Source organism: Nostoc sp. DedSLP03, assembly GCF_034530815.1.
GTDB lineage: Bacteria > Cyanobacteriota > Cyanobacteriia > Cyanobacteriales > Nostocaceae > Nostoc.
Map to the genome: position 1 here is coordinate 1 of NZ_JAVRCK010000056.1, position 55,560 is coordinate 55,560.

General features: G+C 39.8%; 46 protein-coding genes and 4 pseudogenes. 35 read left to right on the top strand and 15 right to left on the bottom strand.

Annotation, left to right across the window (positions count from 1 at the left end):
• The first annotated feature begins 66 nt into the window (after positions 1 to 66).
• The 8 genes and pseudogenes from RM368_RS23980 to RM368_RS24015 all read left to right on the top strand — a co-directional run bounded on the left by RM368_RS23980 (position 67) and on the right by RM368_RS24015 (position 8,471).
• Entirely contained in the window at positions 67 to 678 is a 612-nt protein-coding gene (locus RM368_RS23980; RefSeq protein ID WP_322696356.1) for a hypothetical protein, read from the top strand.
• A complete protein-coding gene (locus tag RM368_RS23985) occupies positions 675 to 1,157 on the top strand; it encodes a hypothetical protein (RefSeq protein ID WP_322696357.1) in 483 nt (160 codons plus the stop codon). Before RM368_RS23980 ends, RM368_RS23985 begins: the two co-directional genes overlap by 4 nt.
• 282 nt (positions 1,158 to 1,439) lie before the next feature.
• Positions 1,440 to 3,560 carry a TonB-dependent receptor gene (locus RM368_RS23990; protein ID WP_322696358.1) on the top strand — a complete coding sequence of 707 codons (2,121 nt, stop codon included), beginning with the start codon at positions 1,440 to 1,442 and terminating at the stop codon, positions 3,558 to 3,560.
• A 37-nt stretch (positions 3,561 to 3,597) separates the two neighbouring features.
• Positions 3,598 to 4,470, top strand: coding sequence for a (2Fe-2S) ferredoxin domain-containing protein (locus tag RM368_RS23995; protein ID WP_322696359.1), 873 nt, complete (start codon positions 3,598 to 3,600; stop codon positions 4,468 to 4,470).
• 92 nt (positions 4,471 to 4,562) lie between these two features.
• Positions 4,563 to 5,771 (top strand): ABC transporter substrate-binding protein, encoded by a 1,209-nt coding sequence (locus tag RM368_RS24000; RefSeq protein ID WP_322696360.1) that lies wholly within the window; start codon positions 4,563 to 4,565, stop codon positions 5,769 to 5,771.
• Complete coding sequence (locus RM368_RS24005) at positions 5,771 to 6,859, top strand: iron ABC transporter permease (RefSeq protein WP_322696361.1); 1,089 nt, start codon at positions 5,771 to 5,773, stop codon at positions 6,857 to 6,859. The genes RM368_RS24000 and RM368_RS24005 overlap by 1 nt, the downstream gene beginning before the upstream one ends.
• Entirely contained in the window at positions 6,856 to 7,896 is a 1,041-nt protein-coding gene (locus RM368_RS24010; protein ID WP_322696362.1) for an ABC transporter ATP-binding protein, read from the top strand. The genes RM368_RS24005 and RM368_RS24010 overlap by 4 nt, the downstream gene beginning before the upstream one ends.
• Before the next feature lie 153 nt (positions 7,897 to 8,049).
• A pseudogene (locus tag RM368_RS24015) lies at positions 8,050 to 8,471 on the top strand (transposase).
• A 113-nt stretch (positions 8,472 to 8,584) separates the two neighbouring features.
• Here RM368_RS24015 and RM368_RS24020 read toward each other — a convergent pair.
• Together RM368_RS24020 and RM368_RS24025 are read right to left on the bottom strand one after the other, a co-directional pair.
• Positions 8,585 to 9,217 (bottom strand): ATP-binding protein, encoded by a 633-nt coding sequence (locus RM368_RS24020; protein WP_322696363.1) that lies wholly within the window; start codon positions 9,215 to 9,217, stop codon positions 8,585 to 8,587.
• 5 nt (positions 9,218 to 9,222) lie between these two features.
• Entirely contained in the window at positions 9,223 to 9,984 is a 762-nt protein-coding gene (locus tag RM368_RS24025; RefSeq protein WP_322696364.1) for a Mu transposase C-terminal domain-containing protein, read from the bottom strand.
• Between the two features lie 49 nt (positions 9,985 to 10,033).
• Between RM368_RS24025 and RM368_RS24030 the strand changes: the two are divergent.
• The 5 genes and pseudogenes from RM368_RS24030 to RM368_RS24050 all read left to right on the top strand — a co-directional run.
• A pseudogene (locus tag RM368_RS24030) lies at positions 10,034 to 10,703 on the top strand (IS1 family transposase); the annotation flags it as partial.
• 478 nt (positions 10,704 to 11,181) lie between these two features.
• The gene (locus RM368_RS24035; protein WP_322696365.1) at positions 11,182 to 11,634 is read left to right on the top strand and encodes an Hsp20/alpha crystallin family protein; all 453 of its coding nucleotides are present in this window, start codon (positions 11,182 to 11,184) and stop codon (positions 11,632 to 11,634) included.
• A 73-nt stretch (positions 11,635 to 11,707) separates the two neighbouring features.
• Positions 11,708 to 11,929: a hypothetical protein gene (locus tag RM368_RS24040; protein WP_322696366.1), complete on the top strand. Its 222-nt coding sequence runs from the start codon at positions 11,708 to 11,710 to the stop codon at positions 11,927 to 11,929.
• A gap of 68 nt (positions 11,930 to 11,997) precedes the next feature.
• The gene (locus tag RM368_RS24045) at positions 11,998 to 13,899 is read left to right on the top strand and encodes an ABC transporter ATP-binding protein (RefSeq protein WP_322696367.1); all 1,902 of its coding nucleotides are present in this window, start codon (positions 11,998 to 12,000) and stop codon (positions 13,897 to 13,899) included.
• Between the two features lie 31 nt (positions 13,900 to 13,930).
• Positions 13,931 to 15,238: a recombinase family protein gene (locus RM368_RS24050; protein ID WP_322696368.1), complete on the top strand. Its 1,308-nt coding sequence runs from the start codon at positions 13,931 to 13,933 to the stop codon at positions 15,236 to 15,238.
• Positions 15,239 to 15,258: 20 nt separating this feature from the next.
• Here RM368_RS24050 and RM368_RS24055 read toward each other — a convergent pair whose 3' ends face one another.
• On the bottom strand, positions 15,259 to 16,428 hold the full coding sequence (locus tag RM368_RS24055; protein WP_322696369.1) for a hypothetical protein: 1,170 nt from the start codon (positions 16,426 to 16,428) through the stop codon (positions 15,259 to 15,261).
• Positions 16,429 to 17,011: 583 nt separating this feature from the next.
• Between RM368_RS24055 and RM368_RS24060 the strand changes: the two genes are divergently transcribed.
• Together RM368_RS24060 and RM368_RS24065 are read left to right on the top strand one after the other, a co-directional pair.
• Entirely contained in the window at positions 17,012 to 18,631 is a 1,620-nt protein-coding gene (locus tag RM368_RS24060) for a glycosyltransferase family 39 protein (RefSeq protein WP_322696370.1), read from the top strand.
• Positions 18,632 to 18,919: 288 nt separating this feature from the next.
• The gene (locus RM368_RS24065; protein WP_322696371.1) at positions 18,920 to 20,002 is read left to right on the top strand and encodes a hypothetical protein; all 1,083 of its coding nucleotides are present in this window, start codon (positions 18,920 to 18,922) and stop codon (positions 20,000 to 20,002) included.
• Positions 20,003 to 20,279: 277 nt separating this feature from the next.
• Here the strand turns inward: RM368_RS24065 and RM368_RS24070 are convergent, their stop codons facing one another.
• A complete protein-coding gene (locus RM368_RS24070; RefSeq protein WP_322673143.1) occupies positions 20,280 to 20,666 on the bottom strand; it encodes a hypothetical protein in 387 nt (128 codons plus the stop codon).
• A gap of 480 nt (positions 20,667 to 21,146) precedes the next feature.
• On the opposite strand from RM368_RS24070, the gene RM368_RS24075 reads away from it, so the two are divergent.
• Positions 21,147 to 23,051: a chloride channel protein gene (locus RM368_RS24075; RefSeq protein ID WP_322696372.1), complete on the top strand. Its 1,905-nt coding sequence runs from the start codon at positions 21,147 to 21,149 to the stop codon at positions 23,049 to 23,051.
• Between the two features lie 141 nt (positions 23,052 to 23,192).
• On the opposite strand, the gene RM368_RS24080 is transcribed toward RM368_RS24075, so the two are convergent.
• Complete coding sequence (locus RM368_RS24080; protein WP_322696373.1) at positions 23,193 to 23,606, bottom strand: AbrB family transcriptional regulator; 414 nt, start codon at positions 23,604 to 23,606, stop codon at positions 23,193 to 23,195.
• A 471-nt stretch (positions 23,607 to 24,077) separates the two neighbouring features.
• Here RM368_RS24080 and RM368_RS24085 point away from each other — a divergent pair, with 471 nt between their 5' ends.
• The 4 genes from RM368_RS24085 to RM368_RS24100 all read left to right on the top strand — a co-directional run bounded on the left by RM368_RS24085 (position 24,078) and on the right by RM368_RS24100 (position 29,328).
• Entirely contained in the window at positions 24,078 to 24,518 is a 441-nt protein-coding gene (locus tag RM368_RS24085; RefSeq protein ID WP_322696401.1) for an Rrf2 family transcriptional regulator, read from the top strand.
• An 86-nt stretch (positions 24,519 to 24,604) separates the two neighbouring features.
• Positions 24,605 to 25,576 carry an adenosylcobinamide-phosphate synthase CbiB gene (gene cbiB / locus RM368_RS24090; RefSeq protein WP_322696374.1) on the top strand — a complete coding sequence of 324 codons (972 nt, stop codon included), beginning with the start codon at positions 24,605 to 24,607 and terminating at the stop codon, positions 25,574 to 25,576.
• Positions 25,577 to 25,665: 89 nt separating this feature from the next.
• Positions 25,666 to 26,202 (top strand): bifunctional pyr operon transcriptional regulator/uracil phosphoribosyltransferase PyrR, encoded by a 537-nt coding sequence (pyrR, locus tag RM368_RS24095; protein WP_322696375.1) that lies wholly within the window; start codon positions 25,666 to 25,668, stop codon positions 26,200 to 26,202.
• A gap of 546 nt (positions 26,203 to 26,748) precedes the next feature.
• Positions 26,749 to 29,328 (top strand): GAF domain-containing protein, encoded by a 2,580-nt coding sequence (locus RM368_RS24100; RefSeq protein WP_322696376.1) that lies wholly within the window; start codon positions 26,749 to 26,751, stop codon positions 29,326 to 29,328.
• 46 nt (positions 29,329 to 29,374) lie between these two features.
• Here the strand turns inward: RM368_RS24100 and purN are convergent, their stop codons facing one another.
• Entirely contained in the window at positions 29,375 to 30,034 is a 660-nt protein-coding gene (gene purN / locus RM368_RS24105) for a phosphoribosylglycinamide formyltransferase (protein ID WP_322696377.1), read from the bottom strand.
• Between the two features lie 169 nt (positions 30,035 to 30,203).
• On the opposite strand from purN, the gene RM368_RS24110 reads away from it, so the two are divergent.
• A complete protein-coding gene (locus tag RM368_RS24110) occupies positions 30,204 to 31,085 on the top strand; it encodes a sugar ABC transporter permease (protein WP_322696378.1) in 882 nt (293 codons plus the stop codon).
• Between the two features lie 179 nt (positions 31,086 to 31,264).
• On the opposite strand, the gene RM368_RS24115 is transcribed toward RM368_RS24110, so the two are convergent.
• Positions 31,265 to 31,831, bottom strand: coding sequence for a thermonuclease family protein (locus RM368_RS24115; RefSeq protein WP_322696379.1), 567 nt, complete (start codon positions 31,829 to 31,831; stop codon positions 31,265 to 31,267).
• Between the two features lie 191 nt (positions 31,832 to 32,022).
• Here RM368_RS24115 and RM368_RS24120 point away from each other — a divergent pair, with 191 nt between their 5' ends.
• Together RM368_RS24120 and RM368_RS24125 are read left to right on the top strand one after the other, a co-directional pair.
• A complete protein-coding gene (locus RM368_RS24120) occupies positions 32,023 to 32,766 on the top strand; it encodes a ferritin-like domain-containing protein (RefSeq protein ID WP_322696380.1) in 744 nt (247 codons plus the stop codon).
• Positions 32,767 to 33,050: 284 nt separating this feature from the next.
• Entirely contained in the window at positions 33,051 to 33,392 is a 342-nt protein-coding gene (locus RM368_RS24125) for a helix-turn-helix domain-containing protein (RefSeq protein WP_322696381.1), read from the top strand.
• Between the two features lie 330 nt (positions 33,393 to 33,722).
• Here the strand turns inward: RM368_RS24125 and RM368_RS24130 are convergent, their stop codons facing one another.
• From RM368_RS24130 to RM368_RS24140, 3 genes are all read right to left on the bottom strand, one after another.
• Positions 33,723 to 34,115: a salt stress protein, Slr1339 family gene (locus RM368_RS24130; RefSeq protein ID WP_322696382.1), complete on the bottom strand. Its 393-nt coding sequence runs from the start codon at positions 34,113 to 34,115 to the stop codon at positions 33,723 to 33,725.
• A gap of 27 nt (positions 34,116 to 34,142) precedes the next feature.
• The gene (locus RM368_RS24135; protein WP_292869171.1) at positions 34,143 to 34,748 is read right to left on the bottom strand and encodes a vWA domain-containing protein; all 606 of its coding nucleotides are present in this window, start codon (positions 34,746 to 34,748) and stop codon (positions 34,143 to 34,145) included.
• 164 nt (positions 34,749 to 34,912) lie between these two features.
• The gene (locus RM368_RS24140; RefSeq protein ID WP_322686512.1) at positions 34,913 to 35,518 is read right to left on the bottom strand and encodes a VWA domain-containing protein; all 606 of its coding nucleotides are present in this window, start codon (positions 35,516 to 35,518) and stop codon (positions 34,913 to 34,915) included.
• Positions 35,519 to 35,778: 260 nt separating this feature from the next.
• Here RM368_RS24140 and RM368_RS24145 point away from each other — a divergent pair.
• Positions 35,779 to 37,494: pseudogene (locus RM368_RS24145) on the top strand (ShlB/FhaC/HecB family hemolysin secretion/activation protein).
• A gap of 554 nt (positions 37,495 to 38,048) precedes the next feature.
• Here RM368_RS24145 and RM368_RS24155 read toward each other — a convergent pair.
• Positions 38,049 to 38,465, bottom strand: coding sequence for a 5-methylcytosine restriction system specificity protein McrC (locus RM368_RS24155; RefSeq protein ID WP_322696385.1), 417 nt, complete (start codon positions 38,463 to 38,465; stop codon positions 38,049 to 38,051).
• A 366-nt stretch (positions 38,466 to 38,831) separates the two neighbouring features.
• Between RM368_RS24155 and RM368_RS24160 the strand changes: the two genes are divergently transcribed.
• The 9 genes from RM368_RS24160 to RM368_RS24200 all read left to right on the top strand — a co-directional run bounded on the left by RM368_RS24160 (position 38,832) and on the right by RM368_RS24200 (position 48,527).
• A complete protein-coding gene (locus RM368_RS24160) occupies positions 38,832 to 39,209 on the top strand; it encodes a cyclic nucleotide-binding domain-containing protein (protein WP_322696386.1) in 378 nt (125 codons plus the stop codon).
• Between the two features lie 30 nt (positions 39,210 to 39,239).
• Positions 39,240 to 40,691: an NHLP bacteriocin system secretion protein gene (locus RM368_RS24165; RefSeq protein ID WP_322696387.1), complete on the top strand. Its 1,452-nt coding sequence runs from the start codon at positions 39,240 to 39,242 to the stop codon at positions 40,689 to 40,691.
• 214 nt (positions 40,692 to 40,905) lie between these two features.
• The gene (locus RM368_RS24170; RefSeq protein ID WP_322696388.1) at positions 40,906 to 43,143 is read left to right on the top strand and encodes an NHLP family bacteriocin export ABC transporter peptidase/permease/ATPase subunit; all 2,238 of its coding nucleotides are present in this window, start codon (positions 40,906 to 40,908) and stop codon (positions 43,141 to 43,143) included.
• 260 nt (positions 43,144 to 43,403) lie between these two features.
• A complete protein-coding gene (locus RM368_RS24175) occupies positions 43,404 to 43,682 on the top strand; it encodes a Nif11 family protein (protein ID WP_322696389.1) in 279 nt (92 codons plus the stop codon).
• Positions 43,683 to 44,004: 322 nt separating this feature from the next.
• Positions 44,005 to 44,382 (top strand): hypothetical protein, encoded by a 378-nt coding sequence (locus tag RM368_RS24180; protein ID WP_322696390.1) that lies wholly within the window; start codon positions 44,005 to 44,007, stop codon positions 44,380 to 44,382.
• Positions 44,379 to 45,095: a hypothetical protein gene (locus RM368_RS24185; protein ID WP_322696391.1), complete on the top strand. Its 717-nt coding sequence runs from the start codon at positions 44,379 to 44,381 to the stop codon at positions 45,093 to 45,095. Before RM368_RS24180 ends, RM368_RS24185 begins: the two co-directional genes overlap by 4 nt.
• 30 nt (positions 45,096 to 45,125) lie before the next feature.
• On the top strand, positions 45,126 to 45,446 hold the full coding sequence (locus RM368_RS24190; protein ID WP_322696392.1) for a Nif11 family protein: 321 nt from the start codon (positions 45,126 to 45,128) through the stop codon (positions 45,444 to 45,446).
• A 66-nt stretch (positions 45,447 to 45,512) separates the two neighbouring features.
• Positions 45,513 to 45,800, top strand: coding sequence for a Nif11 family protein (locus tag RM368_RS24195; RefSeq protein ID WP_322696393.1), 288 nt, complete (start codon positions 45,513 to 45,515; stop codon positions 45,798 to 45,800).
• Positions 45,801 to 46,289: 489 nt separating this feature from the next.
• Positions 46,290 to 48,527 carry a TOMM precursor leader peptide-binding protein gene (locus RM368_RS24200; protein WP_322696394.1) on the top strand — a complete coding sequence of 746 codons (2,238 nt, stop codon included), beginning with the start codon at positions 46,290 to 46,292 and terminating at the stop codon, positions 48,525 to 48,527.
• Between the two features lie 356 nt (positions 48,528 to 48,883).
• Here RM368_RS24200 and RM368_RS24205 read toward each other — a convergent pair whose 3' ends face one another.
• The 3 genes from RM368_RS24205 to RM368_RS24215 form a co-directional block, all read right to left on the bottom strand.
• Positions 48,884 to 50,308 (bottom strand): SagB family peptide dehydrogenase, encoded by a 1,425-nt coding sequence (locus RM368_RS24205; RefSeq protein ID WP_322696395.1) that lies wholly within the window; start codon positions 50,306 to 50,308, stop codon positions 48,884 to 48,886.
• Between the two features lie 7 nt (positions 50,309 to 50,315).
• Positions 50,316 to 51,248 carry a UPF0489 family protein gene (locus RM368_RS24210; protein ID WP_322696396.1) on the bottom strand — a complete coding sequence of 311 codons (933 nt, stop codon included), beginning with the start codon at positions 51,246 to 51,248 and terminating at the stop codon, positions 50,316 to 50,318.
• Between the two features lie 89 nt (positions 51,249 to 51,337).
• Positions 51,338 to 53,935, bottom strand: a complete 2,598-nt coding sequence (locus RM368_RS24215) for an NHLP bacteriocin export ABC transporter permease/ATPase subunit (protein ID WP_416212255.1) — start codon at positions 53,933 to 53,935, stop codon at positions 51,338 to 51,340.
• Between the two features lie 239 nt (positions 53,936 to 54,174).
• Here RM368_RS24215 and RM368_RS24220 point away from each other — a divergent pair, with 239 nt between their 5' ends.
• Together RM368_RS24220 and RM368_RS24225 are read left to right on the top strand one after the other, a co-directional pair.
• Positions 54,175 to 54,366, top strand: a complete 192-nt coding sequence (locus RM368_RS24220; RefSeq protein WP_322696398.1) for a hypothetical protein — start codon at positions 54,175 to 54,177, stop codon at positions 54,364 to 54,366.
• 39 nt (positions 54,367 to 54,405) lie between these two features.
• Entirely contained in the window at positions 54,406 to 54,942 is a 537-nt protein-coding gene (locus RM368_RS24225; RefSeq protein ID WP_322696399.1) for a CHAT domain-containing protein, read from the top strand.
• Between the two features lie 4 nt (positions 54,943 to 54,946).
• Here RM368_RS24225 and RM368_RS24230 read toward each other — a convergent pair.
• Positions 54,947 to 55,288 (bottom strand): annotated as a pseudogene (locus tag RM368_RS24230) (hypothetical protein); the annotation flags it as partial.
• Between the last annotated feature and the right edge of the window lie 272 nt (positions 55,289 to 55,560).

The following is a 55,560-nucleotide window of genomic DNA, read 5'->3' on the forward strand; positions in this document are numbered from 1 at the left end:
TCACGCACGGTTCTGAAGCCGAGTCACATTGGCGACAATGTGGCTTAGGGTAATAATGCAGCATATTTGTGCTCACACGGTTTCAGTGTTGAGGGATTAGCACCCGACGCACTCCAGCAAGAGAGATTTATTCACAATACCAACTCTCAAGTACCTTTCTACTTAACGAGATTTGAAGATTTTCACAAATCATACTCCTACGATTTAGTTCTGTTCAGCGAAAGCAGTCAATATATTGCTGTTGACGATTTGGCTCAGGGTGCGGCTCGTTTACTAAGTAGTGGTGGCTACTTGCTGCTTGCCGATATGATGCGTTCTGATGCCGAATACCGAGAAGGTATTTTTTCTAATTGTCATGTCGCCAGTGAGCTTCAAACAGCGTTGATGCAAACTGGATTCAAGTTAATTAAGACTGAGGACATCTCCACTCAAGTTGCACCAACGATTGACTTGTGTGTTGATAACTTCCGTACTTTTGGGCTGACAACGGTCAAATATATTGCTGATGTTGTAGCGATCGCTTTCCCTCCATTACACACACTCGGTCGTTGGGCGTTTAACCGTTGGCTAGAAAAGCCAATTGCTGATGGGTTAGCAGCACGCGCTATTTTTGAGAGCCATCTGTGTTATTCCATCCAACTTTGGCAGTTATCAATTCATGAGGTTAATTTAATATGACCCCACAAATAAACACTCAAGATTGGCAACAAGATTTTATCGCTACTAATTTATTGGCAATTGGTTACAACGCTTGGGTTGGTTATTTAGGAGGAGAACGCGGTGTAGTAATTTGCAGTACCAATTTTCCACATTTAAGTATGGCTGGTGAAACATTTAGAGCGCATTTTATTCCGCGTAAAAATCTCGCAGCTTTTTTAAATGCTTGGTTAGCAGCACCCGATACCGTACTTTTACAAAGACACTTCATGAATGCTCATATTCTCGAAGCTGTAGATAAGTATAATCCTGATAAAGATGTTGTATTTTTGTTGGAATACGGTAATCAGGCTGGGTTTTTCTATTTAGCTAATTTACCTATTACACCACCGCAATGTTACCAAACTATATGCAAAGAATGGGCAGAATTTCAACCTCAACATTCCCTTTCAATAGGAGCAAAACTAGACCCAAAACACTTATCTGTGAGGTACAGATGATACACATAGTTAAAGTATTTTATGGGTACAGATATAGATTTAATCCAGTACCCTCCGCAAGTGTTACTACTTTGCTTCGCTGTTAGTAACGACACTCAAATTTGGATTGTTTTGTAAGAATTTGGGTATCCAGAAAGAATACCACAAGGTCTTTTTTGTCATCCAAATAGTATTCAACATGATTTAGGTATGGCAATGTATTGTAGCAAGCTAGTTCAAACCTAAATCTCAAAAACCAATACCACAAATCAATATCTGCATCTACTGAAAACGAGGAGTTTCATGTCCACTTCCCATGTAGTTACTTATTGTGAATTTTTCTCAAAAATCTTCATTTTTACCGCAATCTATGGAATGGTATGTGGGGGATACATAGCCATCGCTAATCAAGTTCCACAAATATCTGAGTTTCCCAAGTATGAAGGTACTGCAAGAGATTTAGAACCAATTGCACAAGTACCACCTGAAAATACCCCAGCCTCCACAGAAGAAAAAGAACCAGATATTGAACTAACAGTCATCGACAAGCTACTCAATGAACCTGTTTACTCACCCTTTCGCCGCGAAGGGACAGTGAAAGATTCCACCCGTCCAGTTTACGTAATTACAGGTGAAGAGATGGAAGCCCAAGGTGCTAAAACTGTCAGAGAAGCACTAAAATTTCTTCCAAGTATCTTACCTGATGGTACAGTTGGCACCGAAGTAAACGCCTTAAGCGGTCAATTTATCCGAGGTTCTAACTCTGCACAAGTCTTGATTTTGCTTGATGGTAGACCAATTAACGAACTTGGTTCTGGTGGTTTTGACCTTTCAGAATTTACTATCAATATCGTTGAAAGAATTGAAGTATTACCAGGTGGCGGTTCTACTCTTTATGGTTCCGATGCAATTGGAGGGGTGATTAACATTATCACTCGTCGTCCTACAGAAAAAGTGACAACGCAAGCAGGTGTTAATTTTGGCGCGTATGGGTTAAATCAGCAGACTATCAATAGTAGCGGAAAAATAGGAGATATTGGTTGGGTTGTAGGTTATAACCGTACCCAAGCAGAAAATAACTACCCTTTTTCCATCCCAGAAGCTAACTTTGAGGGAACTAGAGAAAATAATGATGTTCTCTACAACAACTTTAATATCAAGTTGTCGGCGGATTTAGGAAAGCGCGATACTCTAACCCTCTCAACCCTATACTTAGGCAAAGACCAAGGAGTACCAGGAGGAGTCCCCATTCCTGAACCATTGTATGGCCAAGGCTATTTTAACTCGTTGACTGATAGCGATCGCAAATACACAGACCAAGTTCTCACCGATTTAACCTGGAACTCAAAATTAGGAAGTGGAAATGATTCATTGCTAACAGCCAGAGTTTATGCAGATTTCCTCAGCACTCGTTTTGATAGTCGCAATTCATCCCAAGCACGATATGATAACAGGCAAGCTTCTTATGGATTGCAAGCACAACACAGTTGGAAATTTGCTAATAATCAAACCCTAGTTTATGGCTTTGATTACCGCAATGTATCGGCTACTAATAGTACATTCGACTTTTCTGTTGATACAAAAACAGTCACTTACGACGATAGTATTAGTCAAGGAGCGATATTTGCTAGATATGAAATTAACTTTACCTCTAGTTTCACTGCCAACTTAGGTTTACGCCAGGATTTTAGCAGCTTGACAAATGGCTCTTTTACATCACCGAGTATCGGGGCAAAATTTGCACTTACAGATTCTACTACCTTGAGAGCTAATTATATCAAAAATTTCCGTGCGCCGAATCTTTTCAACTTATATGCCAATGGTAGTACTTACGTTGGTAATCCTAATCTGCGTCCAGAGAAAGGCGATAGTTATGATATTGGAGTTGACCAAAAGCTAGGCGATTTTGGTCTATTACGTTTGACATATTTCAATAACACAATATCAGATTTAATCGCCTATAACTTTGCTGTTCCCATAGCTACTTACGAAAATATTGGAAAAGTTCGTACTACAGGAATTGAAGCAGTTTTAAATTTGCAGTTAGCAAAAAATGTCTATGCTTTTGTTGGTTATACAGCAAACGACCCGCGAATTTTAAAAAGTACAAACTCTGCCGAAGTTGATAAAGAGTTACGATTTGCGGGTGCAGACAGTTTAAACGCAGGACTTTCTTATGAAACTTCTCAAGGCTTATATGCTGGAATACTTATGCATTCTTTAGGTGCATATCCAATAAACAATACTAATACAGAATCTTTACCTGGGTACACTACTTTTGATTTCAAAATGCGTGTACCTCTAAGTGATAACTTGATATTTACAGGTAGTGTAGATAATATCTTTGATCGGCGTTACCAGTTGTTTCCTGGTTATCCTGATGGGGGGAGGGTTTTTCAAGTTGGGTTGAGTTCTACATTTTAATAGAAGTAATTGTTGATCGCGCAGAGGAGAGTTTTAAATGGCTGAATTTAATTGTTGGGTAACACCACTAAATAAAATCGTCACTGAACCTTTATCTACAGGTGGAAAAATTGAATATGAATATTTTGATTCGAGTACCGATGTTTTGTCATCACTACTCTACACTCTATTTCAGCAGAATTGGCAGCAGGTAGGGGTAGGGCATATCGTTCAAGGTGGTGTATTAGAATTAGAATTTAATGCTCCACCTAAAATTTGTATCCTCTATGATGGATATCTCACAGTAGTGACAGAAGGTTGGCATTTACACCTATGTATAGAGGCTAATTTAGGCGGCCCTCATTGTCAGACTCCTTTAGAATTAAGGCAACAACGTCAAGTAAGTCGTGCTGCATTTTACCGACGATTTAATGCAGAAGGTATCCCTAGAAGTTGGGGAATCGATTTTTGGAATGGTGCAGATGAAAACCTCATGACTATTTTCTTGCCAAATCCATATGTGGAAGGTGAAAATTTGTTACCAGAAGGCAAGCCTAATTTATCAAAGTTAGCTTGTTATGAGGAACTACGAGATATCTATGTATTGGGAAAAAAAACAATACCGTTTACCAAAAATCCCTTAAAGCATTCTTATATTTCCGTATGTACCTCTACTCGCTGTCTTCCTTACCGGAAGTGGCAACCCACATTTGATGCTTTAAAATCAGCAGTTGAAAAAGCAGGTTTAGAAGTGGAAGTAAGAACATCTGGCTGTTTAGAAGTTTGCCAATTAGGGCCAGTTGTATTTTATTCTGAAGACAGGACTTGGTACACTCGTGTTAATTCAAATGTAGCAGAAACTATTGTCAATGAACATTTGGTTAAAGGTAATAAAGTTGTTGAATATTGCTATCCACCAGATTCAGTATAATTTATAGTTTTTGAAATCTCATACCAAAATATAAAGCAGTTTTCTGAGTATCGCTCTCTGCGTGAGATAAAAATGATATTTCTCTAGAAGCCATGAAATTGGTTAAAACAACTCACTCAAAATTGATTAAATTTTTATGCCAATTCATTTTAATAGCAACTTTAATCATTGCCTGTAATAGTACGACAATTCCCACATCTACTAATGGATGCATTCAAAACTATAATTCCAATCAAGATTACTTTCCCAAAAAAATCAAAATCACCTACGCCACAGGTTTGGCGGTAGAATATCATAATCACTACAAAATAATCACCATCAAAAACCCTTGGCAGAATGCCAAAACCCAGTTTCAATATGTTTTAGTTCAATGCGGAACTCCCACACCAAAAGGATTTAATCAAGCACAGGTAATTACAGTTCCTATTAATTCTATAGTTTCTTTATCTACAACTCATTTACCCCACCTAGCCAAATTAGGCGTAGTAGATAAACTGATTGGTATTAGTAATAGCAAACAAGTCAATACTCCTGATGTAGTTGAGAGAATCAAAATCGGCAAAATTACACAAGTAGGTAATAATTCTAATGTAGACATAGAAAGGCTATTAGAATTAAATCCCGACTTAGTAACAACTTTTGGCACAGGAAATTCCCAAACTGATAGTTATGCCAAACTCACAGAGGCGGGTTTAAAAGTTGGGGTAAATGCTGAATATATGGAAGATACACCATTGGGAAGAAGTGAATGGTTGAAATTTACGGCTTTGTTTTTCAACCAAGAAGCCAAAGCAGAAAAGATATTTAATGAAATTGCTAATAAATATGAACAAATAGCTCAAAAAGCTCAATCTGTGAAAAACCGTCCGAGTGTATTTGTTGGCTTTAACTTTAAAGGTACTTGGTTTATGCCAGGTGGTAAAAGCTATGTAGCCAAATATCTCGCTGATGCAGGAGGTAACTATCTTTGGAGTGATGATCAATCTACTGGTAGTCTCCCGCTTTCTTTTGAAGTAGTTTTAGAACGTGCTGCTAATGCTGACTACTGGTTAAATTTTAGCCAATCTTGGCAGAGTTTAAAGGATTTAGTCGCAGAAGATAATCGCTATGCTGATTTTAAGGCGGCGAAAACAGGCAATCTTTATAATAACAATGTCCGTGTCAACGAAAGTGGAGGTAATGATTACTGGGAAGGCGGAATTAGTAACCCAGATATAGTTTTATCTGACTTGATTAAAATCATGCATCCGGAGATATTACCTAATCATCAACTGTTTTATTACCACAAAATTATTAAATAATGTTAAGCAAAAAATATAAATTTAAAAATTCTTTATTCAACCAAAAATTTCCAGTTATAAAAAGCATTATTTTCTCAAGTTTACTGATAGGTTTACTATGTGCCTTTTTATTGGACTTAGCTTTAGGTTCAGTCTCTATTCCTATTCATGAGGTCATCAATATTCTACTCGGACAAGAGCCGGAAAAAGCAACATGGGCTAATATTATTATCAAATTTAGACTGCCTAAAGCTTTAACTGCAACTTTAGCGGGTGCGGCTTTAGGTGTGAGTGGCTTACAAATGCAAACCTTATTTAAAAATCCCTTAGCGGGGCCTTTTGTATTGGGAATTAGTTCTGGTGCAAGTTTAGGGGTAGCGTTAGTTGTGCTGACAGCAAGTGCTATGACACCAACATTATTAGCAGATTTGGGGATAATTAGTGATTTTGGTTTAGTGATAGCAGCAAGTCTTGGCGCAGCATCAGTTTTAGGGATGATGTTAGTTGTTTCTCGCCGAGTGCAAGAGACAATGACGCTACTGATTTTAGGGTTATTGTTTGGCTATGCTACGAGTGCAATTGTGAGTATCTTATTGCAATTTAGCTCAAAAGAACGCATTCAAAGTTATATTATGTGGACTTTTGGTAGTTTTTCTGGGGTGACTTGGAAACAGTTAATTGTGTTAATCCCAGTGATAGTGTTGAGTTTATTGACAGCAGTGTTGCAATCAAAATCTTTGAATGCACTTTTGCTGGGTGAATCTTATGCGCGGAGTTTGGGTTTAACGGTGCAGAAAACCAGATTTTCAATTATTACTAGTGCATCTATATTAGCAGGGGCAATTACGGCTTTTTGTGGACTTATAGCGTTTCTAGGTGTGGCTATTCCCCATCTGTGTCGCAGTCTATTTATGACTTCCGACCATCGAATGTTAATACCTAGTGTCATAATCATGGGTGCAATTTTAGCATTAATTGCTGATTTGTTTTCTCAACTGTGGGTAAGTCAGATGGTTTTACCTTTGAATGCAATTACGGCTTTAATTGGTACTCCTGTTGTGACTTGGGTAATTCTGCGGCGTAATTCCCAAAAATCTTTTCCGTCATGAGTAGCCAAATTTTAACAACTCGCAATCTGACTATTGGTTACAAAACATCCCGAAAAAATGTACGGTGTATTGCATCGAATATTTCTGTGTCTCTCGAAGCTGGAGAATTGGTGTGTTTACTGGGGCCGAATGGTGCGGGTAAGTCTACATTAATGCGATCGCTTGCTGGAATGCAACCCCCAATCGCAGGTGAAGTACGACTTTTGGGAGATGATGTCTACAAGTTAGCACCACAAGAATTAGCCAAACGTCTGAGTTTGGTACTCACTGAAAAAGTTGATGTGGGAATGCTATCAGCCTATACCTTGGTGAGTATGGGGCGACATCCTTACACTGATTGGTGGGGAAATTTGACACCTGAAGATGAAGCGATAGTACATTGGGCGATAAAATCTGTAGGCGCACTACACTTAGCACAACGCCAAGTTAATGAATTAAGCGACGGTGAACGTCAAAAAATTATGATTGCGCGTGCTTTGGCGCAGTCACCAATGGTGATGTTGCTAGATGAACCAACGGCATTTTTAGATTTACCGCGACGGGTAGAAATTATGCAATTGTTACGTCAGTTAACACGGGAAACCAATCAAGCAATTCTGCTGTCTACCCACGATTTAGATTTGGCTTTGCGTCTAGCGGATAAAGTTTGGCTATTAACAACTAATGGTATTTTACACGTCGGCGCACCAGAAGATTTGGTCTTGAGTGGTGCATTTGCTGATACTTTCAACAGTGAAGGCGTAGAGTTTGACGTTAATTCTGGTGAATTTCATCTTCATACATCCCACAAAGGAGAAATTAATTTAATAGGTGGTGAAGGAATTGCAGTAGTGTGGACTCTTCGCGCTTTACAAAGAGTTGGGTTTAGGGTTAAACAAGGTGAAAAGTCTTTTGTTATGGGCGACGTTACGCCAACACAAATCTCAGTAGAGGTTATATCAAATTCAGAACAAGTTTTATGGCGAATCACAAATAGCAAGACTGTATATACTCATCATTCATTGTATGAAATGATTAAATTTTTGAATTATTTATAGAAGCATTGCCCCTAATTTATTGATATTTTATAACTATAGAAGTATGAAAAATTGCGAAATAACTCTAAGAGGATGTCTGAAAAGTAAGAAAGCCCACGTAACTGTATCCTGTCATTAGAAAAAATACTTAAGTATGACAGAGTTACGAGAGCCATGAATCCATCGTACCCAAGTAATCTGACTTCTGAGCAGTGGGAACTACTATTAGGGCTAATTCCTGCGCCAAAAACAGGTGGTCGAAAACGTAGTGTTGATATGGAAGCGATCGTTAACGCTATCCTCTACATCTTGTGTGCAGGTTGTGCATGGCGAATGCTGCCAAATGACTTTCCCAAGTGGAAAACTGTGTATCATTACTTCCGGCAATGGCGAAAAGATGGATTGTAAGTGTTGTCACCCGCCACGAAGAACAGAAGGGTTTTGTTGTATTACCCAAACGCTGGCTTGTTGAGAGGACTTTTGGTTGGTTTAATTGGTGTCGACGATTAAGTAAAGATTATGAAATCTTACCGGAAACGACAGAAACCTTTATTTACGTTGCGATGATTCGCCTGATGCTCAAACAACTTGCGTGATTAAAATTACCTCTCAAAAACTTTTCAGACATCCTCTCAGGAAGAAATTTTCTCTCCCAATCGTCCACAACTTCAATAATGTCTTCTTCCGCTAAATTAGGATACTCGTATGACTATAAAAATGAGTCATGAACACGCACGTATGGAAGACTTTTTCGTTCAAGAATATTATCGTCTAGATAGTAAGTCCCAACTAAGATAACGGGGATTCGCAATTTTGTAAAAACATCAATTAGCTCATTAAAGGCTTCCAAAGTTAAATAGTCGGCATTACCGACTATGAGTATTTTGACTCCATAACCTTTGAGAGTTCCCCATGCCCGCGATCGCAAATCTCGCAGTGTTCCAACATGAGCAAGTGGATGGCCTATTTCTTCCATAATGGAGCAATATAAATCCGTTGGCCCACCATGTTGGTGAATTTCTGCATAGATAACAGTTGCAGGAATTTCCAAAAGCGTCCCTCGTCGTTTGACATATTGTGTCCTGTACAGTTGAGAGGCTTTTAATAAGCCAGAACCCGTAGCAGATGCAACATAACCACAGAGTTTTGCATCACGCTGGTCATCAAGCCAGTCAAACAATTCTGTGTCGCGGTCTAGGGTAAAGTAAGTGTCAGCTTTACCAATCCGCTCAACCTCAGCTTGTGTTTCAGGCGATCGCCGCAGTTCCTCAGCAGGTTGCAAACTTGCATCAAACGACTTCTGAAATTCTAGATTGGCACTGGCTAAGTTTGTCTCTGACATGGCAATTACCAATTATCCTTCATAAATTGGTTCCAATCTTTCACACCTACTCTAGGTCGCCGTCTAACTTTGGGTGTTTGATTGGGATCAGGTTTATTCTGCGTAACTTGCTTATCTATTGAATTTACAGTGTTTTGTGCAACTGCGTTAGAAGTAGATATTAAATTTTCTTGTGATGTTGTTATTTCCTCTGGTGTTGCATTTTCAGGAAATAACTCTACTACTTTTGATTTGTTAGTTTTAACCTCTTGTTTCTGTTGGGCCTGTTTACGGCGTTGCTTGCGTGTTTCCTTACGCTTTTGTTCAACATCTTCAAATCTAGATAACCGCTCATTCAAAATAGAAGAATTATCAATTTCTTTTCCTTTATCACGTAATTTTTTCTTGATGTAATTCAATTCAGCTAGAGACATTCTTTCGCGTTCACAATCTCTAGCTTGTATAATCCCAATAAACTCTCCTGGTTCACTATTAATAGGGCGAGTATAAGCAAGAACTGTTGTAATATTACGCTTGTCATATCTTAAAGAAACTTGCTTACCTTCATAATCTAATAAGCAATCTCCTTGATATACCCAACCAAGAAAATTCACAGAACCATGTTTTTCTACATTCCGATAAGCAACTTTCATTAAACAAATATCAAGTTCACGTTCATCAATAAGCTCAGGTTCTTCTAATAAAAAACCTGATTCCCATTTGAGAATACGTTTTTGTTTTGTTTTTGGATAATAATGAAAATTGTAGTGAGCTACAAAATATTGCACCTTAAAAAATCTGGCGTTGCAGAATAGAAATATGAATCATGCGATCGCTATGAAATGTCCAAGATGTTCATCAGATCATATTCGCAAGAATGGGCGACAGCGTGGTAAACTTGCATTACATATGTGTAGACTGTAGACGCCAGTTCATCGAATCTTCTGATCAGAAAGGGTACACAGAGGATATTAAAATTGAGTGCTTAGAAATGTACGTTAATGGATCTGGTTTTTGCGCCATAGAAAGAGTTAAAAAAGTACATCATACTACTGTCATAAATTGGGTGAAACAACTGGGTAGTACTCTACCAAATACGCCTTATAGAAGTGAAATACCAGAAGTTACCGAAGTTGATGAACTTGAAACCTTTATTGGCTCAAAAAAAAACAAAATTTGGTTGTGGACAGTAGTAAATCATAGCGTTGCGGGAATTATAGCTTGGGTTTTGGGAGATAGAAGTTCAGAAACTTGTAAACATTTGTGGATAGCGATCAAGTGTTGGCAATCTTACTTCTATGTAACAGATGGTTATCCTGTATATCCTTGCTTTATTAGCAATGAAGACCACATCGTTAGTAAGACATATATGACAAGAGTAGAAGGTGAAAATAGCCGTTTAAGACATTATCTGCAAGGGTTACATCGGAAAACTTTTTGTTACTCTAAAACCGAAGAAATGCTGAAATACTCAATTCGGGTAGTAATACATTATCTTAAGTATGGCTCCTTTGTTGCTCATGGTGGTACACTTTTGCTGATTACTCGTGTTCGAGATACAGAAGTTGAACCCTCTGGTCCACCTTGGCCATTATCAGACTCAGAATTAGCACAGTTTGAAAATGTGGGATTACAGCAAATAGAAAAACTCGTATTTTTAGAATCTGAGGTTGACGTTAAGCAAGTGCGGATTGAATATCAAAGGCATAATTCTTTGATAGATTTTAATTATACAGCCAAAAACTAATTCATTACTACGTATGAATTTTACAGATTATCAAAGTGATTATTCTGGTTTCCCGAACCGATGAATTCGGGTAAACCGTAATCTTTTTTTAGGTCTAATTAAGTGCGGTAATCATCAGTTAATAAGGTGATGATTACCGAATTTACAGGAGTTGTAACCATATTTATTATGAATACATAAGCACAAAACCAAGTGCAAAAACGATTAAACAATAGCTGAATTTTTCCGAGAAAGAATTATGGTACTAGTTCGTTACAACCCCTGGCAAGAATTGAACGCTTTAGAACGTCACATCAACGGCTTATTGGGAGATACCAAAGTCCCATCTGCACGGTTAGAAAAAGCCTTTATCAAAGTTCCGGCTGCTGAGTTGCACGAAACTGATGATGCGATTCATCTCAAGCTAGAACTACCAGGACTGTCAGCTAAAGATTTAGATATTCAAGTCACCCAAGACGCTGTTCACATTAGCGGTGAGCGCAAATCTGAAACTAAAACCCAAGACAAGGGTATTACCAAGAGTGAATTTTATTACGGCAAGTTCCAGCGTGTAATTCCTTTATCTGCTAGGGTTCAAAATACCAATGTCACCGCAGATTATAAAGACGGTATCTTGAATTTGACACTGCCTAAAACCGAGCAAGAAAAGAACAAAGTTGTCAAGGTTAATCTAGAACAACCTGCTGCATAGTGCGAAACTACTCTCCTCCAATAATTGATTGAGATAGCTAAAAGCCCAGTTAGAGATGACTGGGCTTTTTTGTATGCGGATCGCTACTTTAGTTCCTGCGTCGCTAACGCTACGCTATCGGTGTCGCTCTCTTGGTATGGATGGTGGTATTATCCCGCGCACCTCTGTGTTAAATCTGGACGTGCGATTTTCACTGCATCCAGCTTTCGATGTTCTTAGCTTTCGCTTTGGCTCATGTGCGGGTAGTCATGACATTTCATGGATTCATCAGATTTTCCTTTTTCCAATAAACTAAGTAAATCCTTGAATTGAGATCACAACGTCTGTCTGGGAATTTTGCTATTATTTGCTACTTTAAAATATATGCAAATAATTGAAATTTCTCCATTCCAAGCATTTCGCCGGAGTGTAGCAACAGTGATACAGGTAGTTCCAAAGGAGCTACGCTATGTAACAATACTGACATTACTGGGTGGTGCAGGCCCAGCGATCGCCATTTGGTTCAACAAAACGATCATTGATGAAATTACCCGCTTATTGAGTACAGGGACAACGCAGAATGCCATCGCCCTCATACTTTCGCAACCGTTGCTAGTGTCCAGTATTGCAGGTTCACTGCTAGTAAATTTGGTTAGTGATACGATCGCTAACATCAATGCCTTTGTATATAGTTCTTTGCGCGATCGCATTCTCGGCTTTGTTCAAGGACAAGTAATTGAAAAGGTTGCCACTTTTGAAGATATTGCTCTGTTTGAAACACCCAATTTGCTCAATTTGGTGCAGTTGACCGAAAAGGGAGTGCAACGACTTCCAGAGCTTTGTCTCAGGCTGGTGACGATGTTAGAGGGAATATTTATCTTCATTCCAGCCATACTGCTTTCGGTGTCTCTTGCTTGGTGGATACCGCTAATTTTGTTTAGCTGCGTTACCCCGGTGATGTATGTGCAGATAAAATACCGTAAGCAAGCTTGGGGAGTAGAAAGAACCCAAGCAAGTGTTCTTCGGGAAATGAACTTATATAAAACGGTTTTAACTGGGGAAACTTACGCCAAAGAAATACGCTTGTTTAGCTTGCAACCCTTACTACTACAACGCTGGCACGGACTTTACCGTACCATTTTTAGAGCAATGGAACAAATCCGGCGTCGGGGGACAACAGCGGTTATTGGCTGGTCTTTATTGAGTGGGTTCGGCTTGGCGTTGCCGTACATATACGTAATCCAGGGAGTGCTAGGTGGAACCCATACATTAGGAGATTTGGCACTTTACACTGGGGTAATTTTGGAAGTGCGGCGGAGTTTGGATAATGTGATGTCTGGCGGGTCAGAGTTATATAATATTGCACTGGCAACTACGCCGATTTTCCAACTTTTGGAGTTAGAGCCGCATTTGTCCCGTTCTCATGCAGAGTTGCAATCAAAATCAGTAACAAAGGTATGGGAAGAAGTCAGAGAATCGGCTGCTAACAATCGGCATTTTCAAAGAAATGGGAACGATCGCCGATCGCAAACAGGTATTGACATCAAAAATCTATCCTTTACTTATCCCAATAGCAATCAACCAATCCTAAAAAACATCAACTTGACGATTCACCCCAACGAGATGATTGTACTGGTGGGTGAAAATGGTGCTGGCAAGACTACATTAGCAAAGCTATTATGTCGCCTCTACGATCCTAGCCAAGGTGCGATTATTTGGAATGGGCAGGATTTACGATCGCTCCCATTAGAAGATTTGCGATCGCGTATTGATGTAGTCATGCAAGATTACGCTCGTTTTCCAACTACCGTGCGGGAGAATGTTGCTTTTGGGGATTTACTTAAAATAAAAGATGACGACGCAATTATGGAAGCGATTGCTGAGGCTGGTTTGGCGAGAGTAATTTCAAATTTCGATCGAGGTTTGGAAACTCTCTTAGGCAAACAGTTAGAAGGCGGTATCGATCTATCAGGAGGACAATGGCAAAGATTAGCGATCGCTCGTGCTTTGCTGCGACTCTCTCCAGCCGAACTAGTCATCCTTGACGAACCAACAGCAAACCTCGATCCGAAAACAGAACATGAGATTTACAATATTTTACGTAACCTAGCAAAGGGGAGAATAGCCGTTGTAGTCAGTCATCGCCTCGCTTTGGCAAAACTAGCAGATCGAGTAATAGTACTAGAACACGGTCAAATTATCGAAGTAGGCACTCATGATGAACTCATGGCACTAGGCGGACAGTATAACTTGATGTTTTGTCGTCAAGCTAGTAGTTATAACTGATACTATTTCTTTGTAAGGCTGCGCTAAACCTTTGAAAATAATTGCCTACTCTTACACCGATCCGCTATTAGAATCTTCTCCCGATCGAGCCGATTGGGGATGGGAGGTGGATCGAGTTTATGAAGATTTGGGCAAGCAAGAATCCTCTGAACGATCGCAATTACAACAATTATTCAAAGATTGCCAAACTGAACCAGCAGATTATCTCCTGATTCGTCGGTTGGAAGAATTGGGAGATACTGTAGAGGAAATTAGCGATCGCCTCAATCAACTTGAAGTCATGGGAATCGCAGTAATCGCCACTGAACAACCCTACACTTCCGAAAATTACCCTCTGGGCGCTGACTTGCTGAATTTGCTACACGCAATCCAACGTCAGCAACGTAGCCGCCGCATCCGCCAAGGACACGCCCGTAATCGTCTTGAGGTTGCACCGCCACCGGGCAAAGTTCCCTACGGCTATCGCAGAGGTAAGGGAAAATATACCATTGACCGCAGTACATCACCAGTAGTCAAAGATTTTTTTGAACACTTTTTACTTTATGGTTCTCTGCGGGGTTCAGTGCGTTACTTGGCGAAAAAATACGGCAAGAAAATCTCTGTCACCACAGGAAGACGCTGGCTGACTAATCCAGTTTATCGCGGCAATACAGCTTACCAAAATGGTGAAATTATCTCCAATACCCATATTCCGATAATTTCTAAGGAAGAAGCAGCCCAAGTTGACCGACTTTTGCGCCGTAATAGCCGTTTACCATCCCGAACTGCTAGCGCACCGCGTTCTCTGGCTGGGTTGGTTGTCTGTGCTGAGTGTCAGTCACATCTGACAGTTACCCGTGTTACCCAACGCAACCAAGATAAAGAGTATCTTTATTTACGTTCTACTAGCTGTCCCCAAAGCCCCAAGTGTAAGGCTATTCCCTATCAACAGGTGTTGGAACATACCATTGAAACCGTTTGCCGTGATTTACCTCTGGCGGTAGCAGGAATGAATTTTCCCCAGTTGGATGCATTCAAGAATAGTTTAGGACAAGCGATCGCTCGTCAGCAAGAAATACTTGCTCAGTTACCCGCTTTAATTGAAACTGGAATTTTAGATGCCGAAACAGCAAAGTTAAGGGCTTACAAACTTCGCACAGAAATTTCTGCACTCGAAGCAAAGTTGGCAATTCTCCCTCCAGTTAACTTGCGTTCTGTTGCTCAAGCTGTTTCAATACCACAATTTTGGTTAGATTTATCGGAAACAGAACGAAGATTTTACTTTCGAGAATTTATTAGACAAATTGAGATTGTTTGTCAGAATAAAGAATTAAAACTCCAAGTTATTTTTATTTTTTGATTTAAAATTTAAATGAAACACTATTTTTGAGACGGTTGATCCTTAGTATACGCAACAGGTTTTGGCCCTGCATTCCGCACATTGATAACTTTATTCAGGATATCAAACCAAAAAGGCGCACCCATAGCAATAGCAAAACCACTTACTATCCAACCGCAAATTAATTTAAAAACCTGTGAAATTCTGATGTAAATTATATTTGATTTTGTCGTATCTAATACCTCAAACTGTTGATTAATATTTTGCCATCCAATTGGTATAGAAGAATTTCCTAATAGTTTTTCAATATTTTTTCTAGCTGCTTCATCATTGATATAATCGATTCGTTGACTTGCACTTTGAGTAATAGTAGAACGGATAACCGAATCTTCCGATAGTCTTCTAACCAAGTGAAATGTATCAGTATTAGTTAAAAAGGCGACTAATATTCCAATTAAAATAGCAACTCCTTTGGCATTTCGTTTATAAACACCGCTTGCTCGATCCATCGAGCGATCGAACCATGTTTCTACTTCATTTTTAAATTGATTTACTTCTTCGTTGAGATCGCCAATCTTTATCCTACTACGTTGAGCAATTACACTAAGGCTCTTAATTAAATTATTAGGAACTTCATCAGGTAACTCATTATTAACAAAATCTATAAATTTCTGGTCAATCTCTCCATAAATTTCTTGAATTTTTGTGTAACTTGCACTATTGGGATTATTAATACCTTTTTTAAGTTCTTTATAAGAAGTTAATATCATCTGTAAGTTAGTTTTTGTTTCTTCACTAGGATGTTTAACGTAATTAATTAGCTGGGGAATTTTTAAGGTATCTAATAAAGTTACTGCAAATGTTTCAGAAGGTAGATAGGAAGGGCCGCTTTGTTTTTCTAGCACTATTTTATCAGGTTTTTTAGTAATTTCCTGGAAATGCTTTTCTAATTTACCCTTAGCTTGTTGATTCAAAGTATTAATTAAAGGATCGTTATAAAGTTTCTGTACTAGATGGATTGCATTAATAATATCTGATTTTTCACTTTCACTACCACCTGATAAAAGTAATTCAATTGAAGTTCTTAAATGTTTAACTCTCCATTGTAATAATGTGGCAATTAGTTCTTGAATTTCCGAAGCTAGCAAGCTCAAAATCAAGTAAATAAAAACCAAACCAAGAGTAATATCTACAACTACAGGTAAATTCATGATAGTCTCCAATAAGTTTTAGCTATTTATTGTTATCAAAAACTCTTTAAACATTGTAGATCGTAGATATCAAAATTCAATAATTGCTTAATTAAAATTAAAATAATCAAATAATTTTATTTAAATATTTTTATTAAACAAGATATTTTTTTAAAAATGAATAATTATGTTTTTCGTAAAACTACTATTCAAAAATTTTATAGGCAATTCCTTAAAATATTCAGTATATCATTTAATAACTGTAGCAATCAGCTACAAAATTTATGGAATTAATCAGACAAAAATAAGTAAATAAAATTTAAACTAAACGTTGCCTTCAAAATATCATACAAGTTTATTTACGGACTATCTAATATGTAAAAAAATATTTATTACTTGTATTATTTTTATCAATTGTTGGTCTAAATGTTATTTAAACAACCAATATAATTTTTCAAAAAATAGGGGCTAATTAGAAAAAATTGAGTTAATCTTGGAAACTAGCAATTGTTAAAAACATACGTTGTTACTGGGTGGCAACATTGGAGATTCGCTAGATGTCTCTATGTAATCAAACCAGCAAGTAAAATGATTACCAGAGAATATGCAAGAAGGAAGCTTTATTTGGAGTCATCTGGAAAGACAGCATCGCACGGTTGGAAAATGGATTGATTGGGTATGGCTAATAATATTGCTGTTGGCAGCAGTATTACTGTTTAGCATCAATCTGGGAGGATTGCCGCTGCGAGATTGGGATGAAGGTACTGTGGCACAGGTTGCTCGTGAAATTTGGCACGCACCAGCAGGTTCAATGCCTTGGCTTTACCCAACGTTAGGAGGCGAACCATATCACAACAAGCCGCCTTTGATGCATTTGCTGATAGCTTGGGCTTATTCTCTAGGAGGCGAAAATGAGTTGACAACGCGCCTACCTGGAGCAATTTTAACAGCAACATCTGTACCTTTACTGTATTGCATTGCTCGAGAGATATTTCGCCAACGTTGGGCTGCTATTTATAGCGCCTTGATTTATCTAACAATGCTACCTGTGGTACGTCATGGGCGGCTGGCAATGCTGGATGGGGCGATGGTAAGTTTTTTGATGGTGATGATGTTGTGCGTGTTGCGATCGCGCCGAGATTTACGTTATTGTCTTGGTGTTGGCATCAGCTTTGGGTTTATTTGTTTAACTCAAGGACTGCTAGGTGTATTACTCGGTGCGATCGCAATTGTATTTCTATTTTGGGATACGCCACGATTGCTCACTTGTTACTATCTCTGGATCGCAATCTTAATTGGCATTCTACCTGTAGCTGGTTGGTATGGTGCGCAACTAATTCACTATGGTTATGCTTTCGCCCAAATTGGTATTGCCAACCCATCACTAGGCCGAATTGGCTCAGTTGTAGAAGGGAATTCTGAACCACCTTGGTACTATGTAATTGAACTTCTCAAATACACATGGCCGTGGTTATTATTCTTACCACAAACTGTTCGCTTAACCTGGGAAAATCGCAACCTTAGCTGGGCAAAACTAGTAATGGCGTGGAGTGGGGTTTATCTACTGGTAATTTCTTTCATGATTACCAAAGTTCCCTGGTATCTATTCCCGATTTATCCTAGTTTAGCTTTAGCTTTTGGTATCCAGTTATCAGATACGGAAAATTCGCCTTTACTCTCATCTTATCCCCGTGCTTGGGTTGCTGGTTTGGCAATACTTGCTGTGGCTGCTTCTGCTGGTAGTATTTATTTCAGTTCGGGTACAACACCAAAAACAGACTTACAACTGATTTTTGCCGCCGTAGCTTTAACTATGACCTTAGCAGCCATATTGGCAGAACGAGGTGACGGACAATTTCTGAAGATTTTGTTTTGGGGAAGTTATATTTCGCTGTTGCTGTTAATGAAATCTAACTACTGGGTTTGGGAATTATCTGAGGCCTATCCAGTTAAACCAGTCGCCGCCATGATTGTCCGAGCAAATCCAGCGACAAGGAAGATTTACACTTCTTTTCCTTATCATCGTCCTTCGTTGGATTATTATAGCGATCGCACCATCATTCCCGCTTCTGTTGGTGAACTGGAATATTATTGGCACTACAACGGCCAACCCTACTTCCTGCTTAATATATCTGATTTCAAAAATCTTCAACTAGAGTCGATGAAGCTAATTGACCAAGCTGAAGGTTGGAAATTAGTCACAAAAGATATCAATAGATTGTAAGTATGGGGCATTGGGCATTGGGAAAGAGGAGGCAGGAGGCAGAAGTTCTACAATATTTGAATTTTGAATTTTGAATTTTGAATTTTGAATTGATTTCTCCCCTGCTCCCCTGCTTGTCCCTTTATCAGGATCGCGTTCTTCCAAAAAGTGTAAAAAACCTGCGATTTACTTTGAAGAAATGATAAACTGCGTAATTCTGCGGTTTTGCTGGCGAGATTGATTTCTCTATGCTTGAAATATTTATTACGAAATATTTCATTCATTAAATTTAGCAATTGGGTGTTTATAGTGCCGCAAAATCTTTCATCGTTACCAGAACCAGCCAGAAGGATTGAGAAAGAAGCAAATCAACCATTTTCAGAAGCGTGGGCGAAGAAGTATTTGCGAAATTTAGCCGAACAGGACAATCGCATCGAAGTTCTCAAGGTCAGTGAAATTGCAAATGAGGTTGCAAAAACGTTAACGCAGGCACTGCGAACCACAAGTCTGCAAGCGTGGGGAAGAACAGAAGCGCTTTTGTCTCAAGAGGTAATTCGGCATCAAATTGACCCTGAATTAATCGATCCGTGGGAAGTTGCAAAGGATACCCACCAGATTTATCAAACTGCCCTCTCAGCCTATGCTGAACAGATTTCCCCAGCAAAGTTTTCTACATGGATTGCTAGGGATTTGGGAAAAATTCGACAGAAATACACAGCAGACGATCCGAGAGTAATTGGGTTCATTAGTATGCAATTTCACTACAACGGACAAATACTACTGAACTTGACACCACCAGTGCACCAAGCATCACTGAGGGATTACTTCAAAGTGATTGACGATCATCTCTATATGCCACTCCAGCGTGCTTACCAGGCAGCAGCAGAATATGCTTACGACGCGCCACGATTACAAGCTGTCCAGCAACTTTTGCCCTTGTGCAGCGAGATTGCGACCAAGATTGCAGAACGGGTGATGCAGATGTATCCCAACTATCAATGCCATACAGGTCGCTTAAGCGATACTAACATTAACATTTCCAGTGTCCGTGATATAGAGATGTTCCAGGTATATCTATGGGTCTGTATTTTGGAGAACAACATTAGTGCCATACAACAAGAGCTATTTCCCTTGTGTGTGATGTTATATCCTCGATTAAAGGTGCGCTGGGAATTGGTGCGGCAATTAATTTACTTGCTCGGTACTGAAATTCGCTCTCGTTTGCAACCAGAACAGGCTGCTTTTTTTCTCGCTTACTATGAGTCGTTGCAGGCAATGTTTTCACCCCAAGTCTTGCCGGACAGTAAATCTGGCGTTGCAGAACAGAGGGATAAATTTAGGCAGGCAGGGGAGGCAGGGGGTGTTTCGGGAGCAGGGGGGGAGATTTTATAACTTGCGAAATCATCCCGCAATGGGAGCAACGCCTTAAATTTTAAATGCTGTAGTGTCCCGATTTTCAAATCGATATAATTAGATAAGCATAAATAAACAATAGTTTGTAGTTAGCACTTTAGTGCTGAAAATAGTTATCTTGGGTACTAAAGTACTTACTTAATGGGCGATCGCTCTGGAAGCGGACATAATATAAAACCGCGTCTTATTTGGGGCAAGAAGACACGGTTTGCTCGAAGTATTTAGTTATAATATTACAAAAATCAAAGTAATCGATTTACTGGGATTTGTTTCCTGGTTCATTAACTTTCTCTGTTGTGGGAAGAATTTGGCGATCGTAACTTGTCTTTTCTTGGGTCAGAGCGATCGCACCAAAGAAAATCGCACTACCTACAGCCAAGGCTACCATCGGACGCTTGAGTAGGATAAAATCTCTGAGAATCCTCGCTAAAGGTCGGCTTTGACGACGTAGCGACGAAGACATCATCAATTGTCTCCAAGTAAACGGATCGCGGACATAATGACCACTTTGGCAAACTACTAGCCTTTCCTGGCAATAGGGACAGCAAAACAAACCCATGCGTGTTTTAACTGGTTTAGGCGTAGCATTTCTTTGGCAAATTGGGCAAGTAACATAATGATTATCAAAAGTGTGTATATTCATTTACCTCGTCCGCCTAGTCCACTTACTCGCTCTATAACAATAGCTATATTGAATTGGGGTCAATCAATAGTACGATCTGATATCAGGCATCAATCATACATACATTCTATTACTACCAAGGATGCCTCAATAGTCGCAACACGAGTATAGCTAGATTTAAACAAGGATGACTCATGGTTAATGTTTACGGGTACTTCCACCCAGCCAAAAAACTTTGTTGTCTCTAGAAAAAATAGTGTTGGCGCTCGTTCACACCCCACTAGCCGCAGCTACGCTCAACTTAGGCATCGCTGACCCTTAAATAATAATTGTCTCTCATTTAACCATTCTCCCCACACAAATTTTGCACAATGACATTTTTAGTTAAAGCTTTGTAAGTTAAGCAAATAAAGTCTACTTGTCCGGTTGCTAAATAATGGCTCACAATGATAAGTAACAGATAAAAATTTAAATTTTTTCTTACATTTACCCCGCCTCTCAATGACTCTCTTGCCTCCCACTCAACTGAGGAAGGTAACGGAACAACCTGCCTTTCCTACACCTTCCGCTCGTTTAGCTCACCTAATTAATCGTTTTCAACCATCCCCAGAAACAGTTGTGCTGTTTTTAGCCATGCTCATTGGCGGTGGTACTGGTATGGGTGTAGTCACCTTTCACTATTTAATCCAGTTGGTTCACCAGCTGATGCTGGAAAATTTAATGGGTCAAATTGGCGGCTGGGGTGCATGGACTTTAGCCTGCGTTCCCACCCTTGGCGGATTAATTGTTGGCTTGATGCGTTGGCGCACTCAAGACTTTGGCCCTGGACTTTCATCTCTCATCGCCGCTTCTCAGGGAACAGAGATTAGGCGACCACTAAGACCAGTTAGCAAAATGCTGGCTGCATCTGTTACTTTGGGGAGCGGTGCTTCTTTGGGACCAGAGGGGCCGAGTGTCGAAATTGGCGCAAATTTTGGGATGTTGTTCTCTGTGATCCTAAATGTATCTCAGGAACGACAACGTTTGCTGTTGGGTGCTGGCGCGGCGGCAGGGCTGGCGGCGGGATTTAATGCTCCCATCGCTGGCGTATTTTTTGCTCTAGAAGTAGTGATGGGAGCGACATCTTTCGCTACTTCTGCTGTCAGTGTGGTGCTTTTAGCTGCGGTGGTAGCAGCATTAATTGCCCAAATTGGTTTGGGGGCCCAACCTGCTTTTGATTTACCTGTTTACCAAGTTCGCAGTCCTTTGGAATTACCTCTTTACCTTGGCTTAGGTTTAGGGGCCAGCCTAGTTTCTCTGGCTTATACTCAATCAATTCGGGGAGCAAAAGCTTGCTTTGCTGGGAAGGTTCCAGGTTTTGATTTTTTGGGACGAATTCCTCAGCCGATTCATCCAATTATTGGTGGTGCAATTATTGGCGCTGTTGCTTTGCAGTTCCCGCAAATTCTGGGTGTCGGTTATGAAACCGTAGAAGCAATGCTTCAAGATGTGGAGTTTCCACTCTACTTATTGGTGGTGTTGTTGGTGGTGAAATTATTGATGACTGCAATTAGTGCAGGTAGTGGTTTCATTGGTGGTTTGTTCGCACCAGCAATGTTTTTAGGTGCTTCTTTTGGATCGGCTTACGCCAAAATGTTGGCTGTAGCATTCCCGACAATTTGCGCTCAAATGGCGGCTCCCCCAGCTTACGCAATGGTGGGAATGGCAGCAGTATTAGCTGCTAGTGTGAGAGCGCCGTTAACGGCTATTTTAATGCTGTTTGAATTAACCCGTGACTATCGGATTGTTTTACCGTTGATGGCAGCTGTGGGTTTAAGTGTTTGGCTAGTAGAAAGGATTAAACCAACTTTTAACTCTAACTCTAATCTACAACAAATTGGTCTTTCGGAATTGAAAGATGAACAATCGGAAATTGTGCAACAAATTTTAGTAGAAGATGCCATGTACCCTTGTCCCAAAAAGTTACCTGCAACTTTGGGAGTATTAGATGCCGCTGTGGAAATGACCCGCGATCGCGTTCGTAGTGCTTTAGTATTCGATCAAGCAGAGCAATTAGTTGGTATACTTTCTTTGGAAGATATTAACCGTGCCCTTGCTATTTGGCAAACATACACAGATCCCCTAACGGAAATTCCTGATAATTTATCTAGTCAAACCCTCATAGACATTTGTACTACTGAAATTCTCTATGCATGGCAAGATGAACTTTTATCTGAGGCTTTAGACCGGATGAGTCTTCGAGGTTTACATCAATTACCAGTGGTAGCACGAGACAAACCCGATCGCATTTTGGGTTTATTAGAAAAAGAGCAAATTGCATTAACCTGTAATTTAGCAGTTACGCGTAAGGCACTTCGCCACTATTTACCAATCTTACCTACTACAGATATAGTCATTAGTCATTAGTCATTAGTCATTAGTCATTGGTCATTGTTTTTCACAAAGGACAAATGACACTTGACTAATGACTGTTTATAGTCATTGTTTTTCACAAAGGACAAAGGACAAAAGACAAATGACAAAGGAGAATTGACTAATGACCATTTATTAAGCTGTGGCTTCTATGGCTTCATCATCTTCACGATCTTCTGGATCTACCTGTCTTAGACGAATGTGCTTTTTGCCTAAAGTGATCAGAAACTCATCTCCTGGTTGAAGATTCATCTGTTTTGTATAAGCTGAACCTATCAGTAAGTTACCATTCGATTGCACACTAATTCTATAGCTGGCACTACGTCCACCACGCCCATTAGCACTGGGTGTACTGTCTAACTGAATGCCTTCAGCATCAATTAGGGCATTTAAGAACTTCATCATATTGACGCGCTCTATACCATTTTTGGTAACGGTATAGTAGCCGCACTTCTTAGCTTTGTCTTCTTTGCTCTCGTTCTCTAGCTCTTTGACTTTTTTGAGCAGTTCTTCGCCGAGTAAGGGTTCAATTTTTTTCTGTTTAGGCATCAACTTAGGTCGAAAATGAATGTTTGAAGTGTTTGAATCGATTTTATTTTAGCTGAGGTTGAGCTAACAGGAACATAATCCTTTAGTTTTTATCTCAACCTAGCCAAGTATATTACACTCAGATGCACAATTGTTATGCCATTACCAATATTGGCAAGACAATTCATTTTAGAGAATGCTGGCAATGCTGATAACTATATATATATAGATATAGTTTGTGAATTACTGCTAGACTATAGAAGTTTTAAGTTTTCTAAACTAAAGCTCAAAAGGTTATTTATTTGCTGAAGATGATAACCGAGTTACAGAATGATAAGTAAAACTGATCCTTAGTCATTGGTCATTGGTTACTTGTACTGAGCGAACGCGAACAGCGCGTCATCAAAAAGTTGAAGTCTTGGTCATTGGTTATTTACAAAGAACAAATGACAAATGACAAATGACAAAGGACAAACAACAAAACTTGCCAAAATGAAATTAACTACCAGAGGACACTATAGTGTAAAGGCGTTGCTAGATTTAAGTTTACAGCCAAGATATGGGCCTGCATCTGTGAAAGCGATCGCAAAACGCCAAGATATCCCAGCTCCTTACCTCGAAAAACTACTAATAGAAATGCGTCGTGCGTCAATAGTGAAATCAATTCGTGGTAGCATCGGCGGATATCAATTGGCAAGAGAGCCTGCACAAATATCTATAGGAGAAATTTTAGAAGCTGTTGGCGAGACTAGCCATTTACCTCATCACACCCCAGCACCAACACAAGCTGAAGATTGGGTAACGTTTAGCCTCTGGCAGAGACTCAACCAAAAACTCAAAGAAGCTTTATACAGTATTACTCTGGCAGACCTTTATTACGATGCTCGCAGTCGGCAAGCTTCTCTTGGAGAAGAAGCTAGTTTTGTAGTTTAGTCAAGAGCAAAGCCAAAGACGTTTCCGTTGCTTTGGTCAATAGTCAAAAGATTGACCCTTGACTTTGAACCCAAGACTTGTGACTTATGACTAATAATATCTATATCTTAATAATTGCAGCATTTTTAGATTACTTAATTGGCGATCCTTGGGATTGGCCTCATCCAGTGCAAATTATGGGGTGGGTAATTTCTCGCCTAACCAAGTTTTTTCTCCACTTATGTCAAAATTCTCTAACACAACGCCTAGCTGGAATTGTATTAGGTATTATCTTGATAATTGGTAGCGGTCTTGTTGGCTTTTTGATGATTCAAATTGCCAGATGGGTTCATCCACTCTTAGGAATTGCAATAAATAGCATTCTTTTGGCTAGTTGTTTTGCTGGCAGAAGTTTGCGAGTAGCAGCGGAGGCTGTTTTACAACCTTTAACAATCGGAGATTTAAAGAAGGCTCGGAAGATTTTAAGTAATTACGTTGGTCGAGATACTCAAAACCTCTCACAAGCAGAAATTTACCGAGCTGTTTTAGAAACGGTTGCAGAAAATGCTACAGATGGGGTAATGGCTCCACTTTTTTATGCAATTGTTGGTGTCTTTATACCAGTTGTGGGGCCAACTCCTTTAGCTTTAGCATATAAAGCCAGCAGTACCCTTGATTCAATGGTGGGTTATCGGGAAGCACCCTATACTTATTTGGGATGGTTCTGTGCGCGGTTAGAAGATTATTTGACTTGGCTACCTTGTCGGTTAACAGTTGTGACTCTGGCGCTGCTATCGGGTAAACCGATGCATATTTGGCAAATTTGTCGTCGGGATGCAATTAACGATCCTAGTCCCAATTCTGGTTGGAGTGAGTGCGCCTATGCTGCATTTTTAGGTGTGCAGATGGGGGGTACAAATTGGTATCGGGGGGTAGCTAAATACAAACCACTGCTAGGAGATGCTCTTTATGCCATTACTGCAACTTCTATTCAGAATGCTTTACAGCTGACTCGATATTGTTATTTGCTATGGTTAGGGATAGCGATCGCAATATTCTTAATGCTCCCAAATAGGTAATGATAAATATAAAGTTAGGAGTTAGGAGTTAGGAGTTAAGAATAAAAACTCCTAACTCTTAACTTATCACTCCTAACTTATCACTCGCTATGTCTGCCAAAGTAGTTGAAATTCTCTCATCCGAAGAAATCCGTCGTACCTTGACTCGTCTTGCTTCTCAAATTGTCGAAAGGACGCGTGATTTGTCTCAACTGGTGCTTCTTGGTATTTATACCAGGGGTGCGTTATTAGCCGAACTATTGGCGCGTCAGATTGAGACGCTCGAAGGTGTAGCAGTGTCAGTGGGTGCTTTGGACATTACATTTTATCGAGATGACCTCGACAAAATTGGATTGCGGACTCCAACGAAAAGCGAAATTCCTTTCGATCTTACGGGGAAAACGGTTGTACTGGTGGATGATGTGATTTTTAAAGGACGGACGATTCGCGCAGCTTTGAACGCAGTCAACGATTACGGTAGGCCAGAGGTGATTCGTTTAGCTGTGTTAGTAGACAGAGGCCATCGAGAATTGCCAATTCACCCAGATTTTATTGGCAAGAAGTTGCCTACAGCTAAAGAAGAAATTGTCAAAGTTTACTTACAAAATTCTGATGGACGAGATGCTGTCGAGTTGATTGCAGATTAGCCTATGGAGGCTAGGGGGCAGGGGGCAGGGGGCAGGGGGCAGGGGAGAAAGAGTTTTCTTTCTTTTTGCACAGATGTGGGAATTATAATTAATTAGGCGGACATGATATTAAAAAATAAAGATTGGTTGGCTGTGTTGTCAGCAAACTACAACTCCTAATGAGAAAATAAGGCATTACAACCAAGCGATCGCTATAAGATTGTTGACAAACCTGTTAATCAGACCCAATTTTTTTGAATTTCAAGAGACTTCTTGGCATTTGTCCGGGAAAAGGGGAAGGTGGGGTCCCAAGAAGGGGATAAGGGGCGGGGGAAAAGGTAAAGAAACTCAAAATCCTTTCCCTTTAACCTTTACCCTTTCCCCTAAGAGTGCAAAAATATATTTTTGCAAGAGGTCTAAGCAAACAAAAGCATTATGGGAGATGACCTAGAACATTAGTGCCTTAAAATACTCCTGAAAGCCAGTCCTTGTTTTATAAGTTTTATGTAGAATTTGGTGGTGAGGTTATTTACTTGATTCTCACTTGCAGCAATCCAGGTTTCATTTATGAGTCAGTCTTTTTTTCAAAACCAAGCAAGACGAAATCGCCAACAGAGACTCTGGCAACAAAAATTGAGTTTAAAGACTAAAGCAATAGTTTGGGCACTAAGTATCAGTGTTCTTCCTGTGGTTGCAATTGGAACAGCTACTTACAACTATGGGATTAATTTAATTAAGACACAAACTCCGCAAATCAGACAAGAGAGTACAGAAAGATCAACAGAAACTGAAGCTCTACAAAGACAATTGTCACTCTTGTTAACTGGTATGGGAGTGACAGCAATTGTAACAGCTGCGATCGCTGTTTTTGTCACAAATCGAGTTATGAGTCGAGTTAGCAAGGCTGCTGCAATTTCTAATAATATTAAAAAGAGGCTACGTCCAGACAGTGAGTTTACTCAAGTCTTTATCGCAAGCCAAGATGAATTAGTAATGTTAGAGAGAAACATTACCTTATTCACAGACCTGCTTTCGGTTTTGGTAGAGGAGAAAGAAGCCGAAGCTGATTATTCCCAAATATTAATCAAAATTACCCGTTGGGTGCGAGAATCATTCAATGAAGAAGATGTTTTCAAAACTACTTCAGAAGAAATTCGTAAAGCTTTAAGCATCGATCGCGTCACCATCTTTTGCTTCGACTCCAACTATAATGGAACCTTTATCGCTGAATCAGTAGCACCTGGTTTACCAAAAATATTAGGGTTTACAGTCTCCGAGCCTGGATTTGAGGCAGGGTATATAGACAAATATCAGAATGGTAGCATCCATGCTATTGATAATATCCATCAAGGCGATCTCAGTGATGCTGATATTGAGTTGCTGGAGCAATTTGCTGTCAAATCTAATTTAGTCGCACCGATTCTCAAAGGCAAACAGCTATTCGGTTTATTGATTGCACATCAGTGTTCTAGAATTCGCTCTTGGCAACAATCTGAGATTGATTTGTTCTCTCAGATAGCCATGCAAGTAGGATTTGCCCTTGACTACGCCAACCTTCTACAAAAAGTAGATACTAAGGCAGATAATGCTCAGGTATTTATCGAAATTACCCGCAGCATTCGCCAATCGCTCAACGAAGAAGATGTCCTCAAAACGACGGTGGAAGAGGTTCGCAAAGCTCTGAGTACTGACCGAGTACTGGTTTATAGCTTTTACCCTAATTGGTCTGGAATTATAATTGCCGAATCAGTGGTTCCAGGTTATCCCAAAGTTTTGCGGTCTGAAATTCAAGACATCTGTTTCGGTCAGGGTTATGTAGAAAAGTATCAGTCTGGTCGCGTTGTAGCCACAAACAACATTTATGAAGCAGGTTTGGCTGATTGTCACATTAGCCTGCTCGAATCCTTTGCTGTGAAAGCAAATTTGGTCGCCCCAATTCTCAAAGATGAACAGCTATTTGGCTTATTAATTGCACATCAATGCTCCAGACCCCGTGATTGGCAACAATCTGAGATTGATTTATTTGCTCAGATAGCGATGCAAGTCGGGTTTGCTCTCGACCATGCAAGACTCCTGCAACGAATCGAGGCTGAGGGTGTGCAAAGTCAGTTGTTAGCAGATACTATCGGCATTATTCGCCAATCACTCAACGAAGAGGATGTCCTCAAAACCACTGTGGAAGAGGTTCGCAAAGCTCTGAGTGCTGACCGAGTGATGGTTTATAGCTTTGATGGTAATTGGTCTGGAACAGTGATTGCTGAATCAGTTGTTCTCACCTACCCAAAAGTTTTACGAGCTGAAATCCAAGACCCATGTTTCGGTCAAGGCTATGTAGAAGAGTATCAGTCTGGTCGCGTTCTGGCAATCAACAACATTTATGAAGCTGCTTTAGCTGATTGTCACATTCACCTGCTCGAATCCTTTGCTGTCAAAGCAAATTTAGTCGCCCCCATTATTAAAGATGAACAACTATTCGGCTTGTTAATTGCACATCAATGCTCCAAACCCCGCGATTGGCAACAAACTGAAATTGATTTATTTGGTCAGATAGCGATGCAAGTCGGATTTGCTCTCGACCATGCAAGACTCCTGCAAAGAATCGAAGCAGAAAGGATGCGAAGTCAGTTACTAGTGGATATTATCCGCAGCATTCGCCAATCCCTCAAAGAAGAGGATATCATCAAAACTACTGTGGAAGAGGTTCGCAAAGCACTTAGTACTGACCGAGTTTTGATTTATAGCTTTTACGCTAATTGGTTCGGAATTATTATTGCTGAATCAGTGGTTCCAGGTTATCCCAAAGTTTTGCGGTCTAAAATTCACGACCCTTGTTTTACTGAAAGCTATGTAGAAAAGTACCAATCTGGTCGCGTTGTCGCAATCAACAACATTTATGAGTCTAGTTTGACTGATTGTCACATTAAACTGCTCGAATCTTTTGGTGTGAAAGCAAATTTAGTAGCACCAATTATTAAAGATGAGCAGCTATTTGGCTTGTTAATTGCACATCAGTGTTCTGAACCCCGCGATTGGCAACAATCTGAGATTGATTTATTTGGTCAGATAGCGATGCAAGTAGGATTTACTCTCGATCATGCTAGGCTCCTACAAGCGTATCAAACTGCTGAAGTGAACTCTGAGGAATAGTAGGGGCGCGCAGCTAGCTGTGCGCCCTTAATTGATATATGTATTTTTACGTTACGCTTAGTGTAAGTTTTGACGAAGCTGCTAGAGCGATCGCTAATGGTAAAATTCGATGTTCCTGAATTTGAATCCTGGCGTGGAGTGTTTCTGCTGTATCATCCGGCAGTACTGGTACTGCGGCTTGCATTAATATTGGGCCGCTATCCATTTCTAAGCAAGCTATATGCACTGTACAACCAGTAATTTTTACCCCAGATGCCAAGGCTTGTTCTACAGCATGAATTCCTTTGAAACTAGGTAACAAACTAGGATGGATATTGATAATCTTCTCAGGAAAGGCATCAATGAAAACTGACGTTAATAGTCGCATCCACCCTGCCAAAATCACCCACTCTACATCGTAGTGCCGCAATGTCTGCACAATTTTTTCATCAAACTCTTCTCGATTTTGATAGTTGCGGTGATTTAATAAGACGGTTTCTACACCTCTATTAGCTGCTCTGATGGCTGCTTTGGCCGAGGGATTATTGTAAATTAAAACTTGAATTTGGGCATTTAGTCGTCCATCTTCGATAGCTTGGGCAACTACATCAAAATTGCTGCCATTCCCAGAAGCCATAATTCCCAGTTTTAAAGGGGCGAATAGTTGATACACATCGCTAATACTGGGAGAAACCAAGCTAAGGGTAGAATCAGGGCACAGGGTCATAAACAGCTAAGAGGGAAAATTATAGATGCCAAAAATATATACTAAGTCGTGATTGGATAACGATACAGGAACCAAGAGCAAACCACAAGCGATCGCTAATGTTGGGAGAAATTAAGCTCAGGGTAGAATCAAGGCAAAGAGTCATAACAGCTAAAAAGGTTAATTATAGATGTCAAAAATATATACTAAGTCGTGGTTGGATAATGATACAGTAGCCGCGTGGATTTTTCTCGCACCGGCATTAATTTTGCTGGGCGTTTTTATAATTTGGCCGATCGCTTATTTGTTCTACCTCAGTTTCACTGCTGGTAGTTTCACCTTAAAAGGTATTTATTGGATAGGCTTAAAAAACTATTGGCGCTTGCTACTCAACCCCGACTTCTTGCAAGTTTTGGGTAACACCTTCTATTTTACTGTTGCCACCATCATTCCTAGTTTAGTTATCTCCTTGGCATTGGCAATACTATTAAACCGCTCCATTCCCTTGCGGGGCATCCTGCGAAGTACTTATTTTTTACCCTCAATTATTTCAATTGTGGCAGCGGGTTTGGGATTTCGCTGGCTGTTTCAGACATCAGGACCAGTTAACGGACTTTTAGATTTTTTTGGCATTTCAGAAATACCTTGGCTAGGAGACACATTTTGGGCAATGCCAGTAATTATTTTAATGAGTATTTGGAAACAACTGGGTTTCAATATGGTAGTTTTTTTAGCAGGGTTGCAAGCAATTCCTCCCAGTCGTTATGAAGCAGCAGACTTAGATGGAGCAAATGCTTGGCAACAATTTTGGTATATTACTTTACCCGGATTGCGCCCGACTATAATATTTGCAGTCATTACTACCGCAATTTTTACATTGCGGAGTTTTGAGCAAGTTTTTGTGATGACTGGCGGTGGGCCACTAAATTCAACTAATCTGCTGGTTTACTACATTTACCAAGAGGCTTTTGGTCAATTTGATTTTGGTTATGCAGCAGCAGGAGCGACTGTATTATTAGCAGTGACGCTGGTACTAGTTTATTTGCAACTGCAAACTTGGGGAGAGGAGTAGAGGAGGCAGGGGAGCAGGGGAGGAAGTTGCTAAGTTATTGCCCAAATAGCAAATGCTAAAAAATGTAATAGTGCATTCAAGTAGAAACTGCTAAAGTTTTTCTTATTAAAACTCTATCCCTTTATGGGTAGAGTTTCACCAATTCAGAATTGGTGAATTGGTGAATTCTGACTCCTGTTTTACTTCTTATATAGACTGCGATATTCCCAAGGATTTATAAATTTAGTATCGCTCCAAACGCCAAGCCGTTGCTCCTTAGCCTTAGCTTCGGCTTGTTGAACTAAATCTTTACTAGGACACTTGTTTAAATAGGGACGATAGACTTTTGCTAAACCTTCTTGCAACAATACCTGTTGCACAAAAGTACCATTTTTTAAACGGACTTCGGCAATTTTGCGTCCATAGCGATCGCTATCGGTGATATTCAAAGTCACGCGCGAGCCTCCTTGTTGCACCAGTTGTTGCACCCGTTCTTGGGCTTTCACACCCCAAGTAAATTGATTGCGATCGCTAATACGTTTACTCTGCTTTTCTTTGTTTGTATGAGCTATTTCTGGCGCGTCTACACAAGCAAAGCGCACTGTCAGATTTTTGCCATCGGCATCTTTTACTACTAAAGTATCGCCATCACTGACTCGTTCAACTGGTTCTCCAGAAGTACCGATCAAGCGATCGCAGCCGAATAAACCCAAAATTATGATAGTTGCACAAAGCCAAAATCGCACTGGTTTAGTTAATTTCTCCATCCAAAATTACCAAATTATCTCTGTGGGATGATACTAACAAAATGCAAAGATATATTTGTTAACCGTTAACATACTGCCACAGGTAATTCAAAATTCAAAATTCAAAATGATAAGAACCTTTGGCGGTAACGAATAGAAAATGCGGATTAGTATAAGAATTGTAACCTTCCAATTGTCAGCGAGAATTTTTGATGAACTTCTTGACTAACGTTCTGCATTTAGCTGGTTCAGGTGTCTTTGCCTATTACTCTGCTGCTCAAATTCGTGATTCTAAAACCCGTCCCAATATCCTTGCAGGGTTTCAGTTGGCGGAATCTGGCTCTGTGCCATTTCTATCTGCACTTAGCGATCGCGCCGCAGCCGAAGGCGATACATGGTTAGCCGAAAAACTAGCAAAACATGCATCAGATGAAACTAGGCATGGTCAAATTTTTGCCCACGCCTTACAACAGCTCAATAAACAAGTTATAGATTTCAAGCGTCAACCCGAAACTACATCTACAAAAAAATCACAACAGCGTAGTCCCTTTTTTGCAGCATTCTATGAGGGCTACCCTCAAGAACAACTCAAACCTGCTGTGATTGATTGGGATACGTTTATGGCTAGCACATACATTCTGGAGTTAGATGCTAGTAAAGACTTTGCGCGAATGGCGAAAGTATTACCTGACAACGAGCCAACCGCTCGTAACTTGAAATTAGGAATGCTAAGTATTGCCCAAGATGAAACGGGACACGCTGCTTATCTCTACGAAGCGATGATGCGCCGGATGTCTGCAACTGAAGTGCAAAACCTCGTAGATATGTGGCGAACCCGCAAGGTGAATGCTTTGTTGGCAATGGTTGGCGGTATCCTTGAGCGTAACGGCGAAACGCGATCGCTAGTCCAAGATAGTGCGCCATCGGAAATTGATTCTGAGTTGGTAGCTACGTAATTATAGATATGCTGAGTATTTAACGATCGACTACCCCTGGCTGAAACTTTCGTTAGCCAGGGATTTCTATATTCTCTAGCATAACCTGAGATTTTTGAAGCTTCTTTGCTTGAATTTGCAATTATTTAACAACAGGTAAAGCAGGAACAAGTCTAGCCTTGTGAAAACTTTTCATATTCCCGCAGCTGCTACACTAATTATGAAAGACATAAAACAAGTAATAATCAGATAACTAACGGTACTACCAAGCAAACCTTCCTTCTGGTTATTCCTACAAAAAAACTATGAAAGCTGAAGCAGAAAACCATCTCAGGCTGACTTGTGAAGTAGAAACTACCCTAAAAGTGATTGGCGGACGCTGGAAGGTTTTGATTATTAGAGAATTAATGACTGGCGTCAAACGGTTTGGTGAACTGCAACGAGCTTTACCTGGAGTTACGCAAAAGATGCTAACCCAACAACTCAGAGAAATGGAGGAAGACGGCATTATTCATCGAGAAGTTTATCCCCAAATTCCACCCAAGGTAGAATATTCACTGACGCCTTTAGGAGAAACTTTGCAACCAATTCTCTATGCTATGCATGAATGGGCTGTGCAACATTTAGCTCGAACAAATCACCATTAATATTAATTATAGTGAGTGAATAAACAATAATTGCTAACTTAACTTTGATATGTATGGTAGTTTATGGCATTCGTAACTCACTATTTGAGGTTTTCGGTGCGTTACGCTAATGCGGTAATACACCCAACACATCTTCTAATACCGATTCAATTAATGATTGCAACATATCCTTGGTAAAGACGCGATTCATTGCGTCTTTACAAATGGTCTATTTGTCGGATTCGTTTTTCAAATTGGTAGAATTATTTGCGCTTACTTCAATTAAATTTGCTAATTTTCAATTCTAGCGAGCAGATTTATCTATGGGGTCTTAAATTTTAAATTTGAAGTTTATTCATTGCTTTTTAAATATTCAATCGCTGCCTCTAATTTTGAAGGGTAACTTTCAGCAAACCTTTCAAACCAAAGTCCTTCGGATGAAAGTGGATCTACTTTGGCTAACCATTCTTTTGCTTGCACTTTCAAAGCCTCTAGTTGTTTGGCTTTGAGTTGTTCTTGTCGAATCCTTTCTTGTTCTAGTTCTTGCTGTCTTTTTAATTCAATAGCAGCATCCTCTTGGGCAAAATCAGCCTGAACTTCTGCTAAAAGTTTATCCATGAAAGATGCCGACTTCGGCAATGGTGGAATAAACGATTTGGCTGTGGCTGATTTTGATTGCGGTTGTGGTTGTACTTCTTTGTATTCAGTTTCGAGTTGGGCTAACAGCTTATCAAGGGAATCCATTTTTGCAATTCCTAAAAAATAGTATAGCTAGTCATTAATAGCATTGAGTAGCACTTCCGATAGACTCAAATCTTCCATGTCTTCCATAGTAATGGTGTCACAGATATCAAACTTAGCACCAGCACTTTGGAGTTCATCATCTAAGACTTTGAGAAAGCGGGTAGCTTGTTGATCTGTGCCAACTTGAATAAAAGAAATAGCTAATTCTTCATCTCGATCGATGCGGCGAGAAGCTTCAATAATCACCCTCATGACTGCTTTGCGATCGTCCGGCTCACCATCAGTAACTACTAAAATTGTTTCACCATTTGGTTTGGTTTGACCGGCTGCTTTGCGTTGAAGGTAATCATCAGTTGCATGTTTTAATACACTTGCCAAGTCAGTTGTACCAGAGGGATCGTTCTCTCGAAAAATTTGTGACACCTTGCTGGATGTGACATTTTCGTATCGCTTAAATTTGCCAGAAAATACATAGATAGTAATGCCATCTGGGTCAAATTGCTCGCATTTACTAGCTAAAGCTAAAGTTGATTCTTGGGCTGCAACCCATCTAGTTCTACCACCCTTTTGATCTTGGGTTGCCATACTACCGCTTTTGTCAATAATCAAGGTATAATCACGATTTTCTAGCATGATTCGGTTCTCCAATTAAGAATTAATAGTTGCTGAACTATGGGCGATCGCCAAACATACAGCATATTTAGGGGTTGCTGAGGTATACAAGGGAGGTCTGTTACCCAAGTATAAAGCGTGTTTTACTCCTGAATTCTGAATTCTGAATTCTGAATCCTGCTATATTAGTCAGTTATGGCGTTCGTCAATACATCTACAAGACTCATTTCTTCTAAGTCGTCTAAAGTGACGGTATCGCAAATATCAAATTTAGCGCCAACACTTTGTAATTGGTCATCCAAGGCCTTGAGGAATTTAGTTGCTTGGGCATCTGAACCTACTTGAATAATCGAAATTCCTAATTCTTCATCACGTTCCATTTGGCGAGTAGCATGAATAATGACTTCAAACACAGCTTTGCGATCGTCTGGTTCACCATCGGTGATAACTAAAATTGTCTCTCCGTTTGGCTTGGTTTTACCAGCCGCTTTGCGTTGAAAGTAGTTATTGAGGGCATCCTGGAGTACACCAGCTAAATTTGTTGTGCCAGCAGGGTCATTTTCGAGAAATATCTGGGCGACTTTGGCTGAGGTGACATCATCGTAGCGTTTAAATCTACCAGAAAACACGTAAACGGTGATGCCATCGGGGTCAAACTGTTCGGCCTTTCTGGCCAAAGCAAGAGTAGACTCTTGAGCAATTTCCCATCTACTTCTACCACCCACTTGGTCGGGTGTAGACATACTACCGCTTTTATCAATGATTAAGGTATAGTCGCGATCGCTCATCATAATCTTCCTTTGATTGTTACCCTGTGGTTCTAGTCTAGTCTACGAATTTGACGATACCGCAAGCTTTTTAAGGTTTTGTATCAATTGTGCTACTTCCAAAAGCCACGCCATTGCTTATGCCAGTTGCGTAAGTCCTGGTAAAAACTGGTGAAGTTCGAGTAACAAGAGTAAAATTTATACTTAATCAGCCTCACCACTGATATTGTGTTTGTCAACCCCAAATAACCATTCAAATTAAAAAAGTAATTCAAAAACCAAAAATGAATTTATATCTCCGAGTTAAAACTATTGTTTTAATATTTTTTTCATGCATTAATAATCCCCATCCAATATTTGCCCAATCTACACCTCCATCAGGTGTAACTATTCCTCCTAATACTCCTGGTAAAGTCGAACAAACAATTCCTCAATCGACATCATCACCAATTTACACTCCCCCATCTCCCAGTAATCTTATTCTGTTTCCAAATCCAACTGAGAATCCACTGGATATAATTCCCACAGGTGAAAGCTTTTTTGTGAAAGAAATTCAAATTATCGGCAATACTGTTTTAAAAGAAGAAATCACTAAATTAAAACGATCGCTAGAAAATAAATACATTCGGTTCGAGCAGTTATTAGAATTGCGATCGCAAATCACCCAACGCTACATCAAAAAAGGTTACATCACCAGTGGTGCATTTCTCCTTAACAACCAAAATCTTAACAGTGGTATAGTTAAAATCCAAATAGTCGAAGGGGAATTGGAAGCTGTAGAAGTAAGCGGACTGCAAAGGCTTCAAGAAGGATATGTGTGTTCTCGAATTGCTCGCGCTACGCAGATACCCTTCAATCAGAAACGACTTGAACAAGCATTGCAATTATTACAAATTGACCCTTTAATTGCACAGGTTAAAGCTGAACTGACAGCTGGAAGTACTCCTGGGCGCAATATTTTACGCTTGCAACTCAAGGAAGCACCTGCATTTCACGCTGGAATGGAAGTTGCTAATAGCCAATCTTCCAGCATCGGTTCTGAACAAGGAAGTGTATTCATCGAACATGAAAACGTACTGGGTTTTGGTGATAAATTCTACGCTGAATATGGAATTACTAAAGGGTTAAACCTCTACGATTTCAGCTACAATGTTCCTTTTAACGCTTTAGATGGAACAATTGGTGTCCGCTATAACAACAGCGATAGTAAAATTATTGAAGACGACTTTCGTGATTTAAATATTCGCAGCAAAAGTCGTACTTTTTCATTTAATATTCGTCAACCGTTACAGTGTACTCCCAATAGCGAATTTGCCCTTGGTTTAGCATTTGATTTACGTCGCAGTCAAACATTCTTACTTGATGATATCCCCTTCTCATTTTCTGAAGGTCCCGAAGAAGGAGAATCGAAAGTTACAGCAATTCGGTTTTCTCAAGATTGGTTGCAGCGAGATGCAAATAGGGTTTTAGCTGCGCGATCGCAATTTAATATAGGTATAGGTGCATTCGACGCAACAGTAAATGATACAGGCACAGACGGGCGATTTTTAACTTGGTTGGGGCAATTTCAATGGGTGCAAAAATTATCTCCTCGCACGATTATAGTAGCAAAAATTGACGCGCAACTAACTGGTGACTCTCTACTTTCTTTAGAAAAATTTAGCATTGGCGGAGTTGAAACAGTTCGCGGATATAACCAGAATCAAGTCGTTACCGACAATGGGATAATTGCCTCTATTGAAGCTCGTATTCCCCTGACATCTAACACTAATATCCTACAGTTAGTACCATTTTTCGATTTTGGTACTGGGTAGAATAATCGCATGAGTAATCCTAGTCCTCAAACCCTTACTAGCTTGGGTTTAGGCTTGCGATGGCAACCATTTCAAGGCTTAAATTTACGCGCAGACTATGGAATTCCACTATTTGGAGTCGATAATAAAGGTGACTCGCTGCAAGATAATGGATTTAATTTCTCATTGCGTTATCAACCTTTTTAAGTATTTTAAATTTTAAAAAATTTGCCAAACTATTTATCGCTATTAAATATTGATGTGCATAAAATTGCAGTTAAAGTAGTAAATTTATGTACATTAATAAGCAGAAATTGTGCATGAATTTATTTGCCGATAACTGTAATATAGAGTAAAGCAAAAGCAATTGAGTTACTAATTAAATTACTCAAATCAGAAATAAACAAATGTCAATTCAAACAAGCCAGTCTGTAATTTAGAGATATTACTGTTTATCAGTATTGCTAAATGCGTTCGCATGTTTTCAAAACGCACATTTACTAGATTTTGCATGGTACGATCGCTTGCGTTCAAGAATTATAAAACAATCATTGGAGTCGAAATATGATTTCTGTTCAACGATTTTTCCCAATCGTCATGTTTAGCTTTAGTTTTTTTACTGTATTTGTCCTATTTGGCGTTCTAGTAAATAATAGCCTTACGAATGAAGTACAACTTTTCGATGGTATTCTGTATGCAGATATTTAAACGCTTCATAACTCCTGACTTATGGAAATAACTTTCTGTAATATTCACAGTAATCATCTACAAATTTTATAGTTACGTCCCCGAACATAAGGTAAATGTTCTGTCTTGGCGATATAGGCACGGTAGAAACCCTGGCGACCTCGGTTGAGAATGCGACGGGCTAAGGCTAAAATATCAGCCAGTCGTTCATAAAATTCTAAGAGTGTTTGACAATCAACCAGTCCTGACAAAAAGCGAAAACTTTTGAGATCATAGGCATACTCCAGCATTCGCAGAAGATTACCTAGCTTGACTTTGGGGCACAGGGCAATGTGAAAATCATTAGTTAAGGGAATGTGACCAACCCATCTTTGGGCAGTTAGTCGCCAGCGAGCGCCTGTTTTTGGAGGCCGCAGAAACTTACCAACCCATTTGCTCGCTGCGATCGCTTTTATGGGGCATAGTCCATCGCCTCCCCAATCTATTCTCACGAGTGATTACCGAAAGTCCTGCTGATGTGGGCTATTGGAGTGATGGGATGTTGGTGAGAAATCTGACGCGAAGATTCGTTTTGGAAGCTTTTGTGTTAGAAAAGCTGCTGCTTAGGGAAAGCTTAAAGTAAGACTCTGTTTTGAAGACTTTGATTGTAATTCATCAACCGAACGATACAAATTACACAACAAAAGTGGCAACGCATACATGAGTTGAATTAATAGTACAAAAATACTATTTACTGACAAATAATTACTTGTTGCTATAGATGATTTTTCAAACTAATAGCGTTTAAGCCTTATCTGAGCGTACAACCTTATTAATTATGTTTCTAAACGAGTTTTTAATTAACAGCCCAAATCAATATGACTCAGATATTCTCTAGCTTTGATAATTTTCGGAATTTACAAGCAACCGATTTCGAGTGGATAGAGTCAATGGCTCAAGCCGAAACCCATCAACCTGGGACAGTTTTAATAAAAGCAGGTAAATTTTCTCCTTTCATCTATCTCTGTTTAAGTGGCAATCTTACAGCCACTTCTACCCAAGCAGATGACAGCAAGCAGCAATTAATGGAGATATCGGCTGGCGAACTGATTGGTGAAACTTCCTTACTAGACGATCGCCCAGATTTATACTCAGTCACAGTTACCGAAACTGCCCAATTACTAACCATACCCAAACACAATATCGAACACCGTTTGCAAAGCGATCGCAGGTACTCGTTTCGACTGGATGATTAATCAACTCCGCCGCTAACTAGATCAAAACAGATGCTTTTTAATCGAAATAATAAAAAAGAGAGCATTTTCCGCCAAGAATCTTTAGAACGTCTATCCTCACCGGAACGCTTAGATCGGTTAATGCAAGTAATTAGCCCGAAAGATTGGCTGGCGTTGATGGCGTTGAACGGTTTAGCAATTGGCGGCGTAATCTGGAGCATAGTTGGTTGCATTCCCATTACCGTTGACGGTCGAGGTATATTTATTCAACCTCGTCAGGTAGTTGAGTTTCAGTCATCTATCGCCGGACAAATTCAAGCTTTAAATGTTGCTAGCGGGCAATGTGTCAAGAAAAACCAACTCCTCGCAACAATTTATCCGGCTGACTTGCAAAAACAGTTACAGCTAGCGCGTCAACAGTTAGCTCAATTGCAAAGACAAGCTCAAGATACGTTGGTTTTATCCAAACAACAGCTAGAAACAGAAAGAAATATCATTACTGCCAATCGCACCAACTTGCAACAACGTCTCCAAGATATTAGTGCGGTTGCACCGCTACTGAGAGATAAAGAACTAACCGCGATCGCTCAACAGCGTCAAAGTTTAGAACAGCGTCTTCGAGATGCTCAAACTTTAGTACCAGTGATGCAAACAAGGCTCAAGCAACGACAAAATTTAGCAGATGCGGGGGGATTATCAAAAGATTCGTTGCTGCAAGCCGAACAAGAGTACGTGCAAACACGTCAGAACCTTGCTGATATTCAAGTTCAACTCAAACAACTAGAAGCTCGCAATAGCGAAGTTGAGCGCACTTATTTAGAACAAATCCGTTCTATGAGCGACGTTCAGATTCAGTTAGGAGAACTGAATGTTAAAAGTAAACGCTTGGATCGAGAAAATTTAGAAACTACAAATCAAAGGGATAAAGAAATTGCCGCAGTTAACCGAGAGATTAGTAGATTAGAACAGCAAATAAAAGATAATAGTCAAATCTTAAGTCCCCAAGCTGGATGTATTTTGGAGTTAAATACAACATTGGGGCAAGTGGTTCAACCTGGAACTCGATTGGGAATATTGCGTATAGGTAGCACTCAGGAGTCAGCTAAGGCGATCGCTTATTTTACGATTAAAGACGGCAAACAAATTCAGCCAGGAATGTCGATTTTGATTACTCCCGATACAGTCCAAAGAGAGCGATTTGGGGGAATTGTGGGAAAGATTACTCGCGTTTCGCCACTACCAGTAACTCAAGAAGGAACTGTTTCGGTAATTGGCAATTCAGAAGTTGTTAGAAGTTTGATTGGTGAAACTGGCGCGATCGAAGCAACTGCTAATCTTACTAACGATAGCAGCACTGTTACTGGTTATAAATGGTCATCTTCTCAAGGACCAAATTCAAAAATTACTTCGGGAACTACAGCTTCAGTTCGAGTCACAGTTGAAGAAAGAGCGCCAATTACTTTTGTACTGCCGATTTTACGAGAATTTAGTGGAATCAAATGAAGAAGAATTCAGAATTCAGAATTCAGGAGTCAGAATTAATCAGTCGGGGATTCAGATCCGCGACTGAGTGTATTGCACCAAATCTACGATTTGGTAGGGGTCTTAAACCCAGTTATTCATTCGCCAGTCGGACTCCAATTCATACTGAATTCTGACGACTGACTCCTGAATTCTATCTTGATAATTTATATTTTGCTAATCAAATATATTAACGATGAATTTCTTTAAAAGATTTAAAAAATCAGATCCAGAAAACACAAATTCTCAAGTTTCCAAATTTCAAAATATTCGCTTTAAAACGCCAACTTTGTTGCAGATGGAAGCAGTAGAGTGCGGGGCGGCAGCTTTGGGAATAGTATTAGCTTATTATGGTCGCATCGTTCCTTTAGCAGAACTGCGGGTTAGTTGTGGCGTTTCCCGCGATGGTTCTAAAGCATCAAATGTTTTAAAAGCAGCTAGAAACTACGGGTTACAAGCAAAAGGCTTTAAAAAAGGACTTAAGCAACTGCAACAATTAAAACCACCTTTTATTGTTTTCTGGAACTTCAATCACTTTTTAGTGGTAGAAGGTTTCGGACAAGAACGGGTTTGGTTAAACGATCCAGCTACGGGGCCGCGCAGCGTAAATCTGCAAGAGTTTGACGAAGCTTATACAGGCGTAGTTTTACTCATGGACCCAGGTGCAGAATTTAAAAAAGGCGGCAGAAAACCAAGTATTATTAATGCACTTTATAAACGCTTGCGAGGCTCGTTTGACGAACTTTTTTTCTGCATTCTGGCTGGATTTTTTTTAGTTATTCCCGAATTAGCTATTGCTTCCCTCAGCCAAGTTTTCGTTGATAATATCTTGATTGAAAATCGCTTTGATTGGTTAAAGCCTTTGGTGTTAGGAATGGGAATTGCAGTATTGTTGCAAGCAATATTAACAATTCTGCAAACCCGAAAGCTGCGGTATTTACAAATTAGATTGTCAATTAGCATGACAGGAAATTTTTTATGGCACGTTCTCCGCTTGCCAATTGGTTTTTATGCTCAGAGATTTGCGGGAGAAATTAGCAATCGTGCCGCTCTTAATTATAAGGTAGCGAAAATACTTTCCGGTCAGTTAGCGCGAACGACTATAGATGCAGTGATGTTAGTTTTTTATGGGGCGGTGATGTTAGCTTACGATTGGATGCTAACAGCGATCGGTTTAGTAGCAGTAGCAATTAATATTGGGTTTTTGCAATGGGTAGCGCGAAAACGAATTGATACAAATATGCGCCTAAGTGTAGATTATGGTAAAATTGCTGGCGTAGAAATTGGGGCTTTAGAAAGTATTGAAACCATTAAATCAGCAGCATTAGAATCAGATTTCTTTAGTCGCTGGGCAGGATATTATGCTAAAGCTAATAACTCGCAACAAGAATTGCTGCAAACCGATTTAATTTTGGAAGCTTTACCACCTTTATTAACAGCTTTAACTTCCATGCTGTTGCTAGTTGTAGGAGGTTTGCGAGTGATAGATGGCTATATCAGTATTGGGATGTTAGTGGCTTTTCAAACTTTAATGACCAGATTGCAGCAACCAGTTAATAGTTTAGTCGGTTTGGGCAGTACAATTCAAGCGATTGATGGCGATTTGAAGCGATTAGATGATGCTTTAGATAACGCGATCGATCCAAATTTAAACTCAGAATTACAGCGCGATCGCACTCAAATTGAATATGCTAAATTTTCAGATCGTTGTCGCTTGCAAGGATATGTCGAACTGCAAAACATTACCTTTGGTTACAGTCGGATAGAAGAACCATTAATTAAAAACTTTAGCTGTCAACTGAAACCAGGGCAAAGAGTAGCATTTGTAGGTACTAGCGGTTCTGGTAAATCTACTCTTTCTAAAATTGTTACGGGACTGTACGAACTTTGGGAAGGCGAAATCTTATTTGATGGCATTCCTCGACAACAAATTCCCCGTGCAGTGTTAGCTAATTCCCTCTCAATGGTGGAACAAGATATTTTTCTATTTAGCGGAACAGTACGAGATAATTTGACGCTGTGGGATGAAACAATTCCTAATTCCCAATTACTAAAAGCCTGTCAAGATGCCGCAATTTTAGATGTGGTAATGGCGATTCCTGGGGGTTTAGATGGCAAATTATTGCAAGGAGGTGCTAATTTAAGCGGAGGTCAGCGTCAACGCTTAGAAATTGCCCGTTCTTTGGTTAATAATCCGGCAATTTTAGTGATGGATGAAGCAACCAGCGCTTTAGATGCAGAGACAGAAAAAATTATCGATCGCTACATTCGACGACGAGGTTGTACTTGCATTATTATCGCTCACCGTTTGAGTACAATTCGGGATTGCGATGAGATTATTGTTTTAGAACGAGGGAAAGTAGTGCAAAGAGGTACTCACGAAGAAATGAAAGATATTGATGGCGCTTATGCGCGATTAATTAAAGCTGAATAAAAAGTATTAATAATATCATGTTCGGGTAAGTAGTTATGATTCATTAGACCCCACCCCTTAATCCCCTCCCCGCAAGCGGGGAGGGGATTAAGGGCAGGGAGATAAAGCACAGCTTTGGCGGGGTGGGGTTCTTCGGGTTTAGTAAGTAATTAACCGGATATGATATAAATTGTGTAAATATTTTTATACTTCAAACAAAAATAAAAAATATAACTATAATGTAAAGCGATAAAAATCACCTTTCTAGAGAGAGAGATACAATGAGTCTAGCAGCTTGTACGGAATTTTTAGACAAAATCAATAGCGATGCTGCTTTGCAACAAGAAGCAATTACCGCCTTAGAAGATAAAGAGCAGATTGAAGAAGCAGCTAACGCCTTTGTATTGCTTGGATCAAAGCATGGATATGAATTTACCGCCGCCGAAGCTACCCAAAAGTATCAAGAAATTACTGCTGAGGGAGAAGGGGAACTTGATGAGGCGGCATTGGCACAGGTAGCGGGCGGGATACGCTGGCGAAGAGCAAATGAGGGACTTTGAAGAAGAATTCAGAAGTCAGAATGGGCTACGCCCCGCTACGCTAACAGGAGTCAGAATCAAGACGCTCGTTCGCCCTTGGCGTGCCGTAGGCAAGACTCGCTAACACTGCGCTATCAGTCGGGGATTGGCGATCCGCGACTGATTGTTTTGCACCAAATCTACGATTTGATGGGGATCTTAAACCCAGTTATTCATTCGCCAGTCGGACTCCAATTCATACTGACTTCTGACGACTGACTTCTGAATTCTATCTTGATAACACTCGCCACACCTACTCGCCAATAATCCTTACCAAAAAAATCTAGTGAAGGAAATTGTTAATATGAATTCATGCCAACAGAGCGATTTAGATTTACTTAAACAATACACCTCTGAAGAACTAATTTCTTCAGAAGCTTGGCAAAAAATTGAACAGTTAGTTCCTAAGTTACCGCCATTTTCTCAATTTATTTTAGAGTGCCGTTTAGTGGATGATAATCCTCAAGTAGATTTTTCTACGTATATGCAACAGAAATTACCTGTTTGCACAGACATTTTTAAACACCCGCTTTGGCAACGCATTCAAAACTTCTATCAACAGTGGTTAAATCCAACTTCTCCATTACACGATATTTCAATAGCTGGTCTAGAGTTCGATCTTGAGGACGTTTTAACATACCCGCCTATTCCTAGTTTTTTTTTGGCTTATACAAAGAATTGACTCAAGAATTTCAGGATACAAGCGGCAACATAACTGAACAGGTAACGCTGAAAGCACTTGATAATGCTAAAGAAATTCTGACTCAAGTTTGGGGATTAGTGAAACAAGAAAATATACCCCCTGCTGTCGAGCGAAAACTCGAACAATGCTTCGATTTGATGCCTGCCAATACTGACATTAATATGGTTGGCATGATGTTTGCTCGTCCCGTGCAAACTACCAGACTTCAGTTAGCAGGATTTACAAAAGAACAAACTATTCCCTATTTAGAAAAGATTGGTTGGCAAGGCGAATCAGACCGTTTAGCTCAAATGATGGCGATCGCTCCTGCTAATTTTAGCCCTTTCACACTAACTTTTGATGTAGACGAGCAAGTATATCCGAGAATTGGGTTAAAGTACTTTACTACCTGCACTACCAAAGACGCTCCGCCTTGGCAGGAATTTTTAGAAATCTTAGTGAGACATCAGCTATGCAGTCTAGAAAAAGGGGAGGCATTACGAAAGTGGCCGGGCTATACGCAAATCAAAGCAAGTCCACCAAGTTTCCTCCAGATAATAGAGAATGCTGCGGCACTCCGAGAAAATCGACTGCTCAACGTCATGGAGAGAAATTTCGGTCAAATTAAAATGGTCTATCAGCCCAGACTACCCTTTGAAGCCAAAGCTTATCTCACTTGTTCCTATGTAAATATTCTTGTACCGCGAACCTAGAAATGGCTCTAAAATAAAAAACTTTTTATAATGATGAGCGATAAAAATCATCTTTATAAAGGGAGAGATATAGTGAGTTTAGCAGCTTGTACAGAATTTTTAGACAAAATCAATAGCGATGCCGGTTTGCAACAAGAAACAACTACCGTCTTAGAAGGCAAAGAGGAGATTGAAGAAGCAGCTAATGCCTTTGTCTTGTTTGGGGCAAAGCATGGATATGAATTTACCGCCGCCGAAGCTATCCAAAAGTATCAAGAAGTTATGGCTCAAGCAGAAGGGGAACTTGATGATGAGGTATTAGAACAGGTGGCGGGAGGGAAAAGGGCGTCTGGTGGTGTTTATAGTACATAGCCGAAACGTCATCAATCCGATACAATAAGTGGCAATAAAAATCATCTTTCTAGAGGGAGAGATCCAATGAGTCTAGCAGCTTGTACAGAATTTTTAGACAAAATCAATAGCGATGCCGGTTTGCAACAAGAAACAACTACCGTCTTAGAAGGCAAAGAGGAGATTGAAGAAGCAGCTAATGCCTTTGTCTTGTTTGGGGCAAAGCATGGATATGAATTTACCGCCGCCGAAGCTATCCAAAAGTATCAAGAAGTTATGGCTCAAGCAGAAGGGGAACTTGATGATGAGGTATTGGAACAGGTGGCGGGAGGGAGAAGGTCATCTGGTACTGGTTGTTGTTTTGCTTCTTTCTGATATTAATTAAATTACTCATTAATCGGAGGGAAAAGGTCATCTGCTTGTGGTTGTTGTTATGCTGCATAGCCGAAGCATCGCCATATTGGAACGCGTGGCGGGAGGGATAAAAATAGGACAAAATTCCTGTTTTTCTGTGGCGGCTCAATAAACTGTTGAGGATGTTTTAAAAGCTAGTTTTGTATATATCAAAAGTTTCTCGCTTCCCTTGCATCCCCTTATCAAGGCGGAATTTAAGAAGAATATTACCCCTTCTTGAAGTGGGGATAGAGTGGATATCGATCTAATAGACCTCTTGCAAAAGTGTTTTTTGCAAGAGGTGGGAAAAGGGACTCATGTTAAAGGGGAAAGCGAAAATAACATACCTTTCCCCCTTTCCCCCGCCCCTTATCCCCAGAGGGGGCCCCACCTTCCCCTTTTACCGACTTCTGCAAGAAGTCTAATGAAGCTACTTCACAAACATCCTCTAAAATACCTAATTAAAACCCGATGCTTAATAAACCTAGATTTAAACCAGAATTTCGAGTTGAAATTGTCCAGCCTAAAAAAGTTTACCTATTAAGCGAGTGCAAAAGCTTTGCTTTAACAGGTAATCTTTATGTACTCTTAGCACCTTTGCTTGATGGCAACTACACTGTAGAGCAAATTACGAATAGGCTGAAATGGACAACCAACCGCGCACAAATCGATCGCATCTTAACTAAATTAGCTGATAAAGGTTACATTACTGAAGCAAGCGATCGCCTTCCTGATGCTGTTCAAGCTTTTTGGAGTTACTTAGGGGTTGATAGTGAAACTGCTTTCAGCAGATTGCAAACTACTCGCGTTGCCGTGCAAACTTTCGGCAATATTCAATCAGCACCATTTATCGAAGCTTTAAAAAGTCTGCATATTAATATCAGTAATGAAGCAGACTTTACTGTTGTTTTAACTGACGATTATTTGCAACCAGAATTAGCAGAATTTAATCGCCAAACCCAAAAACCTTGGTTGCTAATTAAGCCTATAGGAATGTTTTCGTGGATTGGGCCAATTTTTATTCCAGGACAAACAGGTTGTTGGCAATGTCTCGCTCATAGATTGCAAAGAAATTTCTCCGTAGAAACTTCTATTAAACAGCAAAAAAGTATCGATACTTCTCTAATTACTTCAACTGCTTTACTGCCTTCTAGCTGGCAAATAAGTTTAAATCTTGCTGCTCAAGAAGTTGCTAAATGGATCGTACTGCAAAAAAGCCCACAGCTAGAAGGTAAAATAATCACTTTTGATACAGAAACTTTATCAACTCAAAACCACACTTTAATTAAACGTCCTCAATGTTCTGTTTGCGGCAATCCAGAGTTTTGGCAAAAGCAACAATTACAGCCAATTGAGTTGCAAAGTCGTCCTAAAAATTTTACTGATGATGGGGGACACCGTACAGTTAGACCAGAACAAACTGTAGAGAAATACAGCAATCAAGTTAGTTGGGTAACGGGTATTGTTAAAGAATTGGTGAAACTAAATACAGCAGAAAATATAATTCATACTTACATTGCAACTTACAAAAGTGCTGAGAATCTCGATAATTACGAGCGCCTGCGAAAGAGTTTAGATTCTTCTATGAGTGCGGGTAAAGGCAAGACAGATAGCCAATCTAAAGCTAGCGCACTTTGTGAAGCTCTAGAACGCTATTCGGGAATTTTTACAGGTGAGGAATATCGCATCAAAGCTACTTTTGCTCAACTCGGAGATGCAGCCATTCACCCTCATAAATGTCTTTTATATAGCGACAAACAATATCAAAATCGTCACGAATGGAACCCTCAGCACGGAAGTTTTGCACAGGTTCCTGACCCTTACGATTTAACTCAAGAGATTGAATGGACACAAGTTTGGTCGCTGACTAACCAAACGCAAAAATATTTACCTACCGCTTTCTGCTATTTTGATTATTCGCTACCCGAAGGACATAAATTCTGCCTTGGAGATTCCAACGGGAATGCAGCAGGTAATACTCTCGAAGAAGCTATTCTGCAAGGGTTTATGGAATTAGTTGAACGGGATAGCGTGGCACTGTGGTGGTATAACCGCGTCAAAAGACCGCAAGTTGATTTAGCGAGTTTCAACGAACCTTATTTGCTCAACTTGCAAGATTATTACCAAACAAAATTACACCGTCAATTGTGGGTGCTGGATATCACCAGCGATTTAAATATTCCCAGCTTTGCTGCAATTTCTCGCCACACTCAGGGAGAAAAAGAAAATATTTTAATCGGATTTGGAACGCATTTCGATCCGACTATTGCTATTTTACGGGCAATGACAGAAGTGAATCAAAGTTTACCTTTCGATTTAGATAATGAAATTGAGTCTGCCCCTGAAAACACTGATATGGCCTACTGGTATGCTAATGCTACTGTCGAAAATCAGCCTTATCTAGTACCTGGCGATCGCACTCCTGCTAAAGTTTATGCAGACTATAATTATTTGGGTAGCAAGTGCGATTTGCGCGAAGATATAGAAATCTGTGCAGAGATCGTCAAAAAATTAGGTTTAGAAATGCTGGTTCTAGACCAAACTCGCCCCGATATTGGCTTGAACGTAGTCAAAGTTATTGTCCCTGGATTACGCCACTTTTGGAATAGGTTTGCTCCAGGTCGCCTTTACGATATCCCAGTTAAGTTAGGTTGGTTATCAGCACCTTTAAAAGAAGAAGAACTTAACCCAATACCAATGTTTATCTAACTAGACTTAATTTTACACTTCCCCTACCTTTAGTTCGGGGAGTCCTTGAGGTACTGTCTTCACCAATTAGGTTAGTTTCAAACTTACGAAACGATTATCTAATACCAATTCACGAAAATAATGAGATAAATGCGTAGGTTGGGTTGAACGCAGTGAAACCCAACATCTACAAGGCTTTGAAGTGTTGGGTTTCGTTCCTCAACCCAACCTACATTTGCATCAAATTTTTTGTGAAATGGTATAAAGGTGAATTAACGTTACATAGTCCACTTTTTGCTCCTAGTTGAACGAAAGCATTAACCGCTAATCAAAAAAATTGCTTGACATTTTCTATTAGTACTAAAATCCTTACTTTTCTAAGTTTGAGAATTAAGGGGACGGCTACCGAGAACAAATTCACCTACAGAACTTTCAGCATAATAATCACATCCTACTGCTTTAGCAAATAAATCAGCATTTCCAGCCCCGATCGCGCAGGGTGCTAAATTCATTGCTGTTGCTACTAAGTAAAAATTTTGGTATAAAACGCCTACGTGCTTGAGAATAAGTGCATAAGCCATAGATTGATACTTCCAAGTTAAGCGTTGAAAGCGAGCCGAAATCATGAGTAAAATTTGCGGTATTTCTTCAACTCCCATTGAACTAGCAGCACTTTGTAATAAGGCTTCTACCAGTTCGTTTTTATCAGTAAGATGGTTTAGTTGGTGCGATAGCGGTTGATAATTATATAAACCAGATGCTAAATTTTGACAACGATTAATAACTGGATAAATTTCTAATTCATAAATTGCTCCACCACCAGGATAGGCACGTTGGCTAAGTTCTGCCAAGTCATGGTTAATAATATTTTTAACTCTGGCGGTTCGATAAAGAAATTCTCCTAATTGTTCTACAGTAATTGGTTGCTCTCCCCACTGACGAATTGATTTTCTTGCTTCTAAAACTTGTGTTAAGGGAATATCTGTTTCTGCTAAAGCAGTTAAGTCAGGTTTATAAAGGTCGATTAAATCATTAGATATTAGAGGTTTTAGGACTGGTAGCGGCTCAATTTCGCCGACAAAACGATAGGTTGCACCAAAAGAATTCGCGTGTCTCCCTGCACGGCTGCGGGTATGAAACAACAAATCGTGAAACTCCCATTGAGCCAGGATTAAGTTTTCATTCTCAGCAATTACGCCGTTTTCATCTACTTTTGAGAGCATTTGACTGGTGAAAAGCAAACTGATAAATTGCTCGGCTATGTCTACAGAAATACCTGGAATTTGCGAGGAAAGTTCATAAATATTCTGAGGGATGCCCAGGAGTGCAATTAAAGCTGCACCTCGCCAATTGAGCCGAATTTGGCAAAAAGATAAAGGCGATTCTAATATAGTTTCCCCTGCTATTTGGTGAGTATAAGCAAAGCGCGAGAGAACATACTTGCTTGTGGTTGATATTGGTTCGGGGGAAATTTGCAAATCAGGGCTGATGGGTATGGCAGTAGCGATCGCCACATCATTTACTACAATTGAATAGCAAAGCCATCCCAATTTTGCCAGCTTTTTGAGATACAAATTAAATTTTTGCCATCCCTCAAAACCGTCACTTTCACAAACAATCTTTTTGAGTTGCGAGGGTAAAGTTGAAACAGTTGCTAGAGTTTTTAAAGCTGTTCTCAATCCAGGTTTGGGATTCTTAAATGTTAGTCGTCGCTCCTCCAACTGAAGAATTATAGAACTGTCTTCCGGTGGCGCGATCGCAGCAATGTCTTTTCTCAATGAAACTAAAAATTCTGATGGCATATTTTAATCAAATTTGGCTTAATGCTGCGCCGGTATCTAAAGGTTGGGGTTTAATTTGCTCTAAACTGACAAAATTAAGATGGTACAATTCTCCCAATCTTTTTAATAAATTATCTTCAATAAACTGGCATTGATCGGCAGGAGTATAACCACTAATGCGCGATCGACAAATATCAATCATGCTGGCCTGCACTTTTTTCTGGACTAAAAACTCAATTAATTGGTCAATTCTCTCCAAAATTTTATCTTCGGAAAGTTTCAGGATATTGGGAAATAATTCTGTTTCGGGAAATTCGTTAAACAATAGATAATATTTGCCGTCTTCAATCTCGGCTCTAATTGAGCTACCATAAGTTATTCGCAAAAATTGATAATTATCTCTCTGAAAACTTTGATATTGGGATTCAGTAATTTCTATTCTGCCTTTATCATTATAATATCTGTTATTACAAGAAAAGTAATCTAAATCGATATCCAAAACCACAGTTTTATTTTCAGGAAACTCATCTTTAACTGTTAAACAAGTATATTTAGCAGTTTTATATTTAGGATCGAGTAAAACTGCCCCGATATTCTTGACATTTTTGGTTAGAAATATCGTTTCTTCTGGATCGCAAGCGTAAACAGACATAAACTGAGAAATTACCTCTTTTTGTCTTGGGCGCAGCCAAAAAACTTGATTAAATACTCTCTGATAAACTGCGGGAACAATAAAACTAGCAATATTTAATTCGTGATATGTAAAATCATAAATATCTTGAAGATTGCCATTTATAGAACTGAGAGAGCGAGTAAATCTAGGTGTTGCCATATCTGAATGTTCGTCGATATGCAGCAATATATTTTTTGACTTGGGAATGATATTTTGGCTAATAGCATAATGCCAAATCCAAAATGCTTCGTGATGTTCTTCCACGATCAAAACGGGAATAGCAGCCATATTTATACCTTTTAAATCCCAATTGTTGAATTATAGATACCTCGTCTAAGCTGAAATGATAGTTTCATAATCGACAATTGGCAATAGTATTAAGCAACTTGCCTAGCCATCAAATCGGCAAAAATTCCAGGTTTAGCCATTAACTCATCAAACGTGCCTTGCTGCATTACCTGTCCTGCTGCAATTACATAAATGCGATCGGCATTGCGAATCGTACTAAGGCGGTGAGCGATCGCAATCCGAGTTACTTTTAACTGTTCTAAACTTTGACTGACAATTGCTTGCGTGCGATTATCTAAAGCACTGGTCGCCTCATCAAAAATCAAAATTCTCGGCTTTAATACCAAAGAACGAGCAATTAATAAACGCTGGCGCTGTCCTCCAGATAAATTCGAGCCACCCTCAGAAATTACTGTGTGCATTCCCATCGGCATTTGTTCGATATCGGCAGCAAAACCCGCCATTCTTGCTGCTTCCCAAGCTTCATCCATTGTTACTAACGCACCGCTAGAAATATTCTCAAAAATAGAGGCGCCATTAATGCGACCGTTTTGCAGCACTACTCCCAATTGCCGCCTGATCGCTGAAATATCCAAACCCGATAGATCCTGACCGTCATAATAAATCGTGCCGTCTTCTGGTTGTTCAAAGCCCAATAGCAAACGCACGATTGTAGATTTACCGCTACCAGAAGGCCCGACTAAAGCAATAAACTCTCCTGGTTTGGCTTCAATTGATACTTTATCTAAAGTTAATGGGCCGTCTTCTCGGTAGCGAAAATTAACGCGATCGAATTTGACACCGCCTTCTAATCGACCAGGATCGCTTTTATCTAAATCCACTTCTGGCAATTCTGTTAAAATCGGTTGAGCGCGTTCCCAAAGTACGGCAACTTCTAACACGCTAACAATCGCATTGCTCAATTTAGTTGCACCGCCAATAAATAGCCCAAAAGCACTATTAAATGCTAAAAAAGTTCCAGTCGAAAATTTTGCGCCTCCTCCTAACTGATGCATGATAATCCCGACAGTCAAGGAAAAAATTAGCATCGAACTAATAGTTGGTAGAACCTGATTGATAACTGTTACTGTATCGGCGATCGCTGTACTTTTGAGCATGAATTTTAGTTGCTGGCTAAATCCTTTTGACCAGTAAGCAAATGCCCGTTCTTCTGCCGCCGCTACCCGCAATTTAGATACGCCGTTGAGAAGTTCTACTGTTAGCCCGAATATCTCGCCTTGTAACTCTTGCATTGGCTTAATAATTCTGCGAGAAAAAATGCTAGAAATTGTTGTGGCTAACAAGTTAATAAAGGCGATCGCTAAAGCTACCAATGCTAATTGACTGCTATAAACAAATAACAATCCCAAATTCAGCAGCGCAAAAAAGCTAGAAAATATTGTGCCGATAATGTTACTGCTGAGAAGTTTGTGAATTTGGGCGATCGCCGAAACGCGAGATTGCAAGTCGCCAGTCGAATATTTACGAAAGAAAGATACTCGTAATTTTAATAACCGATCCCAAACTGCGGCTTGGTTTTGCACCTCTAGTACAGTTTCAATTCGAGCGATGGCAATATTTTGAACTAAATTAAAAACTGCATTTCCAAAACTAACTGCTAATAAACCCAAACCAATTTGTAATAAAATTCCCCGATTGGCATCCGGAATTGCTTTATCAATCAAAATCCCTGTTGCTAGGGGGGTAAGCATTCCTAGCAAAGCAGAAGTAACCCCTAACACTAGCACGGTCAAAATTTCTCGCTCGCGTCCGCGCAACGCAAACTTAATAATATCTACTGTTTTTAGTACCCGTTCGGGAAACGGGCGATAAAGCATATAAGCAATTGGAGAAATTAACCTGGCTGTGTCTATATTGACAGCGATGCGACGGCGTTCGTGAGGACTGAAAACTTCATAGCGATCGCTACCTATAGGTAATAAAGCCACTGGACAATCGCCTTCTGCGGTGTATGCTAACAACGGGCCGCTATCAGACTCCCACCACTTACCGCTTAAAATAACCCGCCTTGTGCGAATCCGCGAAGCGCGAGCGATCGCTTCTAGGGGATCTTTTATTCGCTTGGGATCTTCCGATCTAGCAGGCGGACGAATTTCAATTCCCAACGTCCGACCAACCGCACCCACAGCAATTAATAATTCTGTTCCTTCTTGCAGAAATTCTGCTTCTTGAGGGCGAAAAATACTCGTCAATTCCCCTAACGCCCGTTCGCTAGCTTGTTGATTAAGTTGCAAACGGGCGTTAAACTGCTGAAAACGGGTTTTTTCTTCCTGCTGTTCTAGTTCGTGCAAACAGCGCCAAAGATCGCTGTGAAATTGCTGCAAGCGTTCTAAGGTTGCAGCTGTGCCACTAATTTCTTCTGGCTTAATTCCATCCAAAACTATATCAGTATCGTCAAAAACTGCAACTAAGCGATCGCTCCATTGACGCAGGCTAGAGGGAATTGGAAATAAACTTTCATTCCCCTTTAGGCTGTATTGTCCCCAGTTTGTTAGATCTACTGCTTGCAACTGAGTTTCTTCGTAACCAATAGCAATCAGCGAGTAAGAATTCCCTTCTAAATTTACAGAAATTCCGAATATAACATCCCCTGGATTGATATCGAATAAGTAACGACGCGCTCCTTGCTCTATACCGTTTGCTGTTCCGACAGCAAACAAAGCCATTGTCCCTGATAATACCAACCATGCAGTATCAGAACGAGCCAACTTTAGAGGATTATTACCTTTAACAATAGTTTCAGAATTGCTATAGTTCAAATTATTACTCCCGGTTCGCCCATTTTTTTCTGAGTTAGCCAAAAAACTATACAGAAAGACATATTCCAAAAGGAACTAAGTGGGTATAAGTTCGGGATTATAGCATTTGAATCCGTAATTACAAACGAACGAGTTGTGGGCAAAATTTGGGAACTATTAGTTCCCATTTCCTCTACTTGTTCATTTTGGGAACTCAAGCACAAGAATATTTAATCCAACAATACGCAATTGTAACTACTCCTAGTATCCGCTTGACTGCACCAAAATCGAGCGATCGCCCCTTAGAACAAGCTCTAATTTTGGGTTTAACGAAAGCAGCAATTATAGATAAACAATAGTTTCAAGCATTAAACTATGCCGAAAAGGAAATTGAAGCAGTGAAACAATTTTTTCCCAATAGTAGATTTTTTATTGATACAAAATTTGCTCCAAAAACTCTTAAAACAGAACTAGGTAGTAAAAACATTTTTCCTATCGTTCATATAGTCAGTCACGCACAATTTGGCACAATTCCTGAAGATACATTTATTGCCACGGGAAATAACAGTAAACTCACAATTAGCGAACTCGAAGCTGCTTTAAGTAACCTTTGCGGTCAAGCAAATGCATTAGAATTGTTAGTACTCACAGCCTGTCAAACAGCACTGGGAGACGATCGCGCTACATTGGATTTAGCGGGAGTTGCATTACAACTTGGTGTTAAAAGTGCAGTAGCTTCATTATGGTCAGTTCAGGATAAATCAACAGCGCTTTTAGTTGAGGAATTTTATCGTAATTTGAAAAAGCCAAGGATGACGAAACTTGAAGCTTTACGTCAAGCACAAATTAAGATGATCGAGTTAACTGGAGAGCAATCGGTGTTTGCAAGTCCAGCATTTTGGTCGCCGTTTATTTTGATTGGTAATTGGGTTTAATTTTAGCGATCGCAAATCCCCCCTGATGATTGTCGATTTCATGTTTTATCCGTACTAAAGCTTTGACATAACTGCTTTGTACCAAAAAATTTTGCTCTGGATATTGTTTGAGTAGTTGCTCGATCAGTTTGATTCCAGTATCAGTAGTCGCATTCATTCCCTCACTCGCAGGAATCGATAAATCGACCACAATCAAATTCAAAGGTGCTTTTTCCTGCTCTCTATCTTCCTGTTTTACTTGCATCTGAGCTATTTTTTCTAAAGCGTCTCGTGCAGTTTTCACCTGAAGAAATTCTGTGTCTGGATATTGTCGTTTCAGTACATCGAGGGTTCCAGTTAAAATCATTTGATGGTCATCGACAACCAATATTTTTTGGTGTTTGAAGTTTTGAGACTCTAATTGTATTTGGTTCTTTGCTAACTTATTCACATCAATTTCAACCATAAATTCTATACTCCTACTTTATAAATTTCAGTTGAGTATTCTGTGTAACTAGTAAATGAATAAAGGGTTTAATACCCCTGACTTCTAGCCCTTGTCATTACCAACATCTTTTAAACTAACTGGGTGATAAAATCAGCAGCCCAACACATATCCTGTAATCGCAACCAGCCTCG

Bases quoted from the DNA above. Each gene is read 5' to 3' on its own strand.
- RM368_RS24080 (WP_322696373.1), bottom strand. From the start codon at position 23,606: ATGCCTAAACAGAAAAAAATTGAACCCTTACTCGGCGAAGAACTGCTC.
- RM368_RS24075 (WP_322696372.1), top strand. From the start codon at position 21,147: ATGACTCTCTTGCCTCCCACTCAACTGAGGAAGGTAACGGAACAACCT.
- RM368_RS24060 (WP_322696370.1), top strand. From the start codon at position 17,012: ATGCAAGAAGGAAGCTTTATTTGGAGTCATCTGGAAAGACAGCATCGC.
- RM368_RS24120 (WP_322696380.1), top strand. From the start codon at position 32,023: ATGAACTTCTTGACTAACGTTCTGCATTTAGCTGGTTCAGGTGTCTTT.
- RM368_RS24140 (WP_322686512.1), bottom strand. From the start codon at position 35,518: ATGATGAGCGATCGCGACTATACCTTAATCATTGATAAAAGCGGTAGT.
- RM368_RS24190 (WP_322696392.1), top strand. From the start codon at position 45,126: ATGATGAGCGATAAAAATCATCTTTATAAAGGGAGAGATATAGTGAGT.
- RM368_RS24165 (WP_322696387.1), top strand. From the start codon at position 39,240: ATGCTTTTTAATCGAAATAATAAAAAAGAGAGCATTTTCCGCCAAGAA.
- RM368_RS24040 (WP_322696366.1), top strand. From the start codon at position 11,708: ATGCGGATCGCTACTTTAGTTCCTGCGTCGCTAACGCTACGCTATCGG.
- RM368_RS24045 (WP_322696367.1), top strand. From the start codon at position 11,998: ATGCAAATAATTGAAATTTCTCCATTCCAAGCATTTCGCCGGAGTGTA.
- RM368_RS23995 (WP_322696359.1), top strand. From the start codon at position 3,598: ATGGCTGAATTTAATTGTTGGGTAACACCACTAAATAAAATCGTCACT.
- RM368_RS24085 (WP_322696401.1), top strand. From the start codon at position 24,078: ATGAAATTAACTACCAGAGGACACTATAGTGTAAAGGCGTTGCTAGAT.
- RM368_RS24125 (WP_322696381.1), top strand. From the start codon at position 33,051: ATGAAAGCTGAAGCAGAAAACCATCTCAGGCTGACTTGTGAAGTAGAA.
- RM368_RS24215 (WP_416212255.1), bottom strand. From the start codon at position 53,935: ATGGCTTTGTTTGCTGTCGGAACAGCAAACGGTATAGAGCAAGGAGCG.
- pyrR (WP_322696375.1), top strand. From the start codon at position 25,666: ATGTCTGCCAAAGTAGTTGAAATTCTCTCATCCGAAGAAATCCGTCGT.
- RM368_RS23990 (WP_322696358.1), top strand. From the start codon at position 1,440: ATGTCCACTTCCCATGTAGTTACTTATTGTGAATTTTTCTCAAAAATC.
- RM368_RS24000 (WP_322696360.1), top strand. From the start codon at position 4,563: ATGAAATTGGTTAAAACAACTCACTCAAAATTGATTAAATTTTTATGC.
- purN (WP_322696377.1), bottom strand. From the start codon at position 30,034: ATGACCCTGTGCCCTGATTCTACCCTTAGCTTGGTTTCTCCCAGTATT.
- RM368_RS24110 (WP_322696378.1), top strand. From the start codon at position 30,204: ATGTCAAAAATATATACTAAGTCGTGGTTGGATAATGATACAGTAGCC.
- RM368_RS24195 (WP_322696393.1), top strand. From the start codon at position 45,513: ATGAGTCTAGCAGCTTGTACAGAATTTTTAGACAAAATCAATAGCGAT.
- RM368_RS24020 (WP_322696363.1), bottom strand. From the start codon at position 9,217: ATGTCAGAGACAAACTTAGCCAGTGCCAATCTAGAATTTCAGAAGTCG.
- RM368_RS24170 (WP_322696388.1), top strand. From the start codon at position 40,906: ATGAATTTCTTTAAAAGATTTAAAAAATCAGATCCAGAAAACACAAAT.
- RM368_RS24130 (WP_322696382.1), bottom strand. From the start codon at position 34,115: ATGGATTCCCTTGATAAGCTGTTAGCCCAACTCGAAACTGAATACAAA.
- RM368_RS24200 (WP_322696394.1), top strand. From the start codon at position 46,290: ATGCTTAATAAACCTAGATTTAAACCAGAATTTCGAGTTGAAATTGTC.
- RM368_RS24180 (WP_322696390.1), top strand. From the start codon at position 44,005: ATGAATTCATGCCAACAGAGCGATTTAGATTTACTTAAACAATACACC.
- RM368_RS24005 (WP_322696361.1), top strand. From the start codon at position 5,771: ATGTTAAGCAAAAAATATAAATTTAAAAATTCTTTATTCAACCAAAAA.
- RM368_RS24100 (WP_322696376.1), top strand. From the start codon at position 26,749: ATGAGTCAGTCTTTTTTTCAAAACCAAGCAAGACGAAATCGCCAACAG.
- cbiB (WP_322696374.1), top strand. From the start codon at position 24,605: ATGACTAATAATATCTATATCTTAATAATTGCAGCATTTTTAGATTAC.
- RM368_RS23985 (WP_322696357.1), top strand. From the start codon at position 675: ATGACCCCACAAATAAACACTCAAGATTGGCAACAAGATTTTATCGCT.
- RM368_RS24115 (WP_322696379.1), bottom strand. From the start codon at position 31,831: ATGGAGAAATTAACTAAACCAGTGCGATTTTGGCTTTGTGCAACTATC.
- RM368_RS24035 (WP_322696365.1), top strand. From the start codon at position 11,182: ATGGTACTAGTTCGTTACAACCCCTGGCAAGAATTGAACGCTTTAGAA.
- RM368_RS24160 (WP_322696386.1), top strand. From the start codon at position 38,832: ATGACTCAGATATTCTCTAGCTTTGATAATTTTCGGAATTTACAAGCA.
- RM368_RS24175 (WP_322696389.1), top strand. From the start codon at position 43,404: ATGAGTCTAGCAGCTTGTACGGAATTTTTAGACAAAATCAATAGCGAT.
- RM368_RS24205 (WP_322696395.1), bottom strand. From the start codon at position 50,308: ATGCCATCAGAATTTTTAGTTTCATTGAGAAAAGACATTGCTGCGATC.
- RM368_RS24055 (WP_322696369.1), bottom strand. From the start codon at position 16,428: ATGAATTTACCTGTAGTTGTAGATATTACTCTTGGTTTGGTTTTTATT.
- RM368_RS24070 (WP_322673143.1), bottom strand. From the start codon at position 20,666: ATGAATATACACACTTTTGATAATCATTATGTTACTTGCCCAATTTGC.
- RM368_RS24010 (WP_322696362.1), top strand. From the start codon at position 6,856: ATGAGTAGCCAAATTTTAACAACTCGCAATCTGACTATTGGTTACAAA.
- RM368_RS24210 (WP_322696396.1), bottom strand. From the start codon at position 51,248: ATGGCTGCTATTCCCGTTTTGATCGTGGAAGAACATCACGAAGCATTT.
- RM368_RS24135 (WP_292869171.1), bottom strand. From the start codon at position 34,748: ATGCTAGAAAATCGTGATTATACCTTGATTATTGACAAAAGCGGTAGT.